This is a genomic window from Streptomyces sp. NPDC034084 (assembly GCF_055575535.1).
The window spans coordinates 229,100-286,770 of the sequence record NZ_JBVISK010000007.1 but is presented as its reverse complement, the minus strand read 5'-3'; the positions used below and the strand labels follow the sequence as shown (position 1 = coordinate 286,770).

Here is a 57,671-nt window from a genome sequence, read left to right as displayed (position 1 = left end):
TACAACGCGTTCGACCTCGTTCAGCGCGTGTGGCTCGACACCAAGCGGCAGGTGCACTACGTCCAGAACGTGACGGACGTGGACGACCCGCTCCTGGAGCGTGCGATCCGCGACGGCATCGACTGGACCGGCCTCGCCGAGCGCGAGACCGCCCTCTTCCGTGAGGACATGACCGCCCTGCGGATGCTGCCCCCGCAGCACTACATCGGCGCGGTCGAGGCCATACCCGGCATCGTCCCGCTCGTCGAGCGCCTCCGGGACTCCGGCGCCGCCTACGAGCTCGACGGCGACATCTACTTCTCCGTCGAGGCCGACCCGCACTTCGGCCAGGTCTCGCACTACGACACCGAGCTGATGCGCCACCTCTCCGCCGAGCGCGGCGGCGACCCGGACCGCCCGGGCAAGAAGAACCCGCTCGACCCGATGCTCTGGATGGCCGCCCGCGAGGGCGAGCCGAGCTGGGACGGCGCCAGCCTCGGCCCCGGCCGCCCCGGCTGGCACATCGAGTGCGTCGCCATCGCCCTCGACCACCTCGGCATGGGCTTCGACGTGCAGGGCGGCGGCTCCGACCTGATCTTCCCGCACCACGAGATGGGCGCCTCCCACGCCCAGGCGCTCACGGGCGAGTTCCCCATGGCCAAGGCGTACGTCCACGCCGGCATGGTCGCCCTGCACGGCGAGAAGATGTCGAAGTCCAAGGGCAACCTGGTCTTCGTCTCCACGCTCCGCCGCGAGGGTGTCGACCCGGCCGCCATCCGGCTCGCGCTGCTCTCGCACCGCTACCGCGACGACTGGGAGTGGACCGATCAGGTCCTCCAGGACGCCCTGGCGCGCCTCGGCCGCTGGCGCGCCGCCGTCTCGCGCCCCGACGGCCCGTCCGCCGACGCGCTCGTCGAGGAGCTCCGCGAGGCGCTCTCCGACGACCTCGACACCCCCACCGCGCTCGCCGCGGTCGACCGCTGGGCCGCGCTCCAGACGACCGAGGGCGGCACGGACGAGTCCGCACCCGGCCTCGTCTCGCGCGCGGTCGACGCCCTCCTGGGTGTCGCCCTGTAAGGAACGCCGCCGAGCAACACCCTTGGGTGAAACCGCCCTTGGACTTCCTGACGAAGTCCGGGGGCGGTTCCTTTTTGTCCTGTCGCGCTGCCTGAATCTGCGCTAAAGAAGCTTCATGCAATCATCAACGCGCATGAGAGCTGCAGTCGCCGGTGCACTGCTCGGGTTGTTCACCGCCTTCGCGGGACCCGGTGCCACCGCCACGGCCGAGGCGTCCGACACCACCGTCGGCGACATCACCGGCTTCGCCGCCGACGGAGCCGTCTACCGGCTGACCGCCGGCCACACGGAGGCCCGCGTCTCCTTCGTCACCGCCGACACCTTCCGTATCGAACTCGCCCCCGACGGGAAGTTCACCGACCCCACCGGCAGCGACATCACGCTGCCCCAGGGCCCGCCCCCGGCCACCCGCTGGCGCGACCTCGGCGACCGCTACGAACTCGCCACCGCCCAGGTGACCCTGCGCGCCACCAAGTCACCCCTGCGCTTCTCCGCCGTGCGCGCCGACGGCACCCCGCTCTGGACCGAGACCCAGGGCCTCACCTGGAACCAGGACCACACCGTCCAGACCCTCGCCCGCGGGGCCGACGAGCAGTTCTACGGCGCCGGCATGCAGAACGGCCGCGGCAACACCTCCCACCGCGGCAAGACCGTCGAGGTCGGCGTCGACTACAACTGGAACGACGGCGGCCACCCCAACTCCGTCCCGTTCTACCTCTCCTCCGCCGGCTACGGCGTCTACCGCAACACCTACGCCCCCAACACCTACGCCTTCACCGAACCCGTCACCACCAGCGCGAAGGAACGGCGCTTCGACGCCTACTACTTCGCCGGCAGCGGCCACGACGCCCTCAAGGACGTCATAGGCCAGTACACCCGGCTCACCGGCAAGCCCTTCATGCCACCCGTGTACGGCCTGGAGATCGGTGACGCCGACTGCTACCTCCACAACGCCAACCGGGGCGAGCGCCACACCCTCGACGCCCTGAAGGTCGCCGACGGCTACGTCGCCCACGACATGCCCAACGGCTGGATGCTCGTCAACGACGGCTACGGCTGCGGCTACGAGAACCTCGCCGAGACCTCCGCGGGCCTCGCCGAGCGGAAGACGAAGCTCGGTCTGTGGACCGAGGACGGCATCGACCGCCTCGGCGAGCAGGTCAAGGCCGGCCAGCGGGTCGCCAAGCTCGACGTCGCCTGGGTCGGCGAGGGTTACAAGTTCGCCCTCGACGGCTGCAAGGACGCCCACGCCGGCATCGAGGCCAACAGCGACGCCCGCGGCTTCACCTGGGCCCCCGAGAGCTGGTCGGGCGCCCAGCGCTGCGGAGTCCAGTGGTCCGGCGACCAGTCCGGCAGCTGGGAGTACATCCGCTGGCAGATCCCCACCTACGCGGGCGCGTCCATGTCCGGACTCGCCTACACCACCGGTGACGTCGACGGCATCTTCGGCGGCAGCGCCAAGACGTACACCCGCGACCTCCAGTGGAAGACCTTTTTGCCCGTCACCATGACCATGGACGGCTGGGCCGCCGACGACAAGCAGCCCTTCCGGTACGGCGAGCCCTACACCACGATCAACCGCGCCTCGCTCAAGCTCCACGAGGCCCTGCTGCCGTACATCTACAGCCACGCGCACCAGGCCACGAAGACCGGTGTCGGCCTCGCCCGGCCCCTCGCCCTGGAGTACCCGGACGACCCGAAGGCCGCGACCGAGGCCGCGAAGTACGAGTTCCTCAGCGGCGAGGACTTCCTCGTCGCCCCCGTCCACCAGGACGCGGTGGAACGCGACGGTATTTATCTGCCCCGGGGCACCTGGATCGACTACTGGAGCGGGCGCACCTACCAGGGCCCCGTCACCGTCGACGACTACAGCGCCCCGCTCGACACCCTGCCCCTCTTCGTACGGGCCGGGGCGGCCGTCCCCATGTGGCCCGGCTCCATCCGCTCGTACCAGGACCGCGCCCCCGGCGACCCGATCGCCTGGGACGTCTACCCTCAGGGCAGCTCCTCCTTCGAGCTGTACGAGGACGACGGCGTCACCCGCGAGCACCGGACCGGGAAGTACACCATCCAGCGCGCCGACGTCCGAGCCCCGCAGGCCGGCCCCGGTGAGGTCAGCGTCCGCGTCGGCGCCGCCACCGGCACGTACACCGGCAAGCCCGCCGCCCGGCCGTACGCCTTCACCGTCCACACCGGCGACGCCCCCGGCACGGTGAAGCTCGACGGGCGCGCGCTGCCCGCCCTCACCTCCCGCGCCGCCTTCGACACGGCGGCCCGGGGCTGGTGGTACGACCGCGACGAGCGCGGGGGAGTGGTCCGGATCAAGACCACCGCCCTCTCCACCGACCGCGGCTTCGAACTGCGCCTGACCGACACCAGCGCCGTCGGCGGGGCCGTCCCCGGCGCTCCCGCCGTCCTCGCCGTCCCCACCGGTCAGGAGCTCGGCGCCGGCACGCCCGGCACCGTCGCCGTGGACGTCACCGCGGGCACCCGGGACGCCACCGACGTACGCGTCTCCCTGGACGCCCCGGCCGGCTGGCAGGTCACCCCGGCCGCCCCGATCGCCCGCGTCGCGGCCGGCACCACCCGCCGGGTCGAGGTCGCCGTCACCCCGGCGGCGGACGCGAAACCCGGCGAGGCCACGCTCACGGCGACCGCCGGGCACCGTGCGGCGGGCACCGACCGCACGGCCGTCCAGCGGTTCGCGCTCGGGGTGATGCCCCCGGCGCCGACGGCCGACGCGTGGGCGAGCGACCTCGTGTGGCTCAGGTCGGGCAACGGCTGGGGCCCGCCCGAGCGCGACCGCTCCAACGGCGAGTCCGGCGCCGCCGACGGCCGCCCGCTCACCCTGGCCGGGCAGACCTACGAGAAGGGCATCGGCGCCCACGCCGACTCCGACATCGAGGTCTACCTCGGCGGCCGCTGCACCACCTTCACCGCCGACGTCGGCATCGACGACGAGATCAACGGCTACGGGGACGTGGCCTTCTCCGTCGAGGCCGACGGCCGGGTCCTGTGGACCTCACCCCGGCTGACCGGGGCCTCCGCGACCCTGCCCGTGAACGTCGACGTGACCGGCGCCCGGCACGTCCGGCTCCGGATCACGGACACCAACGGGTCGAAGAGCGGAGACCACGGCGACTGGGCGGCGGCCCGGTTCGGCTGCGCCTGACACACGCGCGCGGTGACGTACGAACGGGAGGGGCGCCCCTGGGCACCCCTCCCGTTCCGTCCGCGCTACTTCCCGGACCCGCCGTCCTCGTCCGGCGCTGCGCCGTCGGGTCCCTCTGCGGATCCCTCGCCCGGCCCCTCGTCCGGCCCCTCCGGGGCATCCGCCCCCGGGATCGACTCCGGCCCCGGCTGTTCCGGCTTCGGCGGGCGCGTACGGCCACTCCCGGAGTCCCGCAGGAACTCGCCGCCCTCCGTCGCCACCCCCGGACCGGAGCCCGGCTCGCGCCGCCGCAGATACCGCTCGAACTCGCGGGCGATCGCCTCGCCCGAGGCCTCCGGCAGCTCTGCGGTGTCCCGCGCCTCCTCCAGGGTCTGCACGTACTCGGCGACCTCGCTGTCCTCGGCGGCCAGCTGGTCCACGCCCAGCTGCCAGGCCCGCGCGTCCTCCGGCAGTTCGCCCAGCGGGATGCGCAGCCCGATCAGGTCCTCGAGACGGTTGAGCAGCGCCAGCGTCGCCTTCGGGTTCGGCGGCTGCGACACGTAGTGCGGCACCGCCGCCCACAGGCTCACCGCCGGCACGCCCGCGTGCGTGCACGCCTCCTGGAGGATGCCCACGATGCCCGTCGGGCCCTCGTACCGGGTCTCCTCCAGGTCCATCGTCCGCGCCAGGTCCGGATCGGAGGTCACTCCGCTGACCGGGACCGGCCGGGTGTGCGGGGTGTCGCCGAGCAGGGCGCCCAGGATCACCACCATCTCCACGCCCAGCTCGTGTGCGAAGGCGAGCAGCTCGTTGCAGAAGGAGCGCCAGCGCATCGAGGGCTCGATCCCGCGCACGAGCACCAGGTCGCGGGGCTTGTCGCCGCCGACCCGGACCACGGAGAGCCGGGTCGTCGGCCAGGTGATCTTCCGGACGCCGTTGTCCAGGAAGACGGTGGGGCGGTTGACCTGGAAGTCGTAGTAGTCCTCGGCGTCGAGCGCCGCGAAGACCTCGCCCTTCCATTCCCGGTCCAGGTGGGCGACCGCGGTGGAGGCGGCGTCGCCGGCGTCGTTCCAGCCCTCGAACGCTGCCACCATGACCGGGTCGATCAGCTCGGGTACCCCCTCGAGCTCGATCACCCAGCGCCTCCTTATTCGAAGTTCCTGTCGTACGGCCCCACCTTACGGCTTTCCGGTGGGCCGCCCGCAGTCCCCGGCCATGCCCGAAAACCCGTGCGGCCTTGATCGACTACCCAGGAACTCACCCCCGCACACGGCGGAGTCACCGCTCCCAGAGCGTGCTCGGCGCCTCCCTCCGCACCACCGGCGCGATCTCCTCCGCGAACCGCTGGAGGGTCTCCCGCTGCTCGGCCGTCGACTGCCCGAAGGTGTCGACCGTGACGGACTGCAGGTCATGCCCGTAGTGCTCGTGGTAGCCGAGGATCTTGTCGATGATCTGCTGCGGGGATCCGATCAGCTGGGGTCCGTCCGCGATCGCGTCCTCGATCGTGCGGAAGGGCGTGTTGTACCCGGCCCTGCCCTCCAGGTGCGGCTTGAAGCTCTGCCGTACCTTCGCCTCGTACAGCTCCTTGTAGCGGCTCACCGCCTGCTCGGGGGTGTCGGCGATGAGCAGCCCGCCGGAACCGGCCGCCACGCGCGCGTGGGCCGGATCGTGCCCGTACTCCTCGAACTTCTCGCGGTAGTGGGCGATGAGCCGCGCGTACGCCTCGCGCGGCTGGATCGCGTTGGCGGTGAAGAGCGGGTCGCCGTGCTTCGCCGCCAGCTCGGGGGAGTTGAGGCTGGTGGCCGAGCCGTGCCAGATCCGGGGCGGACCGGCGTACGGCCGGGGGACGGTGGTCACGTTCTTCAGCGGCGGCCGGAACTCGCCCTCCCAGTCGACGCCCTCCTCCGTCCAGAGCCGGCGGAGCAGCTCGTACTTCTCCTTCTGGAGGTCCCACTGCCGCTCCTCGGCCAGGCCGAAGAGGTCGAAATGACCGGCCTCCGCCCCCTTGCCGACGACGAGTTCGAGCCGTCCCCGGGAGAGTTGGTCGAGCGTCGCATAGTCCTCGGCGACCCGGACGGGGTCGAGGATCGCCACCACGGTGACGCCGGTGAGCAGCCTGATCCGGCTGGTGCGGGCCGCCAGCGCGGCGAGCAGCACGGTCGGGGACGAGGAGAGGAACGCGCCCGCGTGCCGCTCGCCGACCGCGTACGCGTCGAAGCCGAGCTGCTCGGCGGTCTCGCCGAGCGTGACGACCTGCTCCAACCGGTCGGCTGCGGACAGCAGTTCGCCGGTGAGCGGGTGCGGGGAGTGGTGGACGATCGAGAGCACCTGGAACTTCATGCCCCTACTCTGCGCGCCGGGTGTTGCGGGCGTGTGGACGGCGCGTGGCACACGTCAGGGGCGGCCCCTCGAAGAGGAACCGCCCCTGTGCGCGCGAGAGTTACTTCCGCAGCATCGACTCGACCTCGGCGCGGATCTCGTCGGTCGCGAGACCGCGGATGGTCAGCGTCGTACGGCGGCGCAGCACGTCGTCCGCCGTCTCGGCCCACTCGTGGTCGCGGGCGTAGGCGACCTGCGCCCAGATCTCGGGGGCGTCCGGGTGGATCCGGCGGGCCAGGTCCGGGTTCTCGTTCGCCATCCGGGCGATGTCGAAGGAGAGCGAGCCGTAGTGCGTGGCCAGGTGCCTGGCGGTGTCGGCGGCCATCCGGGGGCCGGGGGCCGGTCCGTCGACGAGCAGCCGGTGGGCGACGGCGTTCGGGTTGGCGATGCCGGGCAGCGGCAGCCGCTTCGGCAGCGTGGACACCGGCTCGTAGTCCTCGCCGAGCGGGTGGCCGGGGAGCTGCTCCAGCTTCCTCATCACGGTGCGGCCGATGTGGCGGAAGGTCGTCCACTTGCCGCCGGCCACCGACAGCATGCCGCCGCGGCCCTCGGTGACGACCGTCTCGCGCTTGGCCTTGGAGGTGTCGCCGGGACCGCCCGGGAGCACCCGCAGGCCGGCGAAGGAGTACGTGATCAGGTCGCGCGAGAGCTGCTGGTCGCGGATGGAGAAGGCGGCCTCGTCCAGGATCTGGGCGGTGTCCTTCTCGGTGACCTCGACCTGGCCGGGGTCGCCCTCGTACTCCTCGTCGGTGGTGCCGAGGAGCAGCATGTCCTCCCAGGGGAGGGCGAAGGTGATGCGGTACTTGTCTATCGGGGTGGCCAGCGCGGCCTTCCACGGCGAGGTCCGCTTGAGGACCAGGTGCGCGCCCTTGGAGAGGCGGATGGAGGGGGCCGCGTTCGGGTCCTCCATCTTGCGCAGGTGGTCGACCCACGGGCCGGTCGCGTTGAGCACGAGGCGGGCGTTCACGCCGAACTCGTCACCGGTGGTGCGGTCCCTCAGCTCCGCGCCGGTGACCCGGCCGCGGGTGAAGCGCAGGCCGGTGACCTCGGCGTGGTTGAGGACGGTGGCGCCGGCGTCGACGGCGGCGCGGACCGTCATCAGGGCCATGCGGGCGTCGTTCATCTGGTCGTCGCCGTAGACGGCGACGGCCTTCAGGTTGTCCGTACGCAGCTCCGGCACGTCCTGCGCGGCCCTGGCGGGGGAGAGCAGGTGCCCGACGCCGTCACCGAAGGCGGACAGGGCGGAGTACGCGAAGACGCCGGCGCCGAGCTTGGCCGCGCCGTGCGGGCCGCCCTTGTAGACGGGCAGGTAGAAGGTGAGCGGGTTGGCGAGGTGCGGTGCCACCTGACGGGAGACCGCACGCCGCTCGAAGTGGTTCTCCGCCACCAGCTTCACGGCGCCGGTCTGCAGGTAGCGCAGGCCGCCGTGGAGCAGCTTGGAGGAGGCGGAGGAGGTGGCGCCGGCGAAGTCGCCGGCGTCCACCAGGGCCACCCGCAGGCCCGACTGCGCGGCGTGCCAGGCGGTGGAGATGCCCAGGATGCCGCCGCCGATCACCAGGAGGTCGTACGTCGCCTTGGACAGCTGGTCCCGGGTCTCGGCGCGGCTCGGGAGGGAACCGGCAGCCGGGTGCGTCCCCAGGGCAGGGACGCTCTGCAGGGTGGTCATCTCGTCTTACTCCTCGGATGCGTCGTCGAGCCAGCCCATGGAGCGTTCAACGGCCTTGAGCCAGCTCTTGTACTCGCTGTCACGCTTGTGGGCGTCCATGCGAGGGGTCCATTCCGCCGCGCGGCGCCAGTTGGCGCGAAGGGCGTCGGTGTCCGGCCAGAAGCCGACGGCGAGACCGGCGGCGTAGGCGGCGCCGAGGCAGGTGGTCTCGGCGACCATCGGACGCACGACGGGCGCGTCCAGGAAGTCCGAGAGGGTCTGCATCAGCAGGTTGTTGGAGGTCATGCCGCCGTCGACCTTGAGCGCGGTCAGCTCGACGCCGGAGTCCTTCGTCATGGCGTCGGTGATCTCGCGGGTCTGCCAGGCGGTGGCCTCGAGGACGGCGCGGGCGATGTGCGCCTTGGTGACGTACCGGGTGAGGCCGGCGATGACACCGCGCGCGTCGGAGCGCCAGTACGGGGCGAACAGGCCGGAGAAGGCCGGCACGAAGTAGGCGCCGCCGTTGTCCTCGACCGAGGACGCGAGGGTCTCGATCTCGGCGGCGGACTTGATCAGGCCCATCTGGTCGCGCATCCACTGCACCAGCGAACCGGTGACGGCGATCGAGCCCTCCAGGGCGTAGACCGGCTTCGCGTCGCCGATCTGGTAGCCGACCGTGGTCAGCAGGCCGCTGTAGGAGTTGATGAGCTTGTCACCGGTGTTCATCAGCATGAAGGTGCCGGTGCCGTACGTGGACTTGGCCTCGCCCTCGGCGAAACACGTCTGGCCGAACAGGGCGGCCTGCTGGTCGCCGAGCGCGGAGGCGACCGGGACGCCGTCGAGGATGCCGCCCTTGACCGTGCCGTACACCTCGGCGGAGGAGCGGATCTCCGGCAGGACGGCGGCCGGGATGTGCATGGACTGCAGGATCTTCTCGTCCCAGGCCATGGTGTGGAGGTTCATCAGCATGGTGCGGGAGGCGTTGGTGACGTCCGTGACGTGGTGGCCGCCGTCGACGCCGCCCGTGAGGTTCCAGATGACCCAGGAGTCCATGGTGCCGAAGAGGATGTCGCCGCGCTCGGCGCGCTCGCGCAGGCCCTCGACGTTGTCGAGCAGCCAGCGGACCTTCGGGCCGGAGAAGTAGCTCGCGAGCGGCAGGCCGGTCTCGCGGCGGAAGCGGTCCTGGCCGACGTTGCGGCCGAGCTCCCTGCAGAGGGCGTCGGTGCGGGTGTCCTGCCAGACGAGGGCGTTGTGGACGGGCTCACCGGTGTTCTTGTCCCACAGCAGCGTGGTCTCGCGCTGGTTGGTGATGCCGATGGCCTTGACGTCGGCGGCGGTGATGTTCGCCTTCTCCAGGGCGCCGGCGACGACCTCCTGGACGTTGGTCCAGATCTCGGCGGCGTCGTGCTCGACCCAGCCCGGCTTCGGGAAGATCTGCTCGTGCTCCTTCTGGTCGACCGAGACGATCCGGCCGTCCGTGTCGAAGACGATGCAGCGCGAGGAGGTGGTGCCCTGGTCGATGGCCGCGATGAACGGGCCGGAGGTGTGTGCGTCGGTCACGGTGTGCTCCAAGGGAAGTCTGGAAGAAGGACGGCTCAGGCGAACGCGATGTTGTAGATACCCGCGGCGAGGGCTCCACCGATCAGCGGACCGGCGACCGGGATCCAGGCGTAGGTCCAGTCGGAGCCGCCCTTGTTCGGCAGCGGGAGCAGGGCGTGCACGATGCGCGGGCCGAGGTCACGGGCCGGGTTGATGGCGTAACCGGTCGGGCCGCCGAGCGAGAGGCCGATGGAGACCACGACGAACGCGGTGATCAGGGCGCCGAGGACGCCGAGGCCCTTGCCGCTGTCGTTGAGGCCCTGGGTGAGCACGGCCAGGACCAGCACGACGGTGCCGATGATCTCGGTGGCCAGGTTCTGCCAGGTGTTACGGATCTCGGGGCCCGTGGAGAAGATGCCGAGCACCGGGCCGGGGCCCTCGATCGGCTTCTCGCCCAGGGTCTCCGGGTCCGTGAGGTGGGCCCGGAACTGGCCGTAGTAGGCCACCCAGACCAGCGCCGCGCCGATCATCGCGCCGAGCAGCTGGCCGGCGAAGTAGACGGGGACGTTGTCCCACTCCCCGTCCTTGATCGCGATTCCGACCGTGACGGCGGGGTTCAGATGGGCGCCCGAGAGGGAAGCGGTCATGTAGACGGCCGTCATGACGGCGAAGCCCCACCCGAAGGTGATCGCCAGCCAGCCCGCGTTGCGGGCCTTGGAGCTCTTGAGCGTCACGGCGGCGCACACACCGCCGCCGAGCAGAATGAGTACGGCGGTACCGATGGTCTCGCCGAGGAAGATGTCGGAGCTGGACACCCGCGACTCCTTTGTCCTTCGTCCAGGGGAAGGCGAACCCCGGGTCCCTCCGGTGGTCCGCGCCCTCGTGTGAGGGCGTTGCCGGCCCGTGGCACTGTCACACCTTAGCGCGTATTGCCGTCAGGTGTTCGACAATGCCGACCGATGAACGGAAGTTTTGCCCCCGGCTTAACAGCGCGTCAAGGGTCTGGGAAGTGAAAAACCCGCCGATAACGCGATCGTTACCGGCGGGTTCGTTGCGGTACGGCGGGCGGTCGGCCGCTGTCACCGGGGGCGGTCAGAAGCGGCCGGCCCCCAGATCCCGGGAGACCGCGCGGGCGCAGTCCCGCACCGCCGCCACCAGCTCCGGCCGCAGCTCGCCGCCCGGACAGAGCCGCTCCACGGCACCCGTGACCGCCACCGCGCCCACCGGCATCCGCCGCCGGTCGTGGATCGGCGCCGCCACCGACGCCACGCCCTCCCAGGTCTCCTCCACGTCCGCCGCCCAGCCCCGGGCCCGCGTCATGTCGAGCAGTGACTCGAAGTCACCGAGCTCCGTGGTGGTCCGGGGCGTGAACGCCTCCCGCTCGACCTCCAGGACCTCGCTGTGCGCCACCGGGTCATACGCCGACAGGACCTTGCCGAGCGCCGTGGAGTGCAGCGGCTGCATGGCTCCCACCTCCAGGACCTGACGGCTGTCGTCCGGCCGGAAGACGTGGTGCACGATCAGCACGCCCTTCTGGTGCAGCACCCCCAGGTGCACGCTCTCACCGCTGGACCGCGCCAGGTCGTCCGTCCAGACCAGCGCCCGCGCCCGCAGCTCGTGCACGTCCAGATAGCTGTTGCCGAGCCGCAGCAGCTCCGCGCCCAGCTGGTAGCGGCCCGAGGCCGCGTCCTGCTCCACGAAGCCCTCCGCCTGGAGGGTGCGCAGGATGCCGTGGGCCGTTCCCTTGGCGAGCCCGAGCGAGGACGCGATGTCGGACAGGCCGAGCCGGCGCTCGCCACCCGCGAGCAGTCGCAGCATCGCCGCCGCTCTTTCAAGCGACTGGATGTTCTTCGCCATCGCCCGGCCCCTCACCCTTCTCACGCTGTTCGACAATGCTGAACACTATCGGTCGATGCCGACCTCGCGTCACCTCGAACAGTGTCGGCCAAGGAAGGGCAGTACCGGGAGTCCCCGCACACAGGATGCCGTCCGGCCCGTGGGACGCCGTGTCCACCCCGGCCCCCACGCGGTTACGCTGGCCCCGTGCACCCTCCCCCGAGGGTGCAAAGCCGACAGCCGTCGCATCCCAGGGAGCTCATCCATGGCCTCGTTGCCGACCCCTTCCGCTGACAGCCGGACCCGCGCCGCCGCTCTCCGCGAGGCACTCGCCAGCCGAGTCGTCGTCGCCGACGGAGCCATGGGCACCATGCTCCAGGCCCAGGACCCCACCCTCGAGGACTTCCAGAACCTCGAAGGATGCAACGAGATCCTGAACGTCACGCGGCCCGACATCGTCCGTTCGGTGCACGAGGCGTACTTCGAGGTCGGCGTCGACTGCGTCGAGACGAACACGTTCGGCTCCAACCACTCGGCCGCGGGTGAGTACGAGATCGCCGACCGGATCTTCGAGCTCTCCGAGGCGGGCGCCCGCATCGCCCGCGAGGTCGCCGACGAGTTCGGCGCCAGGGACGGCCGCCAGCGCTGGGTGCTCGGCTCGATCGGCCCCGGCACCAAGCTGCCGTCGCTCGGCCACATCGCGTACGACGTGCTGCGCGACGGCTACCAGCAGAACGCCGAGGGCCTCCTCGCCGGCGGCGCCGACGCCCTGATCGTGGAGACGACCCAGGACCTGCTGCAGACCAAGTCCAGCCTCATCGGCGCGCGCCGCGCCATGGAGGCCCTGGGCCTGGACGTGCCGCTGATCTGTTCGCTCGCCTTCGAGACCACGGGCGTCATGCTCCTCGGCTCCGAGATCGGCGCGGCCCTGACCGCCCTGGAGCCCCTCGGCATCGACCTCATCGGCCTGAACTGCTCGACCGGCCCGGCCGAGATGAGCGAGCACCTGCGCTATCTCGCCCGCCACTCCCGTACGCCTCTCATGTGCATGCCGAACGCCGGCCTGCCGGTCCTCACCAAGGACGGGGCGTACTTCCCCCTCACCGCGTCCGAGATGGCCGACGCGCAGGAGAACTTCGTCCGCGACTACGGCCTGTCCCTGGTCGGCGGCTGCTGCGGCTCCACGCCGGAGCACCTGCGCCAGGTCGTCGAGCGCGTCCAGGGCGTCACGCCGCCCGAGCGCTCCCCCCGCCCGGAGCCGGGCGCCGCCTCCCTCTACCAGACCGTCCCCTTCCGCCAGGACACCTCGTACCTGGCGATCGGCGAGCGGACCAACGCCAACGGTTCGAAGAAGTTCCGCGAGGCCATGCTCGAAGGCCGCTGGGACGACTGCGTCGAGATGGCCCGCGACCAGATCCGCGAGGGCGCGCACATGCTCGACCTCTGTGTCGACTACGTGGGCCGGGACGGCGTCGCCGACATGAAGGAGCTCGCGGGGCGCTTCGCGACCGCCTCCACCCTGCCGATCGTGCTCGACTCCACCGAGGTCGACGTCCTGCGGGCCGGCCTGGAGAAGCTCGGCGGCCGGGCCGTCATCAACTCGGTCAACTACGAGGACGGCGACGGACCCGAGTCCCGCTTCGCGAAGGTCACCCGACTGGCCCAGGAGCACGGCGCCGCCCTCATCGCGCTCACCATCGACGAGGAGGGCCAGGCCCGTACCGCCGAGCACAAGGTCGCCGTCGCCGAGCGCCTCATCGAGGACCTCACCGGCAACTGGGGCATCCACGAGTCGGACATCCTCATCGACACCCTGACCTTCACGATCTGCACGGGCCAGGAGGAGTCGCGCAAGGACGGCATCGCCACCATCGAGGCGATCCGCGAGCTGAAGCGCCGCCACCCGGACGTCCAGACCACGCTGGGCCTCTCCAACATCTCCTTCGGCCTCAACCCGGCCGCCCGGATCCTCCTCAACTCGGTCTTCCTCGACGAGTGCGTCAAGGCGGGCCTGGACTCGGCGATCGTCCACGCCTCGAAGATCCTGCCCATCGCCCGCTTCGACGACGAGCAGGTCACCACCGCCCTCGACCTGATCTACGACCGGCGCGCCGAGGGCTACGACCCGCTGCAGAAGCTGATGGCCCTGTTCGAGGGCGCCACCACCAAGTCCATGAAGGCCGGGAAGACCGAGGAGCTCCTCGCCCTGCCCCTGGACGAGCGCCTCAAGCGCCGCATCGTCGACGGCGAGAAGAACGGCCTGGAGGCCGACCTCGACGAGGCCCTGGAGACCCGCCCGGCCCTCGACATCGTCAACGACACCCTCCTGGACGGCATGAAGACGGTCGGCGAACTCTTCGGCTCCGGCCAGATGCAGCTGCCGTTCGTGCTCCAGTCCGCCGAGGTCATGAAGACGGCCGTCGCCCACCTCGAACCGCACATGGAGAAGTCGGACGCCGAGGGCAAGGGCACGATCGTTCTCGCCACCGTCCGCGGCGACGTCCACGACATCGGCAAGAACCTCGTCGACATCATCCTCTCCAACAACGGCTACAACGTCGTCAACATCGGCATCAAGCAGCCGGTCTCCGCGATCCTGGAAGCCGCCGAGGAGCACAACGCCGACGTCATCGGCATGTCCGGCCTCCTCGTGAAGTCCACCGTGATCATGAAGGAGAACCTGGAGGAGCTGAACCAGCGCGAGCTGGCGGCCAAGTACCCCGTGATCCTCGGCGGAGCCGCCCTGACCAGGGCCTACGTCGAACAGGACCTCCACGAGATCTACCAGGGCGAGGTCCGCTACGCCCGCGACGCCTTCGAGGGCCTACGCCTCATGGACGCGCTCATCGGCGTCAAGCGCGGCGTGCCCGGAGCCGTGCTCCCCGAGCTCAAGCAGCGCCGGGTCGCCAAGCGCGACACCCCCGCCCTCCAGGTCGACGAGCCCGAGCCCGCCGGCCGCTCCGACGTCGCCACCGACAACCCGGTGCCGGCGCCGCCCTTCTGGGGCACCCGCGTCGTCAAGGGCATCCCGCTGAAGGACTACGCCTCCTGGCTCGACGAGGACGCCCTCTTCAAGGGCCAGTGGGGCCTCAAGCAGAACCGGGCCGGCGACGGCCCGGCATACGAGGAGCTCGTCGAGTCCGAGGGCCGGCCGCGGCTGCGCGGCTGGCTGGAGCGCCTCCACACCGACAACCTCCTGGAGGCGGCCGTCGTCCACGGCTACTTCCCCTGCGTCTCCAAGGGCGACGACCTGATCATCCTGGACGAGGCGGGCAACGAGCGGACCCGGTTCTCCTTCCCGCGCCAGCGCCGGGGCCGCCGCCTCTGCCTCGCGGACTTCTTCCGCCCGGAGGAGTCCGGCCAGACCGACGTCGTCGGCCTCCAGGTCGTCACCGTCGGCTCGAAGATCGGCGAGGCCACGGCCAAGCTCTTCGAGTCCGACTCGTACCGCGACTACCTGGAGCTGCACGGCCTCTCCGTCCAGCTCGCCGAGGCCCTCGCCGAGTACTGGCACGCCCGTGTCCGCGCCGAGCTGGGCTTCGGCGGGGAGGACCCCGAGAACGTCGAGGACATGTTCGCGCTCAAGTACCGCGGGGCGCGCTTCTCGCTGGGCTACGGCGCCTGCCCCGACCTGGAGGACCGCGCGAAGATCGCGGAGCTGCTGCGTCCGGAGCGGATCGGCGTGCACCTCTCGGAGGAGTTCCAGCTCCACCCCGAGCAGTCCACCGACGCCATCGTCATCCACCACCCCGAGGCGAAGTACTTCAACGCCCGGTGACCCGACCGTGACCGTCCGGGACGAATACGCGCCATCCCGGTGATCGGGACGTACACTGGTCGGTCCAGTGCAGGCCGGTCTCCCTCCCCCGTACCGGGGAGGGGGCCGGCCTTCTCGTCCCTCCATGGAGGTGTGCCGATGACCAGTACGGTCCCCGCGTCCCTGTTCCGTACGAACGGCAGCTCCGCCCTGCAGGCGGTCTTCCTCGACATGGACGGGACCCTCGTCGACACGGAGGGGTTCTGGTGGGACGCCGAGGTCGAGGTCTTCGCCGACCTCGGGCACCGCCTGGACGAGGCCTGGCGGGACGTCGTCGTCGGCGGCCCGATGACCCGCAGCGCCGGCTACCTCATCGAGTCCACCGGCGCCGACATCACCCTCGAAGAGCTGACCGTCCTGCTCAACGAGAAGTTCGAACAGCGCATCGCACAAGGCGTCCCCCTCATGCCGGGCGCCGAGCGGCTGCTCGCCGAGCTGGCCCGGCACTCCATCCCCACCGCCCTGGTCTCCGCCTCGCACCGGCGGATCATCGACCGGGTCCTCGCCTCGCTCGGCCGCGACCGCTTCACCCTCACCGTCGCCGGCGACGAGGTCGTCCGCACCAAGCCGCACCCCGAGCCGTACCTGACCGCCGCCCAGGGCGTCGGGGCCGACCCCGCGCTCTGCGCCGTCATCGAGGACACCGCGACCGGCGTGGCGGCCGCCGAGGCGGCGGGCTGCCGGGTCGTCGCGGTGCCCTCTGTCGCCCCGATCACGCCCTCCCCGGGCCGGGTCGTCGTGCGCTCCCTCGAAGAGGTCGACGTGCCCTTCCTGCGGACCTTGATCACGGGAATCTGAGCTTTATCCGAGGGAAACGACCGGGCTAAAGCGATCGGGCCATTCACCGGAAGGCATCCACGTGACCTTGGTCACTCAGAGTGCCGGAGGGTGGGTGGCCCGTTCTCGTTCCATGGCCCAAAAGCGGATGTTTCGGCGCCCCCTGTGTCCTGATTGGGTAACCGTCGTCCGCAACGTCCCGCGCATGGTTATCGAGGCGTGTGCATCCATGATCACTCTGCGATTACCCCCCTGCACGGCCCCGGTCAAGCGATACCTGCGCCGCCCACTAATCTTTCGCGAGTACTTCGCCGCATAACCGAGTGCACCGGCGCACACCCAAGTCGCCGTGAACACAGGACCGATCGCAACACCCGGCCCGATCGCTCCCGCCCCGACCGGGCGGCCGGCGGCGGAGTTCCACTGACCGCTGTACCCAGTGCCGGACGAGGAGATCGTTCCCAGATGAACCGCAAGACCCTGGTGCTGCCGGCCGTGGCCGGACTGCTCGCTCCCCTGCTGGCCGCATGCGGCGGAGCGGAGGACGCCCGAGCGATCGCCGTCGGCACCACGGACCAGTTCATCGCCACCGAGGACGCCCCCGCGCCCCTCGACCCGGCCTACGCCTACGACACCGGCGCCTGGAACATCCTCCGCCAGACCGTCCAGACCCTGGTGCACGTGCCCCGCGGCGGCGGCGAGCCCGTCCCCGAGGCCGCCCGGAGCTGCGGCTTCTCCGACAAGGCCAGCGAGAGCTACCGCTGCACGCTCCGCTCCGGCCTCACCTTCGCCGACGGCACCCCCGTCACCGCCGAAGACGTCAAGTACTCCATCGAGCGCGTCCTGAAGATCAAGTCGGACAACGGCACGGCCGCCCTCCTCTCGAACATTGACACCGTCGAGACCCAGGGCACCGACGGGATCGTCTTCCACCTCAAGACCCCCGACGCCACCTTCCCGTACAAGCTCTCCACCCCCGTCGCCGGCATCCTCAGCAAGGACAAGTACGCCGCCGACAAGCTCCGCGACGGCTTCGACGTCGACGGCTCGGGGCCGTACACCATGAAGGCCGAGCGCGAGGGCGACAGGGCCACCCGCTTCGTCTTCACCAAGAACCCCCGGTACAAGGGCGACGTCACCCTGCGCAACGACGCCGTCGAACTGCGCCCGTACGCCGACGCCGACGCCATGGGCGCGGCCCTGGAGCGCGACGACATCGACATGATGGCCCGCTCCCTGTCGCAGAAGCAGATCAAGGACCTCACCGAGACGCCCAAGGACGGCATCCGCGTCACCGAGGTCCCCGGCCTCGAGATCCGCTACCTCGGCTTCAACACCAAGGCCCCCGCCGTCCAGCAGAAGGCCGTGCGCCAGGCCATGGCCGCCGTCGTCGACCGCGGCGCCCTGGTCAGCCTCGTCTACGGCCCCACCGCCGAGCCGCTCTACTCGCTGATCCCCTCCAGCATCACCGGCCACGCCACCCCCTTCTTCGACGAGTACGGCGAGCCCGACCCGGCCCGCGCCGCGAAGATCCTCCAGGAGGCGGGCGTCAAGACCCCGGTCAAGCTCACCCTGAACTACACCACCGACCACTACGGCGCCGCGACCGCCAAGGAGTTCGAGGCGCTCAAGAAGCAGCTCGTCGCCAGCGAACTCTTCGACGCCAAGGTCCAGGGCACCGAGTGGTCCACCTTCCGCACGGCCCAGAAGCGCGGCGACTACGCCGTCTACGGCCTCGGCTGGTTCCCGGACTACCCGGACCCCGACAACTACATCGCGCCGTTCCTCGACAGCGACAACTTCCTCAACACCCCCTACGTGAACAAGACGGTCCGCGAGAAGCTCATCCCGCGCTCGCGCCGCCAGGCCGACCGCAACGCGGCGAGCCCCGTCTACGCGCAGATCCAGAAGATCGTCGCCGAGGACGTCCCCGTCCTGCCGCTGTGGCAGGGCAAGCAGTACGTCGCCGCCCGCGACGACCTCAACGGAGTCGAGTACGCGCTCAACACCTCCTCCGACCTGCTGCTGTGGGAACTGGGCCGCGGCACCGCCTGACCCCTTCGTTGTCCCGGCCGCGCGCCCCTGCGCGGCCGGCCTGACAAGAGATCAAGAGGCAAGTTCTGTGAAGGCACGAAACAAGTGGCTGACGGCCCCGCTCGCCGCGGGCCTGTCCGCCGCCCTCCTCAGCGGCTGCGGCACCGAGCAGGGTGGCGGCTCCGGAGGCTCCGGAGGCGGAGTACGCGTCGGCATGTCCGACGAGATCCTCGCCACCGACCCGGCGGCCGGTTACGACCCCGGCTCCTGGCTGTTGTTCAACAACGTCTTCCAGTCCCTCCTCGCCTTCCCCAAGGGCGGCTCCACGCCCGAGCCCGAGGCCGCCGACACCTGCGCGTTCTCCGCGGGCAGCAAGGTCTACACCTGCACCCTGCGCGACGGCCTCACCTTCTCCAACGGCAACAAGCTCACCTCGGAGGACGTCAAGTACTCCTTCGAGCGTGCCCTCAAGATCGCCGACCCCTCCGGCCCGGCGCCGCTGCTCTCCACCATCGACACCATCGAGACCCCCGACGAGCGGACCGTCGTCTTCCGCCTGAAGGTGCCGGACGCCACCTTCCCCAGCAAGATCGCCTCCGGTGCCGGCTCCATCGTCGACCACCGCGACTACCCCGCCGACTCGCTGCGCACCGACGGCAAGGCCACCGGCTCCGGCCCGTACAAGCTGGACTCCTTCAGCGCCACCGAGGCCACCTTCTCCGCCAACCCCGGCTACAAGGGCAACGCCAAGCCCAAGAACGACGCGGTCACCCTCAAGCTCTACCGCGGCGACCGCTCCGCCCTCTCCAAGGCCCTCACCGACGGCGACATAGACGTGGCCTACCGAGGCCTCTCCGCCGACGACATCGCCGCCCTGGAGAACTCCGCCACCACGGCCGACAAGGGCATCGAGGTCGTCCCCGGCAGCAGCGCCGAGGTCCAGCACCTCGTCTTCAACATGAAGGACCCGGTCGCCGGCAAGCTCGGTGTCCGCAAGGCCATCGCGCACCTCGTCGACCGCGAGGCCCTCGTCGAGAACGTCTACAAGTCGACCGCCACCCCGCTCTACTCGATCGTCCCGGCCGGCATCGCCGGACACAACACCGCCTTCTTCGACACCTACGGCACCCCCGACAAGGCCAAGGCGAAGAAGGCCCTCCGCTCCGCCGGCATCACCGGCAAGGTGAAGCTCACCCTCTGGTCCACGCCCAGCCGCTACGGCCCGGCCACCGACCAGGAGCTCAAGGCCATCGCCGAGCAGCTCAACGCCAGCGGCCTCTTCGACGCCGACGTCAAGTCCGTCGCCTACGACCAGTACGAGAAGGACATCGCCGCCGGCAAGTACGGCGTCTACGTCAAGGGCTGGATCCCCGACTACCCCGACGCCGACAACTTCACCGGCCCCTTCTTCGGCAAGGGCAACGTCCTCGGCAACCACTACGAGAACGCCACCATCACCGGCGGCCTCATCCCGAAGACCTCGGCCATGGCCGACCGCGCCGCCACCGCCGAGGAGTTCGGCGAGCTCCAGGACATCGTCGCCGAGGAACTGCCGGTCCTCCCGCTCTGGCAGGGCAAGCAGTACGCCGTCGCCCGCGACGGCGTCACCGGCCTCGAATGGACCCTCGACGCCTCGACCGTCTTCCGCTTCTGGGAGATCCGCAAGGGCTGACACCCGCCTCCACGCGGAAGGGCCCGGTGCGCACCACGCGCACCGGGCCCCCTTCGTCCTCCGCGACTACTGCCCGCCGGCCCCCGGCCGCACCAGACCGCTCTCGTACGCGTACACCGCGGCCTGCACCCGGTCCCGCAGCCTCAGCTTCGTCAGCACATGACCCACGTGCGTCTTCACCGTGGTCTCGCTGACGAACAGGTCCGCCGCGATCTCCGCGTTCGACAGGCCCCGCGCGACCAGCTTCAGCACCTCCACCTCACGGTCGGTCAAGGTGTTCAGCGTGTCCGGGACCTGCTCCTCGCCCGTCGGCAGATGCGCCGAGTACTTGTCGAGCAGCCGGCGCGTGATCGACGGCGCCAGCATCGCCTCACCCGCCGCCACCACGCGGATCGCCTGCACCAGCTCGTTCGCCGGAGCGTCCTTCAGGAGGAAGCCGCTCGCCCCCGCCCGCAGCGCCTCCACCACGTACTCGTCGAGATCGAAGGTCGTCAGGACCAGCACCTTCGCCGGACCGTCCCGCCCCGGACCCGTGATCTGCCGGGTCGCCTCCACCCCGTCCATCCGCGGCATCCGGATGTCCATCAGCACCACGTCCGGCTGCAGCGCGCGCACCTGATCCTGCGCCTGCAGACCGTCCCCGGCCTCACCCACCACCGCGATGTCCTGCTCCGCCTCCAGAATCATCCGGAAGCCGGTCCGCAGCAGCGGCTGATCGTCGACCAACAGGACGCGGATCGTCACAAGGGCTCCTTCACGGGGCTGAACTCACGGGGCACGCCCGCCACCGGGCGGGCCGTCCTCAGGAAGACGGCTGGGCCGGCTCCATTCTGCCCTGCCCGGATTCACCCGACTCCGGCGGGCGCGCGGAGACGATCTTCAGCGGATAGACCGGGGGAGTCCCCCCGAACTCCGGGCAGACCGCCTGGTGGTCGCACCACCCGCACAGCTTCGTCGGCCGCGGCCGCCAGTCACCCGACTCCGTGGCCAGCCGGATCGCGTCCCACAGCGCCAGCAGCTTCCGCTCCACCCGCAGCAGATCCGCCTCCACCGGGTCGTACGTCAGCACCTCCCCGCTGCCCAGGTACACCAGCTGCAGCCGCCGCGGGATCACCTGCCGCAGCCGCCACACCACCAGCGCGTAGAACGTCATCTGGAAGAGCGCGCCGTCCCGGTACTCGGGCCGCGGCGCCTTCCCCGTCTTGTAGTCGACGATCCGCACCTCGCCCGAGGGCGCCACGTCGACCCGGTCGATCACCCCGCGCAGCCGCAGCCCCGAATCCAGCTCCGTCTCCACGAACAGCTCGCGCTCGGCCGGCTCCAGACGCGTCGGGTCCTCCAGCGTGAACCACCGCTCGACCAGCCGCTCCGCCTCGCCCAGCCAGCCCGCGAGCCGCTCCCCTTCCGGGTCCTCCGCGAACAGCTCGGCCAGCTCCGGCTTCGACTCGAGCAGCCGGTCCCACTGCCCCGGAACCATCGACTTCGCCCGCGGCGCCGTCCGCTCCGCCGCCGGAGCGTCGAAGAGGCGCTCCAGGACCGCGTGCACCAGCGTGCCCCGCGTCGCCGCCGCACTCGGCTTCTCCGGCAGCCGGTCGATCACCCGGAACCGGTACAGCAGCGGACACTGCATGAAATCGCTCGCCCGCGAAGGCGACAACGACAGGGGCGCCCGGGGCTCCGCCGGCACCTGCTCGCTCGTACTCATGACGAAGACCCTACGACCCGCCACCGACAACGAGCGGAATACCATCGACCTGGGACCCCGTCGCACTGCATGATCGAACCGTGACGCACCGACGCGGGTCACACCACGCGACGAAAGGAACCCGTGAACCAGGACGAGCCCAAGCCGCAGCGGACCGAGGAGCCCGGCGGCGGGATCCTCATGGGACGGCCCTTCGGCGTGCCCGTCTACGTCGCCCCCAGCTGGTTCCTCGTCGCCGCCCTCATCACCTGGGTCTTCGGCGGCCAGATCGACCGGGTCCTGCCCGAACTCGGCGCCGCCCGCTACCTCGTCTCCCTCTTCTTCGCCGTCGCCTTCTACGCCTCCGTGCTCGTCCACGAGCTGGCCCACACCATCGCCGCGCTCCGCTTCAAGCTCCCGGTGCGCCGCATCCAGCTCCAGTTCTTCGGCGGCGTCTCCGAGATCGAGAAGGAGACCGAGACCCCCGGCCGCGAGTTCGTCCTCGCCTTCGTCGGTCCCCTGCTCTCCCTCGTCCTCGCCGGCGTGTTCTACCTCTCCCTGTACGCCGTGGAGCCCGGCACCGTGCCCGGGGTCCTCCTGGCCGGCCTGATGATCTCCAACCTGATCGTCGCCGCCTTCAACCTGCTTCCCGGCCTCCCCCTCGACGGCGGCCGCATGCTCCGTGCCGTCGTGTGGAAGATCACCGGCAAGCCGATGAGCGGCACCGTCGCCGCCGCCTGGGTCGGCCGCCTCCTCGCGGTCACCGTCCTCATCGGCCTCCCCCTGCTCACCCGCACCGGCTGGCTCGGGAACTCCACCGAGGACATCGACGGCTTCACCACCGTCACCGACGCCCTGCTCGCCGCCATCCTCGCCGCCATCATCTGGACCGGCGCCGGCAACAGCCTCCGCATGGCCCGCCTCCGCGAGCACCTCCCCGAGCTCCGCGCCCGCGCCCTCACCCGGCGCGCCATCCCCGTCGAGCCGGCCACCCCTCTCTCCGAGGCCCTCCGCCGAGCCAACGAGGCCGGCGCCCGCGCCCTCGTCGTCGTCGACGCCACGGGGGAGCCCACCGGCATCGTCCGCGAGGCCGCCATCGCCGCCGTACCCCAGCACCGCCGCCCCTGGGTCGCCGTCAGCACCCTCGCCCAGGACCTCACCCACGGCATGCGGGTCCCCGCCGAACTCACCGGCCAGCCCCTCCTCGACCACCTCCGCGCCAGCCCCGCCACCGAGTACCTCGTCGTCGAGGAGACCGGGGAGATCTACGGCGTCCTCGCCACCACCGACGTCGAGCGGGCCTTCGTCCGGGCCATGGCACGACCGTCCGCGTAACCCCGGTACTCTGGTCACATGTCCGAACCGACCGGTGCCGCCCGCCGACGCGGGCCCTTCAAGGTCGGGGACCAGGTTCAGCTGACCGACCCCAAGGGCCGTCACTACACGTTCACGCTCGAAGAGGGAAAGAACTTCCACACCCACAAGGGTTCTTTCCCGCACGACGAACTGATCGGCGCCCCCGAGGGCAGCGTTGTCCGTACCACCGGAAACGTCGCCTACCTCGCGCTGCGCCCCCTGCTCCCCGACTACGTCCTGTCCATGCCCCGCGGCGCAGCCGTGGTCTACCCCAAGGACGCGGGGCAGATCCTGGCCTTCGCCGACATCTTCCCCGGCGCCCGCGTCGTGGAAGCCGGAGTGGGCTCGGGATCGCTGAGCAGCTTCCTCCTGCGCGCCATCGGAGACAGCGGCATGCTGCACTCCTACGAGCGCCGCGAGGACTTCGCCGAGATCGCCAAGGGCAACGTCGAGCGCTACTTCGGCGGCCCCCACCCCGCGTGGCAGCTGACCGTCGGCGACCTCCAGGACAACCTGTCCGACACCGACGTCGACCGCGTCATCCTGGACATGCTCGCCCCCTGGGAGTGCCTGGAGGCCGTCTCCAAGGCCCTCGTCCCCGGCGGCATCCTCTGCTGCTACGTGGCGACCACCACCCAGCTCGCGCGCACCGTGGAGTCCATCCGCGAGTTCGGCTGCTACGCCGAGCCGCAGCCCTGGGAGTCCATGATCCGCAACTGGCACGTCGAGGGCCTCGCCGTCCGCCCCGATCACCGCATGATCGGCCACACCGGCTTCCTCGTCACCGCCCGTCGCCTCGCGGACGGGGTCGAGCCCCCGATGCGCCGCCGCCGCCCCGCGAAGGGCGCCTACGGCGAGGACTACGAGGGCCCCAACAAGGGCTAAGGCCTGAAACGGGGCCGGCTCCCGGTACCGGGCTGACGTTCCGACATCCAGACACCGCCGCCGTCGAGTTCCCGCCTTCGCGGGAGAACTCGACGGCGGCGTCCTCATGTTGGGCGCCGCTCCCGGGACCAGGCCCACCCCAGATGTTCCGTCCCCCTGTGACGTATGGCACGATGCCCGGAAGCCCCGCCGCACCACCCCACAGGAGACGTCTCGCGTGCTGCCCTCCGCCGCCCCGGACCTCGCGGACCTCGCCCACGCCCACGCCCGGCCGGCCCACTGGCTGGCCACCGCGACCGCGACCGCCGCGGTCGTCGCCCTCGCCGGACTCCTCCAGCCCGGCCCCGCCGGAGCGACCGCGACCGCCGCCCCGCGTCCGGCCCCCGCGCCCGACGCCACCGGAGCGGACTACCCCCTGGAATGCGGAGGGGGTCCCCGTACGGTCGCGAAGCGGGTCTCCGGGGACCTCGACGGCGACGGGAACCCCGAGACCATTGCGGTCGTGCACTGCGAAGCCGGCTCCGGAACCCCGCCGAGCGGCGTCTACGTCCTCACCCGCGGCAAGGGGGACGGCACCCCCGCGCGCGTGGTGGCCACACTCGTCGCACCCGACCAGCACCGGAACGTGACCGAGCTCTCCGTACGCGAGGGAGCCGTGCGCGCCACCCTGCTCGGTTACTCGTCGCCCGACGTCCCCAGCTGCTGCCCCGACGAGAAGGAGCAGGTCAGCTGGCGCTGGAAGGGCGGCGCCTTCGTCCGCGGCGGCCAGGCCGAGGCGCGCGGCGTCTGAGCCTCAGTCGGCGTCGGGGCCGTACACCTCGACCTTGTCCGTGACGCGGCGCACATGGATGCAGTCGCCCGGGCACTCCTTCGCGGAGTCCACCACGTCCTGGAGCAGCGTCAGCGGCACCGGGGTGGTGGCCCCCGCGTCCTGGAGCAGCTCGTCGTCGGCGCTCTTCACATATGCGAGCCCGTCGATGTCGAGCTCGAAGACCTCGGGAGCGTACTGCGCGCAGATCCCGTCCCCCGTGCACAGGTCCTGGTCGATCCAGACCTCGAGCGCCTGCTCGGTACCCGTCGCCGGGTCCTCGTGCTGCACGGTCATAGCTCCTGCCGTTTCTGCTTCGCGCGATAAGTCGGGCCACCCCTGACGGGTGTTGACCAATGACGACGATACAACCGCCCGCTTTCAGACGGTGAAGGGTGGGTATTCCCCTGGCGAGAGGGGAAGCGCAAGGGTGAAGATCGGACACACCCCGGAGTCTTTTTGATCTAGGGGTTTCAATCACCACCCACGCAGGTAGGGTCAGGAAGCGTCCAGCTCCCCTTGGAGGAGGTGAGGACCGTGGCAGCCCACGACGACGACATCAACCGCGGCATCCGGCCGGGGCGGGGGTCTGAAGACCCCGCCGGTCAGGTTGCCTATCTCGAGCAGGAAATCGCCGTCCTGCGCCGCAAGCTCGCCGACTCTCCGCGCCATACGAGGATTCTCGAAGAGCGGATCGTCGAGCTGCAGACCAACCTGGCCGGCGTGTCCGCGCAGAACGAACGTCTGGCGAACACGCTCCGTGAGGCCCGCGACCAGATCGTGGCCCTCAAGGAGGAGGTCGACCGGCTCGCGCAGCCGCCGGCCGGCTTCGGTGTCTTCCTGCAGGCCAACGAGGACGGCACGTGCGACATCTTCACCGGGGGCCGCAAGCTCCGGGTGAACGTCAGTCCGAGCATTGAGCTCGACGAGCTCAAGCGCGGCCAGGAAGTCATGCTCAACGAAGCGCTCAACGTGGTCGAGGCCATGGAGTTCGAGCGTGCCGGGGACATCGTCACCCTCAAGGAGATCCTCGAGGACGGCGAGCGCGCCCTGGTGGTGGGGCACACCGACGAGGAGCGGGTGGTGAGGCTCGCCGAGCCTCTGCTGGACGTCACCATCCGCGCCGGCGACGCCCTGCTGCTCGACTCCAGGTCCGGCTACGTCTACGAGGTGGTCCCCAAGAGCGAGGTCGAAGAGCTCGTTCTGGAAGAGGTCCCGGACGTCGACTACGACAAGATCGGCGGTCTGGGCGGCCAGATCGAGATGATCCGCGACGCGGTCGAGCTCCCGTACCTCCACCCGGACCTCTTCAAGGAGCACGAACTGCGGCCGCCCAAGGGCATCCTGCTCTACGGCCCGCCCGGCTGCGGCAAGACGCTGATCGCGAAGGCCGTGGCCAACTCCCTGGCCAAGAAGGTCGCCGAGGTGACCGGCCAGCCCGCGGGGAAGTCCTACTTCCTCAACATCAAGGGCCCCGAGCTCCTCAACAAGTACGTCGGTGAGACCGAGCGGCACATCCGCCTCGTCTTCCAGCGTGCGCGGGAGAAGGCGAGCGAGGGCACCCCCGTCATCGTCTTCTTCGACGAGATGGAATCCCTCTTCCGCACCCGCGGCTCCGGTGTCAGCTCGGACGTGGAGAACACCATCGTCCCGCAGCTGCTCGCCGAGATCGACGGTGTGGAGGGTCTGGAGAACGTCATCGTCATCGGCGCCTCCAACCGCGAGGACATGATCGACCCCGCGATCCTGCGGCCCGGCCGGCTCGACGTCAAGATCAAGATCGAGCGTCCGGACGCGGAGGCGGCGAAGGACATCTTCGCGAAGTACCTCACGCCCACCCTGCCGCTCCACGCGGACGACATCTCCGAGCACAGCGGCTCGAAGGCCGCCGCCGCCCACGGAATGATCCAGTCCGTCGTCGAGCAGATGTACGCGGAAACCGAGGAGAACCGCTTCCTCGAAGTCACGTACGCCAACGGTGACAAGGAAGTCCTGTACTTCAAGGACTTCAACTCCGGCGCGATGATCCAGAACATCGTCGACCGGGCCAAGAAGATGGCCATCAAGGCCTTCCTCGACCACAACCAGAAGGGCATCCGGGTCTCCCACCTCCTCCAGGCGTGCGTGGACGAGTTCAAGGAGAACGAGGACCTGCCCAACACCACCAACCCCGACGACTGGGCCCGGATCTCCGGAAAGAAGGGCGAGCGGATCGTGTTCATCCGCACGCTCGTCACCGGAAAGCAGGGCGCGGACACCGGACGCTCCATCGACACGGTGGCCAATACCGGTCAGTACCTGTAGAACGCCCCCGGCTGCGGATGTCCGGAAACCGGGCATCCGCAGCCGTCGCATTCCATCCAGCATTTCCCCCGGCATCACAGGGAAATACCGCAACTGATCTCCCCACCAGCGCGGAGCCGCTCTAGGCTCTTCGGTACCGCCGAGTCGCGCACAGTGAGCGCCGCCGGGCAAGGAGGGCCGCATGACCGTACGGCGAGTAATGGGCATCGAGACGGAGTACGGGATCTCCGTCCCGGGACACCCGAACGCCAATGCCATGCTCACCTCGTCCCAGATCGTCAACGCCTACGCGGCGGCGATGCACCGGGCGCGCCGCGCCCGCTGGGACTTCGAGGAGGAGAACCCGCTGCGGGACGCCCGCGGCTTCGACCTCGCCCGCGAGGCCGCCGACTCCAGCCAGCTCACCGACGAGGACATCGGCCTGGCCAATGTGATCCTCACCAACGGGGCCCGCCTCTACGTGGACCACGCCCACCCCGAGTACAGCTCGCCCGAGGTCACCAATCCGCGCGACGCCGTCCTCTGGGACAAGGCCGGCGAGCGGATCATGGCGGAGGCCGCCGAGCGTGCCGCCCAGCTCCCCGGGGCCCAGCCCATCCACCTCTACAAGAACAACACCGACAACAAGGGCGCCTCCTACGGCACGCACGAGAACTACCTGATGAAGCGGGAGACCCCCTTCTCGGACATCGTGCGCCACCTCACCCCCTTCTTCGTCTCCCGCCAGGTCGTCACCGGCGCGGGGCGGGTCGGCATCGGCCAGGACGGGCGGGAGAACGGCTTCCAGCTCAGCCAGCGCGCCGACTACTTCGAGGTCGAGGTGGGCCTGGAGACCACGCTCAAGCGGCCCATCATCAACACCCGGGACGAGCCGCACGCCGACGCCGAGAGGTACCGCCGGCTGCATGTGATCATCGGCGACGCGAACCTCTCGGAGATCTCCACCTACCTCAAGCTCGGCACCACCGCCCTCGTCCTCTCCATGATCGAGGACGGCTTCATCACCGTCGACCTCGCCGTCGACCAGCCGGTCCGCACCCTGCACCAGGTGTCGCACGACCCGACACTCCAGTACCTGATCACGCTGCGCAGCGGCCGGACACTCACGGCGGTCCAGCTCCAGATGGAGTACTTCGAGCTGGCCAGGAAGTACGTGGAGGAACGGTACGGCTCGGACGCGGACGAGCAGACCATGGACGTCCTCACCCGCTGGGAGGACACCCTGGGACGCCTGGAGACCGATCCGATGAGCCTCGCCGGCGAGCTGGACTGGGTCGCCAAGCGGGAGCTCATGGAGGGCTACCGGCGCCGCGACGGTCTGGACTGGGACGCGGCGAGGCTGCACCTGGTCGACCTCCAGTACGCGGACGTACGCCCCGACAAGGGCCTCTACAACCGTCTGGTGGCCCGCGGGCGCATGAAGCGGCTCCTGGACGAGGGCGAGGTGGGGCGGGCGGAGACGGCGCCTCCCGAGGACACCCGGGCCTATTTCCGGGGCCGCTGCCTGGAGCAGTACGCCGACGACGTCGCCGCGGCCTCCTGGGACTCGGTGATCTTCGACCTGCCGGGCCGGGACTCCCTCCAGCGCGTCCCGACCCTGGAGCCGCTGCGCGGCACCAAGGCTCATGTGAAATCGCTCCTGGACCGCTGCCGGACCGCCGAGGAACTGGTCCGCGTGCTGTCCGGAGGCTGAACAGGGGGCCCGGTACGGGCCTGAAATGCCCCGGCACTGGGAATCATGGAATCAGTGCCCGGGCGTTGTGGAAACCACGGGGCCGATGTCAGACCCGACCGATAGGGTCTGATCTTGTACGGACTCAACCGAGCGGGCCGAATCGAGCGGGGTGAGGGATATGGCGACCAAGGACACCGGCGGCGGACAGCAGAAGGCGACGCGATCCACGGAGGAGGTCGAGGAGACCACCACGGAGGCGAGCTCCGACCTCCAGGAGCGCCAGGAGAAGCTGAGCGAGGACGTGGACTCCGTCCTGGACGAGATCGACGACGTGCTCGAGGAGAACGCCGAGGACTTCGTGCGTTCCTTCGTCCAGAAGGGCGGCGAGTAGCCGCTTCACGCGCCTGTCGTCCTCCGTCCCCGGAGCCCCGGAGAAAGCCGTGGGTCCGGGGACGGATGACAAGCGGTGGCACGGGTAAGGTCCGTGCACAGCATCCAAGATCAGCCGGTGCCTCCCGCGACCGGCCGACTGTCCCACCGGAAGGAATCGCGTGGAAGCCAACCCTCGAAGCACCGGGCGTCTGCCGGCGGCCTTCCTGACGCCGGGCTCGTCCTCGTTCATGGACTTCCTGGCCGACCACTCGCCGGATCTGCTCCCGGGGAACCGGAAGCTGCCGGAGGGCATCGTCGAGGCGCCGCACGGCACGACCATCGTGGCCGCCACGTTCCCCGGCGGCGTCGTGCTCGCCGGTGACCGGCGGGCGACCATGGGCAACATGATCGCGCAGCGGGACATCGAGAAGGTGTTCCCGGCCGACGAGTACTCGGCCGTCGGCATCGCCGGCACCGCCGGTCTCGCCGTGGAGATGGTCAAGCTGTTCCAGCTGGAGCTGGAGCACTTCGAGAAGGTGGAGGGCGCGACGCTCTCCCTGGAGGGCAAGGCGAACCGTCTCTCCACCATGATCCGGGGCAACCTGGGCATGGCCATGCAGGGGCTCGCCGTCGTGCCGCTCTTCGCGGGCTGGGACGAGGGCAAGGAGAAGGGCCGGATCTTCTCGTACGACGTGACCGGCGGCCGCTCCGAGGAGCACGGCTTCGCCGCCACCGGCTCCGGCTCGATCTTCGCCCGCGGTTCGATGAAGAAGCTGTACCGCGACGACCTGACCGAGCAGCAGGCCACCACGCTGGTGGTGCAGGCGCTGTACGACGCGGCGGACGACGACTCGGCGACCGGCGGTCCCGACATGGCCCGTCGGATTTTCCCGATCGTCACCGTCATCACCGAGGAGGGCTTCCGCAGGCTCAGCGAGGCCGAGTCCTCCGCGCTGGCCCGGTCGGTCACCGAGCGTCGCCTCGAGCAGCCCGACGGGCCGCGCGCCGCCCTGCTCTGACCGCTCCCCGCCCGTAGAAGCTCTTCAGACCGGAAGAAAGGGACGGTAGCCGGTGTCCACGCCGTTCTATGTCTCACCCCAGCAGGCCATGGCCGACCGGGCCGAGTACGCCCGCAAGGGCATCGCCCGCGGCCGCAGCCTGGTCGTCCTCCAGTACACCGACGGCATCGTCTTCGTCGGTGAGAACCCGTCCCGCGCCCTCCACAAGTTCAGCGAGATCTACGACCGGATCGGCTTCGCGGCCGCCGGCAAGTACAACGAGTACGAGAACCTCCGCATCGGCGGCGTGCGCTACGCCGACCTGCGGGGCTACACCTACGACCGGGACGACGTCACCGCGCGCGGCCTGGCCAACGTCTACGCCCAGACCCTGGGCACGATCTTCTCCAGCGCGGGGGAGAAGCCGTACGAGGTGGAGCTGGTCGTCGCCGAGGTCGGCTCCGAGCCGGAGGGCGACCAGATCTACCGGCTGCCGCACGACGGCTCCATCGTGGACGAGCACGGCTCGGTCGCGGTCGGCGGGAACGCGGAGCAGATCGGCTCCTTCCTGGACCAGCGGCACCGGGACGGCATGTCCCTGGCCGAGGCCCTGAAACTGGCCGTGCAGGCGCTGTCCCGCGACACCAACGGCACCGAGCGGGAGATCCCCGCGGAGCGCCTGGAGGTGGCGGTCCTGGACCGCACGCGTCCGCAGCAGCGCAAGTTCAAGCGGATCGTCGGCCGTCAGCTGTCGCGTCTCCTGGAGGCGGACAACGCGGCGGCGGCGAAGACGGACGAGCCCTCCGACGAGGCTCCCGAGGAGTAGTCGGCTCCGCCCCGAGGGGCCCCGGTCCGCGCGTCAGCGGACCGGGGCCCCTCGGGTCTTTCCGGGCTCAGGAGGCCGGCGCGGGGCCCGAGGAGCCGCGGGGGACGAGGCTGACGGGCAGGGCGACCGGTTCGGGCCGTCCGCCCGCGAGAACGGCGAGGAGCGCCTCCATGCCCCGCCGGCCGAACTCCTCGGCGGGCAGCCGGACCGTGGTGAGCTCGGGCTCCACCACGGTCGCCAGGGCCATGTCGTCGAAGCCGGTGACCGAGAGGTCCTCGGGGACCCGCAGGCCCAGCCGGCGCGCGGCCTTGCAGACGCCGGCCGCGAGGATGTCGTCGTCGCAGATCACCGCCGTGGGCCGGGTGCCCGGCGCGGCGAGGGCAGTACCGGCGGCCTCCCAGGCGTCCGCGACGTTCAGCGGCGACCGCACGGTGCGCACCTCCGCGCCGCGCAGGGCGTGGGAGAGCACCTCGGCCCGCACGTCGAAGGTCCAGGACGGGGCCGCGGACGCGAGGTGGAGGAAGCTGCGGTGGCCGAGGGCGAGCAGGTGCTCGGTCACCCGGCGCATGCCGTCGGCGACGTCGAGGTTCACATGGGCGGCGGCACCCGGGTCGGCCGGGTCGCTGTCGAGCATGACGAGGGGGAGGTCGCCGCCCCGGAAGGCCTTGAGGGCGCCGGTCGCCATCGAGGAGGCGATGACGCCGTCGAGAGCCGCCTGCGCCGAGGCGAAGGGGTCGCGGGCGGGACCCAGGCCGTCGGGGGAGGGGTAGAGCACGACGCCGAACCCGTGCTCCGCCGCGGCGGTGGCGGCGCCCGTGTAGACGTGGGCGAAGAACTCGTTGGTGAGGGCCGGGACGACGAGGAGGGCCGTGCGCGTGCGCCCGAGCCTCAGGTTGCGGGCGGCGAGGTTGGGCCGGTAGCCGAGCTCGGAGGCGGCCGCCCGGACGGCCCCGGCGGTGCGCTCGGAGACGCGTCCGCGCCACTTGTCGCCGAGGACGAGGGAGACGGTGGCCTGGGAGACCCCCGCGACCCGCGCCACGTCCCGGCTGGTGGGGCGGGTGCCGCCGAGCGGCTCCGGGGTCTGCACACAAGCCTCCGCGTCGGACGGTTCCGGGGTGCGGGGTGGACCCGCGTACAGCCGACATGGTACGTATGACTCCGGACGTTATACGTAAAACCTCGGCACGGTTCCGAGGTGACGGGAGAGTGACATGGCCACCGAGGCCCCCGCGCACGGCGGCTATCTCGACATACTCCGGGCACCGCACGCCGCCCGGCTGCTCGCCGGGACCCTCGTCGGGCGCCTGCCCAACGGCACCGGCCCCATCGCCATGACCCTGTTCGTCCGCGACCTGGGCGGCAGCTACACCCTGGCCGGCGGGCTGATCGCGGCCTACGGTCTCTCCAACGCCGTCGGGCAGCCGCTCCTCGGCCGCGCCGTCGACCTCAAGGGACAGCCCCGCGTCCAGCTGCCCGCCGCCGTCCTCTCCGCGCTCGGCGTGGCCCTGTTCGCCCTCACCGGCATCGGCCACCTGGCCCTCGCCTACGCCGCCGTGGTGATCGCCGGGCTCTTCACCCCGCCCCTGGAGGGCGGCCTGCGCGCCCTGTGGCCGAGCGTCCTGGGCCGCGAGGACCGGGTCCACCGGGCGTACGCGCTCGACGCCGTCGCCCAGGAGGTGATGTTCACCGTCGGCCCGCTCCTGGTGACCCTCCTGGTCGCCCTGTGGTCGCCCGCCGCCGCCCTCCTCGTCATCAACGTCCTGGGGGTCCTGGGCGCCCTCGCCGTCGTCCTCTCCGAGCCGTCCCGCGCCTGGCGCTCCGCCACCCGCGAGGCCCACTGGCTGGGGGCCCTGCGCTCGCCTGGCCTCCTCGCCCTCCTCGGCTCCTTCTTCTTCGTCGGCCTGGCGCTCGGCTCCATCACGGTCGCCGCGGTCGCCTACGCCGACGACCGCGGCACACCGTCCGTGTACGGCTGGCTGATGGCCGCCCTCGGCCTCGGCGCGCTGGCCGGCGGCGTCGTCTACGGCGCCCGGCAGTGGTCCGGGGCGCCCGAGCGGCGGCTGCGGGTCCTCGTGGGCCTCCTCGCGGTCTGCTACCTGCCGCTCACCCTCACCCCCGGCCCCGTCGCCATGACCGGCCTCTCCGTGCTCTCCGGCGTCTTCCTCGCGCCCGCCCTCGCCTGCGCCTTCATCGTGGTCGACCGGCACGCCCCGCGCGGCACCGTCACGGAGGCCTTCTCGTGGCTCGTCACGACGTTCGGCGTCGGCGCGGCCCTGGGGTCCGCCGTGGCGGGACCGGCGGTCGAACTGGCCGGAACGGCGGCCGGGTTCGCCGTGGCCGGCGCCGGCGGCCTCGTCGCCCTCCTGGTCCTTCTCGCCACCGGCAGGGTCCTGGACCCCCGCCACCTCGCGCGACACGCCGTGGTCGGGACGGCCTCCACCCCCGTACACGCCGAAAAGAACACGCACTGATCGGAAAATGATCGAAACGGGGACGTCCAACCCGGTTTCAGCGCGCGCCCTCAGGCGTAATGTTCAGACATGGACCGCCGCATTTTCGGGCTGGAGAACGAGTACGGCGTCACGTGCACGTTCAGGGGACAGCGCCGACTGTCTCCTGACGAAGTGGCGCGCTACCTCTTCCGCCGTGTCGTGTCATGGGGCCGCAGCAGCAATGTCTTCCTGCGGAACGGCGCCCGCCTGTACCTCGACGTGGGTTCGCATCCGGAATACGCCACACCGGAATGCGACAACGTGACCGAACTGGTCACCCACGACAAGGCCGGCGAGCGCATTCTCGAGGGCCTGCTCGTCGACGCCGAACGCCGCCTGCACGAGGAGGGAATCGCGGGCGACGTCTACCTCTTCAAGAACAACACCGACTCGGCCGGAAACTCCTACGGCTGCCACGAGAACTACCTCGTCGCCCGCCATGGCGAGTTCTCCCGGCTCGCGGACATCCTCATTCCGTTCCTCGTGACGCGGCAGCTCATCTGCGGCGCGGGAAAGGTCCTCCAGACCCCGCGCGGCGCGGTCTACTGCGTCTCCCAGCGTGCCGAGCACATCTGGGAGGGCGTCAGCTCGGCCACCACCCGCTCGCGGCCCATCATCAACACCCGGGACGAGCCGCACGCCGACGCCGAGCGCTACCGCCGGCTGCACGTCATCGTCGGCGACTCCAACATGTCCGAGACGACCATGCTGCTCAAGGTCGGCGCCACCGACCTCGTGCTCCGCATGATCGAGGCGGGCACGGTGATGCGCGACCTGACCCTGGAGAACCCCATCCGGGCCATCCGCGAGGTCAGCCACGACGTCACGGGCCAGCGCAAGGTGCGGCTCGCCAGCGGCCGCGAGGCCTCCGCCCTGGAGGTCCAGCGCGAGTACTACGAGAAGGCCGTGGACTTCGTCGACCGCCGGGGCATCCGCTCCGGCACCGTCGCCCAGGTCCTGGAGCTGTGGGGCCGCACGCTCGACGCGATCGAGAGCGAGCAGCTCGACCGGATCGAGACCGAGATCGACTGGGTCATGAAGTACCGGCTCATCGAGCGCTACCGGGCCAAGCACAACATGACCATGTCGAACCCACGGGTCGCGCAGATAGACCTCGCCTACCACGACATCCACCGTCGTCGCGGGCTGTACTACCTGCTGCAGAAGAACGGGCAGGCGGCCCGGATCTGCAACGACCTGAAGATCTTCGAGGGCAAGTCGGTGCCCCCGCAGACCACTCGGGCGCGGCTGCGCGGCGACTTCATCCGCCGTGCGCAGGAGCAGCGGCGGGACTTCACCGTCGACTGGGTCCACCTGAAGCTCAACGACCAGGCGCAGCGGACGGTGTTGTGCAAGGACCCGTTCCGCTCCGTCGACGACCGGGTGGAAAAGCTGATCGCCGGAATGTAGGCAGGTCGTATCCGACCGCGAGGCCCCGCACGTTCGGCGTGCGGGGCCTTCGACGTGACAGGAGGAACGCCTAGAGTGTCGGCACCACTACTGTGCCGTCTGAGATCTGAGGAACACGTGCGCCGACTTGCCGGCCTTCTCGTCGTCCCGCTGCTGCTGCTCTCCACAGCGGCGTGCGGCAGCGACGACAAGGGCTCCGATTCCGCCTCGATGAAGAACGGACTGCCCGCCATCACCGCGGGGCAGAAGTTCGGGGAGAAGCCGACCCTCTCCAAGGGTGAGGGCGACCCGCCCAAGGAACTGAAGGTCAACGTCGTCAGCGAGGGCAAGGGCGCGGTGACGAAGAAGGGCGACGCGCTCCAGGTGAACTACCTGGGCCAGGCCTGGGACTCCACCACCCCCTTCGACAACAGCTTCGACCGCGGGCAGCCCTTCGACGTCACGCTGGGCGCCGGCCAGGTCATCAAGGGCTGGGACCAGGGCCTGGAGGGCCAGAAGGTCGGCAGCCGACTCGAGATCGCCATCCCGCCGGAGCTCGGTTACGGCGCGGCCGGCTCGCCGCCGAGCATCAAGCCGAACGCCACCCTCGTCTTCGTCGTGGACATCCTGAAGTCCGTGACGATCCCGAAGTCCGCCACGGGCACCCCGGTCGCCCAGGAGAACAAGGACCTGCCGAAGGTCGGCACGAACACCGACGGCAAGGCCCCCTCGCTGACGGTCCCGAAGACCGACCCGCCGTCCAAGCTCGTCTCGAACTACGTGCTCGAGAGCAACGGCCAGGCCGTCAAGGGCACCGACACGGTCGTCGTGAACTACGTCGCCGCCCTGTGGAAGGACGGCAAGGTCTTCGACTCGACCTACACCACGGGCAAGCCCGCGAACTTCCCGCTCGCGCAGCTGACGCTCAAGGGCCTCAAGGACGGTCTCGTCGGCAAGAAGATCGGCAGCCGCGTCCTGATCGTCGCCCCGCCGTCGGAGGGCTTCGGCGACCAGGAGAAGCAGGGCATTCCGAAGAACTCCACGCTGGTCTTCGCCGTGGACATCCTGACGAAGATGTAAGACTGTCCCGTTCGCGCGGTTCATCATCGCGCAGTTCATCGGTAAGAGGAGCAGTTCAGTGAGCATCGAGAAGCCCGAGGTCGACTTCCCGGGTGGCGAGCCGCCGAAGGACCTGCAGATCAGGGACATCTGGGAGGGCGACGGTCCGGAGGCCAAGGCCGGCGCCACCGTCTCCGTCCACTACGTGGGCGTCGCCTTCTCCAGTGGCGAGGAGTTCGACTCCTCCTGGAACCGCGGTGAGCCGCTCCAGTTCCGGCTTGGCGTCGGCCAGGTCATCTCGGGCTGGGACCAGGGCGTCCAGGGCATGAAGGTCGGCGGTCGTCGCGAGCTGATCATCCCCGCCCACCTCGCCTACGGCGACCGTGGCGCGGGCGGCAAGATCGCTCCGGGCGAGACGCTGATCTTCGTCTGCGACCTGATGGCCGTCTGACCGGTCCGTCCGACCGTTCCGGTCGCTCCGGGGCCCCCGCCGTCCACGGCGGGGGCCCTCGGCTTTTGTCCCGACACCCCGGGGCGGTACGGTCGGACGTCCGAGAAGTGAACCGGCGGAAGGGTGCAGGGCGTCGATGGCGATTGCCAAGTCCGAGCGGCTGATGAATCTCGCGCTGTGCCTGCTCGGGACGCGCCGCCCGCTGAGCAAGCGGGAGCTCCGCGGCTCCATCGAGGCCTACCTCGAAGCGAGCGGGGACGAGGCCTTCAACCGCATGTTCGAGCGGGACAAGGACGACCTGCGGGAGCTCGGCCTGGTCATCGAGACCGTCGAGAACCTGGAGGGCGAGACGGGTTACCTCGCCCGCCGCGACTCCAACCGGCTGCCGCCGATCACCCTCGACGCCGAGGAGGCCGCCGCGCTCGGCCTCGCCGCCAAGGTGTGGCAGCAGGCCCGGCTCGCCGGAGCCGCCAGCGGCGCCCTCCAGAAGCTCCGCGCCGCCGGCATGCCCGAGGCCGAGGACTCGTACGACACCCAGCCCAGCGCCCTCGAACCGCGCATCCCGGTCCACGAGGCCGCCTTCGAGCCGCTCATGCTGGCCTGCCGCGACCGCCGGCCCGTCGTCTTCGACTACCGCAAGGCCAACGCCGCCCGCCCCGAGACCCGCCAGGTCGAGCCCTGGACCCTGGAGTGCTGGCGCGGCCACTGGTATCTGGCCGGCTGGGACCGCGAGCGCGGTGCCGAGCGCGTCTTCCGGCTCTCCCGCATCACCGGCAGGGTCCGCTCGCGGGCGGGCGCCTTCACCGCGCCCGTGCCCGACGTCTCGACGGTCCGGGAGACCGTGGAGAGCTGGGCCGGCGAGACCGCCACCCGCTCCGCGCGTATCCGGCTCCGGGCAGGCTGCGGCTACCCGCTGCGGGCCCGCGCCCAGGCCGTGACCGAGGGCGGCGACGGCTGGGACGAGCTGGAGATCCCGTACGGGCACGGGCTCGACGCCTGGCTCGTCGAGTTCGGCCCCGACGTGGTCGTGCTGGAACCCGCCGATCTGCGGGCCGATGTGCTGGAGCGGCTGCGCGCCGTGGCCAAGGGCTGAGGGGGAGACGTACCGCATGGCTGCCAACGCGATCGACCAGACGAGGCGGATGCTCTCCCTCGTCACCTATCTCCGGGAGCGCCCCGGCGCGCACGTCGCCGACGTGGCGCGCGCCTTCGGGATCACCGAGGACGAGCTGATCTCCGACCTGGACGTGCTGCCCATGTGCGGCACCAGCTTCCGGGGCGGCGACCTCCTCGACATCGACACCGACGGGGACCGGATCTGGTGGCACAACCCCGATGACGTCGCCGAGCCGCTGCGGCTCGCCGCCGACGAGGCGACGGCGCTGCTCGTCGCCGCCCGGGCCGTCGCCACCCTGCCGGGGCTCCGCGAGAGCGACCGGGACGCCCTGCTGCGCGCCACCGCCAAGCTGGAGGCGGCGGCCGGCGAGGCCGCCGGAGCCAGCGCCCGGCTCTCCGTGACCTTCGAGTCCGAGGGCGGGGTCTTCGCGGAGGTGGACCGGGCGATCTCCGAGCGGCGGAGGCTGTGGGTGCGGTACTACTCGCCGGCGCGCGACGAGCTCACCGAGCGCGAGGTCGACCCGATCCGGCTCTTCGCCGTCGGCCACACCTATATGGAGGCGTGGTGCCGGCTCTCCGAGGCGCGCCGCACCTTCCGGCTCGACCGGGTCGCCGAGATCCGCATCCTCGACGAGCACGCCGCTCCGCCGGAGCTGGAACTGCGCGACCTCTCCGAGGGCCTGGTCCAGCCGTCCGCCGACGACCCTGAGGTCGTGGTCGAGGTCGGTCCCGGCGGTCGCTGGGTCGCCGAGTACTACCCGCACGACCGGGCCGACGAGCTGCCGGACGGCGGGCTGCGGATCACGCTGCGGACGCCGGACCCGGCCTCGCTGCGCAGGCTGGCGCTGCGGCTCGGCAGCGACGGGCGGATCGTCGCGCCGGCGGAGCTGGCCGACAGCGCGCGGACGGCGGCGGCCGCCGCGCTCGCCGCGTACGAGGGCGTGTGACGTTCCCCGCCCCGGGGACGCTGTTACCGACGTGGTCACCGACGTGATGCCAGAGTCAAGAGAGATGAGGGAGATGTCCGCGATGCACGGTTTTGCGGCGTCCGTGGCCCCGGTCCTCTTCAAGGCCGCCTGCCCCGACTGCCGCTCGCGCTTCGAACTCTCCGCGAGTGCCCTGCGCCTCGCCATCGGGGCGAGCCGCCGCACCACCTTCTACTCCTTCACCTGCCCCGAGTGCGGCAGTTCCGTGCGCAAGCCCGCGGGCGAGCGCATCGTCGAACTCCTCACCGGCGGCGGCGTGCGCACCCTGCGCCTCCACACGACGGTCTGAGTAGGCTCATTCCATGTTCTGGCCCATGCTCGCCATCGCCCTCGGCTTCCTCGGCCTCGCCGTCCTCGGCGTCCTCGCCGTCAAGGTCTTCCTGGAGGTCCAGCGCCTGGGCCGTCAAGTGGCCGATACCACACAGCGGATCCAGCGAGCCGCCGAAGAGCTCGAAACCGCCGCCTCCGGCCTCGCCCGGACCGGCGAGACGCTTCCCTGAACCAGTGCCGTACGCTGCGTGAAGTGGTCCCGATCAGGGGCTCTGGACGCAATCGGGAGTATGCACGGGCATTGCCCCACGTTTACTCCTGCGGGTTACGATCGCAGGCAGCGCGGTGGTTGGACGGATGTCCGGCCTGCCGGGCACGCACTCCATGCCGCCTCGGTGAGAAGGTAGACCACAGCCATGTTCCGTCAGATCGGTCCCCTCGAGATCAGTCTCATCCTGATCGTCGTCGTGCTTCTCTTCGGCGCCAAGAAGCTCCCGGAGATGGCGCGCTCCCTGGGCAAGTCCGCCCGCATCCTGAAGAGCGAGGCGAAGGCGATGAAGTCGGAGGGTGCGGAGCCCGCCCCCGCCGACGTGCCGGCCGAGCCGGTGGCCCCCGTCCAGCGGACCATCAAGGCCGCTCCCGGCGACGTCGCCTCCGCTCGTCCCGTCACCGAGACGACGGACACCACCCAGCGTTGATCCGGTTCGACCTGCTCGCCCCAAGGTCGCCGTGAGGCGGCCTGCCCGCATGAGATGAGGACGTGGGTTGCTCAAGTCTGCCCGCACACAGAAGCAGAAGGACCCCGAGGGCCGCATGCCGCTCGTGGACCATCTGCGGGAGCTGCGCAACCGTGTGGCCAAGGCGATGCTGGCGATCGTCGTGGCCTCCGTCGTGGCCGCGTTCTTCAGTCAGCAGCTGATGGATCTTCTGTCCTCTCCCGTGCCGAAGTGCCCGCCCAACACCTCGGTGTCCGAGAACACCGGCGGGCGCTGCGTCATCATCGCGTACCAGACCATGCTGTCGCCGTTCACATCGACGGTGAAGGTGGTCATGCTCGCGGGGGTCATCGCCTCCACGCCGGTCTGGCTGTACCAGCTCTGGGCATTCGTCGCGCCCGGCCTCCACAGGAACGAGAAGAAGTACACGTACCTCTTCGCCGCCGTCGCCGTACCGCTCTTCGCCGCCGGCACGTACACCGCGTACCTGATCATGCCCGTCAGCGTGAAGGTTCTCATCAGCATCACGCCTGACGTGGCGTCGAACTTCCTCTCGCTCGACGACCTGCTGGACTTCACCACCCGGATGGTGCTCGTCTTCGGCCTCGCGTTCGAGCTGCCGCTGCTGCTGATGATGCTCAACTTCACCGGAGTGGTCACGGGCAAGCGCATGGCCGGCTGGTGGCGGGCCATGATCATGGGCACCTTCGTCTTCGGCGCTGTGGCGACGCCGTCCACCGACCCGCTCGGCATGATCGCCCTGGCGGGGCCGATCATCATCCTTTACTTCATCGCGGTCGGCGTCGCCCTCCTCAACGACCGGCGCAGACTGCGCGCCGACCCCGACGCCGAGCTCGCCGACGACGAGGCCTCCTCGCTCGACCTCACCCCCGAGCCCGTCGGGGCCGTCGAGCCCGTGAGCGCCGCCCGTGCCCTGCCCGAGCAGGCCAACGGGGAGCACGGCGGAACGAGCGTGCAGCGACTCCACGGCTACGACGACATCACCTGACGCCGCGCGGTCACCCCGGGCTCCGGCCGGGGGGACCGTGACGCGTCTCCCCCGTGGGTCCCGCCGCGGCGTGCGGCCCCTGCGCCTGGAACCGAGCCCTCCGCATCCCCTCGATAAAGATCGCGTCACTGTCAGAGGTGGCGGGTAGGCTCGACAACAAGATGACAGAGGACCTCACACCAGCCGAGGCGTACGCGGCGGCCCTCGCCCGCAACGCCGAGCAGGCCACCGCACTGGCTCCCTTCCGCGAGATGTACGAGTTCGATCTGGACCCCTTCCAGATCGAGGCGTGCAAGGCACTCGAAACGGGAAAGGGCGTGCTCGTCGCCGCGCCGACGGGCTCCGGCAAGACCATCGTCGGCGAGTTCGCCGTCCACCTCGCCCTCGCCCAGGGCCGCAAGTGCTTCTACACGACGCCCATCAAGGCGCTGTCGAACCAGAAGTACGCCGATCTCGTCAAGCGGTACGGCGCCGACAAGGTCGGCCTGCTCACCGGTGACAACAGCGTGAACGGCGACGCCCCGATCGTCGTCATGACCACCGAGGTCCTCCGCAACATGCTCTACGCGGGGTCCCAGGCCCTCTCCGGCCTCGGATACGTCGTGATGGACGAGGTCCACTACCTCTCGGACCGCTTCCGCGGCGCCGTCTGGGAGGAAGTGATCATCCACCTCCCCGAATCCGTCACCCTCGTCTCACTCTCCGCGACCGTGTCCAACGCCGAGGAGTTCGGCGACTGGCTCGACACCGTCCGCGGCGACACCCAGGTCATCGTCTCGGAGAGCCGCCCCGTACCCCTCTGGCAGCACGTCCTCGCCGGACGCCGGATGTACGACCTCTTCGAGGAGGAGACCGACCACGGCGGCCGAGGCGCGTCCCGGCGCGAGGTCAACCCCGACCTCCTCCGCCTCGCCCGCACCGAGAACACGCGCACGTACAACCCGCGCGACCGGCGGCGCGGCAAGATGGTCCGCGAGGCCGACCGCGAGCGCGAGCGCCGCCAGCGCTCCCGGATCTGGACCCCCGGCCGCCCCGAGGTCATCGAGCGCCTCGACGCCGAAGGGCTCCTGCCCGCCATCACCTTCATCTTCAGCCGCGCCGGCTGTGAGGCCGCCGTCCAGCAGTGCCTCTACGCCGGACTGAGGCTCAACAACGACGAGGGACGCCGGCGCGTCCGCGAGATCGTCGAGGCGCGCACGGCCGCGATCCCCACCGAGGACCTGCACGTCCTCGGCTACTACGAGTGGCTGGAAGCCCTGGAGCGGGGCATCGCCGCCCACCACGCCGGCATGCTCCCGACCTTCAAGGAGGTCGTCGAGGAGCTCTTCGTCCGCGGCCTGGTCAAGGCCGTCTTCGCCACCGAGACCCTCGCCCTCGGCATCAACATGCCCGCGCGTTCCGTCGTCCTCGAGAAGCTCGTCAAGTGGAACGGCGAGCAGCACGCGGACATCACCCCCGGTGAGTACACCCAGCTCACCGGCCGCGCAGGCCGCCGCGGCATCGACGTCGAGGGCCACGCCGTGGTGCTCTGGCAGCGCGGTCTCGACCCCGGCCACCTCGCCGGACTCGCCGGCACGCGCACGTACCCCCTGCGCTCCAGCTTCAAGCCCTCGTACAACATGGCGGTCAACCTCGTCGAGCAGTTCGGCCGGCACCGCTCGCGCGAGCTCCTGGAGACCTCCTTCGCGCAGTTCCAGGCCGACCGCTCCGTCGTGGGCATCTCGCGCCAGGTCCAGAAGAACGAGGAGGGACTCCAGGGCTACCGCGAGGGCATGACCTGCCACCTCGGGAACTTCGAGGAGTACGCGCGGCTCCGCCGCGACCTCAAGGACCGCGAGACCGAACTGGCCCGGCAGGGCGCCGCCCAGCGGCGCGCCCAGGCCGCCGGCTCCCTGGAGAAGCTCAAGCCCGGCGACATCATCCACGTCCCCACCGGCAAGTTCGCGGGCCTCGCGCTCGTCCTCGACCCCGGCATCCCGGCCGGCCGCACCAACGGCCACCGGGGCTTCGAGCACCACGACGGGCCGCGCCCCCTCGTCCTCACCGCCGAACGGCAGGTCAAGAGGCTCGCCTCCATCGACTTCCCCGTCCCGGTCGAGGCGCTGGAGCGCATGCGGATCCCCAAGTCCTTCAACCCGCGCTCCCCGCAGTCCCGGCGTGACCTCGCCTCCGCCCTGCGGAGCAAGGCCGGTCACATCAACCCCGAGCGGCACCACCGGCAGCGCGCCGCCGCCGCCGACGACCGCGAGATCGCCCGGCTGCGCACCGAGATCCGGGCGCACCCCTGCCATGGGTGCGACGAGCGCGAGGACCACGCCCGCTGGGCCGAGCGCTACCACCGGCTCCAGCGCGACACGCAGCAGCTGGAGCGGCGCATCGAGGGCCGCACCAACACGATCGCCCGCACCTTCGACCGGATCGTCGCGCTCCTCACGGAGCTCGACTACCTGCGCGGCGACGAGGTCACCGAGAACGGCAAGCGGCTCGCCCGGCTCTACGGCGAACTCGACCTGCTGGCGAGCGAGTGCCTCCGGGACCGTGTCTGGGAGGGCCTCACCCCGGCCGAACTCGCCGCGTGCGTCTCGGCGCTGGTGTTCGAGGCGCGTCAGGCCGACGACGCGGTGGCACCCAAGCTGCCCACGGGCAACGCCAAGGCGGCGCTGGGCGAGATGGTCCGCATCTGGGGTCGGCTCGACGCCCTCGAAGAGGAGTTCAAGATCAACCAGGCGGAGGGTGTCGGCCAGCGCGAGCCCGACCTCGGCTTCGCCTGGGCGGCCTACCAGTGGGCGTCCGACAAGAGCCTCGACGAGGTGCTCCGCGAGGCGGAGATGCCCGCGGGCGACTTCGTCCGCTGGTGCAAGCAGGTGATCGACGTCCTCGGGCAGATCGCCGCGGCGGCGCCCAGGGAGAACAGCACGGTCGCCAAGAACGCCCGCAAGGCCGTGGACGCGCTGCTGCGCGGTGTCGTCGCCTACAGCTCCGTGGGCTGACGGCTCGGCAGTGGTGTGAGGGGCCCGTGGCGTGCGCGCGCCACGGGCCCCTTGGCATGCCGCCGTCAGAGGTTGTCCACAGGTCCTCGTCCACAGGGGTGGCGCGGGGGCGGGGTGTCCGCTTGCATGGACTCGCAAGCAGGTGAGGCCTGTTGGGCCAGTGGGGGAGGGGGCGCGGATGACCACGCAGGCGGGGCAGGGTGCCGGGATGCGGGACGAGGGGAAGCAGCGGGAAGGGCCGTCGTCGGGCGGGGAACCGGCGGGGGTGGTGCCGGGAGCGACTCGGCCGCCGGATTCGACTCTGCAGTCGACTCCGATTCCGATTCCGACTCCGACTCCGACTTCGACTCCGGCCTCGCCGCCGACTCGGGGTCCGGTCTTCGCGGACGGGCCACGGGGTGTGCCCCTGCTCGGGAACCTTCCCGCCTTCGGTAAGGACCCCCTCGGCTTCTTCGAACAGCTCCGGGAGCGCGGGGACTTCGTGCGCTGGCGCTTCGGCCGCGGGCCCGCCCTCTTCATCGCCCACCCCGACACCATCGGTGAACTCCTCACCGAGGTCGAGCGGACCTTCGACCAGCCCGACCTGGGCATCGCCTTCCGTACGCTCCTCGGCAACGGCGTCGTCGTCGCCAAGGGCGCGGACTGGCGGCGCAAGCGGTCCCTCGTCCAGCCCTCCGTCCGCCCCAAGCAGGTCCGGTCCTACGCGGCGACGATGGCCGAGTGCGCCGTCGGCCTCGCCGACCGGTGGACCGACGGGCAGCTGGTCGACATCAAGAAGGAGATGGCCGCCCTCACCCAACTCATCGCGGTCCGGACCATTTTCGGCGTCGACACCGCGGCCGACGCCGCGTCGATCGGCCGCGCGATGGACGTCGCGCAGAAGGAGATCGGCGCCGAGTTCAGCGGCATCGGCGCTCTGCTGCCCGACTGGGTACCCACCCCCGGGCGCGCCAGGATCAGACGTGCCACCGCGGTCATCGACGCCGAGGTCTCGCGAGTGGTCTCCCGCCACCGGGAGGGCGACACCGACCGGCCCGACCTCCTCAGCCGACTTCTCGCCGCCCGCGACGAGTCCGGGGCCAGCCTCTCCGACCAGGAGATCCGCGACGAGACCGTCACCCTCTACATCGGCGGCCACGAGACGACCAGCTCCACCCTCGTCTGGGTCTGGTACCTGCTCTCGGGGAACCCGCGGGTGCGTGACGCGCTCACCGAGGAGCTCGACCGCGTCCTCGGCGACCACGAGCCCGGGTACGACGACTACGCCTCCCTCACCTACACCCAGGCCGTCATCAAGGAGACCCTCCGCCTCTACCCGACCATCTGGCTCCTCACGGGCATCGCCAAGGAGGGCGCCACCCTCGGCGGCACCCCCGTCCCGGCCGGGACCCGCGTCTGGTCCAGCCAGTGGGCCACCCACCGCGACCCCCGCTGGTACGGGGATCCCGAGGCGTTCCGACCCGAGCGCTGGCTCATCGGCGAGGATGGCCAACCGGCCGAGCGGATACCGGAGTACGCCTGGTACCCCTTCGGCGGAGGGCCCCGGGTCTGCCTGGGCACCCGATTCGCCCTCGTCGAAGCGGTCCTCGTCCTCGCGGTCCTCGCGCGCCGGTACCAGCTGGACCTCACGACCGAGGAGATACGCCCGGTCCCGAGCCTCACCCTCCAGCCGGACCGCGAGATCCTCGCCACGGTCCGCACCCGGATCTGAGCCCCGGCCGCTCGCCCGGGACGGCTGGCGTCACGGGCGGCGACGACCCCGAGAAATCGGTGAACGAAGGGCCTGTCCGGCGATGTAAGCCCCCGGCGGACCGTGGGGGCCGGCGGGTATGCGAAGGGGCCCGGGGCTTTCGGCCCGGGCCCCTTCGCTCACTTCTCCTGCTCGCGCTCCACCTGGTCGTTCCATTCGCGCTTGATCGCGCGCCACGCCTCGTCCGACTTTCCCAGGCGCCAGTAGCCCGAGATCGACAGCCGCTCGCGCGCCACGCCCCGGTCGTGCCGCAGGTGCCGGCGCAGCTCCTTCACGAAGCCCGCCTCGCCGTGGACGAAGGCGTGCACGTCGCCCGCCGGGAAGTCCAGGGCCGTGACCGCCTCGACCAGCGCCTCGCCCGCCGGGCGGTCGCCCCGGTGCAGCCAGGTGACCTGAATGCCCGTGTCCGTGGCCAGCTTCTGCTCCTCGGCCGCGTTCGCGACCTCGATCAGAGCGTGTGCCCGCGCGCCCGCCGGAAGCTGCTCCAGGGCCACCGCGATCGCCGGCAGGGCGCTCTCGTCGCCCGCGAGCAGGTGCCAGTCCGCCGCCGGGTCCGGCGCGTAGCCGCCGCCGGGGCCGAGGAAGCGCACCGTCTCGCCCGCCTGGGCGCGCGCGGCCCAGGGGCCGGCGAGGCCCTCGTCGCCGTGGACCACGAAGTCGATGGTCAGCTCACGGTGGACCGGGTCCCAGGCCCGCACCGTGTACGTCCGGGTCGTCGGCCACTGATCGCGGGGGAACTCCGCCCGGATCCGCTCCATGTCGAAGGGCTCCGGGTAGGAGACGCCCTCCGGGGCGAAGAGCAGCTTCACGTAGTGGTCGGTGTAGGTGTCCGCCGCGAAGCCGTCCAGTCCGGGGCCGCCCAGCACCACCCGCACCATGTGCGGAGTGATCCGCTCGGTGTGCACCACACGCGCTTCGGTGGCCTTCGGTGCCTTGCGGGCCGGCTGCTCTGCCACGAGGGGCTCTCCTGACTCTGCGTACTTAGGTATGCCTAAGCTACCATTACGCGGCGGAAGAGGCCCGGTGTGGCCCGAACAGCCTTCCGTCAGCGCCCCAGGACCGGCAGCAGCCGCCCCACCGCTCCGCCCAGACCCCAGCGCTTCACCAGGGCCTCCAGGGCGGCCGGGTCGCGGGGAGCGGCCGGCAGGGCAGCGTCGAACTCCGGGAGCGGTACGTCGGAGGCGACCCTCACCACCGCCGGCGCCACGTCCAGGTAGGCGGCCGCCTCCACGATCCCGCGCCGCTTCGCCGGCGTCAGCCGTGACGTCCGGTCCTCGGCCGCCGCCCGGACGCCCGCCAGGTCCCCGTACTCCGTGATCAGCTGCGCCGCCGTCTTCTCGCCGATGCCCTTCACGCCGGGCAGGCCGTCACTCGCGTCCCCGCGCAGCGCCGCGAAGTCCGCGTACTGGTCGGGCCGCACCCCGTACTTCGTACGGATCAGCTCCGCGTCGACCAGATCGCAGTCGCCGACCCCCTTGCGCGGGTACAGCACGCGGACACCCCGGGCGTCGTCCACCAGCTGGAACAGGTCGCGGTCGCCGGTGACGATGTCGACCGGCCCCTCGGCGCGGCCCGCGAGCGTCCCGATCACGTCGTCCGCCTCGTACCCCGCCGCCCCGACCCGCGCGATGCCGAGCGCCGCGAGGACCTCCTCGATCACCGGCACCTGCGGGGACAGCGTGTCCGGGATCTCCTCCACGTCCGGCCCCGTCGCCGTCTCCACGGCCACCCGGTGCGCCTTGTACGAGGGGATCAGGTCCACCCGCCACTGCGGCCGCCAGTCCTCGTCCCAGCAGGCGACCACGTCGTCGGGGTGGTGGTCCTGGACGAGCCGGGTGATGAAGTCGAGCAGCCCGCGCACGGCGTTCACCGGGGTGCCGTCCGGCGCACGGACGGAGTCCGGCACGCCGAAGTACGCGCGGAAGTAGAGGCTGGCGGTGTCGAGGAGCATCAGGCGTCGCGTCACACCCCGATCATGCCGCACCCCGCCGACAGTCCCCTCCGAGCGACAGGCCGCCGCTGTCCCGCACCCCTCCGCAGGGCTCGGGGGGGGTCCGCGTGACCCCCGTCACCTTTGCGTTTGCATCCAGTGAAGCCGGGCATGTGCGAGCCCGGAGCGGAACCCGGTACGGGATTCAACGAAAAGGATCGCCGTACGCGACGGGTCGCGGGCCGATCCCGCCCCGCTCCACGGCCCAGCCGCGCGGGGGTGGTGGGGCCGTTCTTCATCGCTACCCGTGAGGTGTATGTGTCCAGGCTCCAGGCCGACCACCTGTACAAGGTGTTCGGCAGACGACCCGACGAAGCCGTCCGCAGGCTCGCCGACGGCGCCGACCGCGAGGAGCTGCGCGCCGAAGGAACGACGGCGGCCGTCGTCGACGCCGGTTTCACCGTCGAACCCGGTCAGATCTTCGTCGTGATGGGCCTGTCCGGCTCCGGGAAGTCCACCCTCCTCCGCATGCTGAACGGCCTGCTCGAACCCACCGCCGGCCGGGTCCTCTTCGACGGCCAGGACCTCACCGCGCTCTCCCCCCGCGAGCTGCGCGCGGTCCGCTCCCGCAAGATCAGCATGGTCTTCCAGCACTTCGCGCTCTTCCCGCACCGAAACGTCCTGGAGAACGCCGCCTATGGCCTGGAGGTCCAGGGCGTGCCCCGCGCCGAGCGCGAGACCCGGGCCGCCGAGGCCCTCGAACTGTGCGGCCTCGCCGGCTGGGAGAAGTCCTGGCCCGACGAGCTCTCCGGCGGCATGCAGCAGCGCGTCGGCCTCGCCCGCGCCCTCGCCACCGACGCCGACCTGCTCCTGATGGACGAGTCCTTCAGCGCGCTCGACCCGCTGATCCGCCGCGACATGCAGGACCAGCTCCTCGTGCTCCAGCAGCGGCTGAAGAAGACCATCGTCTTCATCACCCACGACCTCAACGAGGCCATGCGCCTCGGCGACCGCATCGCCGTCATGCGCGACGGCAGGATCGTCCAGCTCGGCACGGCCGAGGACATCCTCGTCCGCCCCGCCGACGACTACGTCGCCTCCTTCATCCAGGACGTCGACCGCTCCCGGGTGCTCACCGCCTCCGCCGTCATGACCGACGCCGTCGCCCCGGCCGACTGCCCGGCCGACTGCGCCTGCCGGTCCGTCGGCCCCGACACGCTCGTCGCCGACCTGTGCGCCGTCGCCGCCCTGGCCCCGCATCCGGTGACCGTCGAGGACACCGACGGCTCCGTCCTCGGAGTCGTACCGACCGAACGTCTCCTCGCCGTCATGGGAGGGATCGGGGCGACGAATGTCCCGTTCCCCAAGGCCCAGGAGGTGACCGCCGGTGCCTAGGCTTCCCCTCGGCCAGTGGGTCGACAGCTCCGTCGACTGGCTCCAGGCCCAGCTCTCCTGGCTCTTCGACGCCGTCAGCAGCGGCGTCACCGGCCTCTACGACGGCATCGACGCCGTCCTGTCCGCACCCCAGCCGCTGATCTTCGCCGGCATCCTCGCCGTGGTCGCCTGGTGGCTGCGCGGCCTCTCCGCGGGTGTGCTGGCCTTCGCGGGCTTCGCGCTCGTCGACTCGGTGCAGCTGTGGGACGAGGCCATGGCGACGCTCTCCCTCGTACTCGTCGCCACCCTCGTCACCCTGGTGATCGCCGTCCCGCTCGGCATCTGGGCGGCCCGCTCGAAGACCGTCAGCGCCGTCCTGCGGCCCGTCCTCGACTTCATGCAGACCATGCCGGCGATGGTCTACCTCATCCCCGGCATCATCTTCTTCGGCGTCGGCGTGGTCCCCGGCATCATCGCCACCATCGTCTTCGCGCTGCCCCCGGGCGTGCGCATGACCGAGCTCGGCATCCGCCAGGTCGACGGCGAACTCGTCGAGGCCGCCGAGGCGTTCGGCACCACCCCGCGCAACACCCTGCTGCGCGTGCAGCTGCCGCTGGCCCTGCCGACGATCATGGCCGGTGTCAACCAGGTCATCATGCTCGGCCTCTCCATGGTCGTCATCGCCGGCATGGTCGGCGGCGGCGGGCTCGGCGGCGCCGTCTACCGCGCCATCGGCAACGTCGACATCGGCCTCGGCTTCGAGGCCGGCGTCTCCATCGTCGTCCTCGCCATGTACCTGGACCGGATGACCGGCGCGCTCGGCCGCCAGGTCTCCCCGCTGGGCCGCCGCGCCGCCGCGAAGGCCCGCGCCGCGCTCGGCGCGAAGCGCCCCGGGGCGAAGATCTGGGCCCACCGCCCGCAGCCCGTCGCCGCCCTCGTCGGCGTCGTCGTCCTCGCGCTCCTCGCCGGCGGCATGGGCTTCCTCGGCGGAAACGGCGGCTCGACCTCCACCACCGCCTCGGGCACCGGCGGCGGCCACGGCAAGAAGGTCAGCATCGGCTACATCCCCTGGGACGAGGGCATCGCCTCCACGTACCTGTGGAAGGAGCTCCTGGAGCGCCGCGGCTACGAGGTCGAGACCAAGCAGCTGGAGGCCGGCGCGCTCTACACCGGCCTGGCCGGCGGCCAGCTCGACTTCCAGACCGACGCCTGGCTCCCCGTCACCCACGCCCAGTACTGGGAGAAGTACAGGAACAAGCTGGAGGACCTCGGCTCCTGGTACGGCCCCACCTCCCTGGAGCTCTCCGTCCCCTCGTACGTCAAGGGCGTCGACTCGCTCGCGGACCTCAAGGGGAAGGCCGGACAGTTCAAGGGCCGGATCGTCGGCATCGAGCCCAGCGCCGGAATGATGGGGATCCTCAAGGACAAGGTCCTCAAGGACTACGGCCTGGACGGCGAGTACAAGGTCGTCGACGGCTCCACGCCCGGCATGCTCGCCGAGCTCAAGCGCGCGTACGAGCGCAAGGAACCCGTCGTCGTCACCCTCTGGTCCCCGCACTGGGCCTACGCCGCCCACGACCTGAAGAAGCTCGACGACCCCAAGGGCTCCTGGGGCAAGGGCGACGGCGTCCACACCCTGGCCCGCAAGGGCTTCGCCGCCGAGAACCCCGAGGTCGGCGCCTGGCTGAAGAACTTCTCGCTGACCGAGAAGCAGCTCACCGACCTCGAAGCCGTCATCCAGGAGACCGGCAAGGGCAAGGAGCAGCAGGCCGTCCGCACCTGGCTCGACCGGAACCCCGGCCTCGCGGAGAAGCTCGCCCCGCAGTAGCGGACCCGCTCTGCACCGGCCTGCGTTCTTCACTGGCCGAAAAGGGGTGGTCGCCGAACGTGTTCGGCGACCACCCCTTTTCGGCACGACGCGAAACCCCGCCCCAAAGCTGCGTAAGGTTCAGGTAACCGACCGGTACGAGCAGAGGGAGGGAGTCGACATGGACGAGAAGGAAGCACCCCGCGTGGGGGCGGCCGTCAAGAGGCGCCGAAGAGCGCTCCAGCTGACCCTGGCCGTCGTCTCCTCCCGCAGCGGCCTCTCCGTGCCCTTCCTCAGCCAGGTCGAGAACGACCGCGCCCGCCCCAGCCGCCGTTCGCTCGATCTCGTCGCCGGGGCCCTGGAGACCACGGCCGGCGAGCTCCTCGCCGCCGCCGAGGCCTCCCGCACCGTCGACGTCGTACGGGCGGGGGAGCACTCCCCGGCCCTGCCGCCGGGCGTCCGGGCGCTGGTCCGCGGCCGCCACCAGCTGCACGCCCTGGAGTTCACCGGCGAGCAGGACGCGGGGCGCGAGTTCCAGCACCGCAACGACGAACTGCTCTACGTGGCCGACGGCGCCGCCGAGGTCGAGGCCGAGGGCCGGGCCTACCGTCTCGGCCGCGGCGACACGCTCTACCTCTCCGGCGGTGTACGGCACCGCTGGCGCGCCACCGAGCCCGGCACCCGGCTCCTCGTCGTCGCCGTCGGCGACCACGTCGAGGCCGAGGAGCAATGAGGGCCGCGGCTCGACGAGAGTCGTCGGAGGCCGCGGTTCGATGAGAGTCGTCGGAGGCCGCGGTTCGATGAGAGCCGTCTCCCTCGTGCCGTCCCTGACCGAGGCCGTCGCCGTCACCGCGCCCGGCGTGCTCGTCGGCGCCACCGACTGGTGCAGCCACCCCGCCGGACTCGACGTCGTCCGCGTCGGCGGCACCAAGAACCCCGACGTCGCGGCCGTCGCCGCGCTCCGGCCCGACCTGGTCCTCGCCAACGAGGAGGAGAACCGCGCGCCCGACATCGCCGTCCTGCGGGCGGCCGGGCTCGACGTCCTCGTCACCGAGATCCGCACGCTCGACCAGGGGCTACGGGAACTGGAGCGGGTCCTCGCCGCCTGCGGCGTGCCCCGGCGGCCCCGCTGGCTGGAGGAGGCCGAGACCGCGTGGGAGGCGGTCGAGCCGGTCGAGCCGCGCACCGCCGTCGTGCCGATCTGGCGGCGGCCCTGGATGGTCCTCGGCTCCGACACCTTCGCCGGCGACCTGCTCGCCCGCCTCGGCGTCCGGAACCTCTACGCCGGCCACCCCGAGCGCTACCCGCGCCTCCCGCTCGACGAGCTCCGTGCCGCCGGCCCCGACCTCGTCGTCCTGCCCGACGAGCCCTACCGCTTCACGCGGGACGACGGCCCCGAGGCCTTCCCCGGGACCGCCGCCGCGCTCGTCGACGGGCGCATGCTCACCTGGTACGGGCCGTCACTGGCCGAAGCCCCGCGGGCGCTGAGCCGGGCCCTGCGGGCAGCGCGCCGCTGAACAGCCCGCGCAGGGTGTGAAAACCGGCCACCAGCCAGGCCGCCACGAGGAACACGTACAGGCCGATGGCGAGCCACCGGAACGCGGCCAGACCGGTGTGCCGGGCGAGGCCCTCGGCGCCGGTCACACAGGTGCCCACGGGGAACGTGAACGCCCAGAAGGTCATCGCGAAGCCCATGCCCCGCCGCCGCGCCCGCAGCACCATCGCCCCCGCGAGCGCCAGCCACAGCAGCGCGAAACCCGTCACGGGGACCCCGTAGAGGACGGCGAAGGCGGCGAAGCCGTGGGCGTACGGGGCGGGCAGCACGCCCGCGGCCGAGTCGGCGAACTTGTTCGCGGCGGTCGTCGACTGACCCAGCGGGCCGAGGACCAGGAACAGGGTGGGGGTCAGCGCGAGCGGCAGCGGACCGCCGGTGACCAGCCGTCCGAAGACCAGCGGCAGCATGACCAGGGTGGCGAGGAGACTGACGCCGAACAGCGCGTGGCAGCCGATCAGCAGGGTCTGCTGCGTCTGCCCGGCGGGCAGGTACGGCAGGAGCAGCGGGCCGAGCGCGGCGGAGACCATGGGGGCGACGACCGGCAGCAGCCAGACGGGCGACGCGCTCTCGATCCGGTGGTGCACGACCATGAGGTACGGGACGGCCACGGCGGCCACCAGACCGGTCACCGTGCCGGCGGTGAAGAGGACGGTGTCGAGGGCGACGGCGGCGGGCAGCCCGATCCAGTCCCGGCCCACGATCACCGCCCCGCCGCCGACCGCGAGCAGCGCCATCGACAGACAGCCGTAGAACGGCGCCATCGCCGGGTCCATCAGGTGGGCGCGGGCCTGGTCCCGGTGGCGGGCCCAGTGCGCGGCGCGGGCGGCGACCAGGGCGAGCAGCATCGCGAGCGACAGGGCCCAGACGGCGGCGCAGGCCGTACGGAGGCCGGGGAGGTCCACCGGGAGCGCGGCGCCCGCGTTGGCGACGATGGCCGTGCCCATCACGGAGGCGTACCAGTTGGGTCCGAGGTGACGGACGGAACGGGTCGCCCGGGCGCCGGGGGTGGTGGCGCGAAGGGCGGGGAGGGAAGGTGCGAGGCTTGCCATGTCCCGATCGTTTCGCGCCGGAACCGGCCCCACCAGGGACGTTGCGACTATGAGGCCATAAGCTGCCTTTATGAGCAGTGAGCAGGGCAGGACGCCGACCCCCGTCTCCCACCGGGGCCTCACCCACCGGGTCCCCGACCTCGGCGCGCTCGAACTGCTCCTCGCCGTCGCCCGGCACGGCAGCCTCGGCGCGGCGGCCCGTGAGGTCGGGATCACCCAGCCCGCCGCCAGCAGCAGGATCCGCTCGATGGAACGGCAGCTCGGCGTGGCCCTCCTCGACCGCTCGCCGCGCGGCTCCCGGCTCACCGACGCGGGCGCCCTCGTCACCGACTGGGCGCGGCGGATCGTGGAGGCCGCGGAGGCCTTCGACGCGGGTGCGCAGGCGCTGCGGGGGCGGCGGGACTCGCGGCTGCGGGTGGCCGCGTCCATGACGATCGCCGAGTATCTGCTGCCGGGCTGGCTGATCGCGCTGCGCGCCGAGCGGCCCGACACCGCCGTGTCGCTGCAGGCCGGGAACTCGGCGGCCGTCGCGGAACGCCTCTTCTCGGGCGAGGCGGACGTCGGCTTCGTGGAGGGGCTCGCCGTGCCGGACGGCCTCGACGGGGTCGTCGTCGCGCACGACCGGCTCGCGCTCGTCGCCGCGCCCTCGCACCCGTGGGCCCGGCGCCGCAGCCCGCTCGACCCGGCCGAACTGGCCGCGACCCCGCTGGTCCTGCGGGAACGCGGCTCGGGGACCCGGCAGGTCCTGGACGCGGCGCTCTCCGCCCACGGCGGGCTCGCGCAGCCGCTGCTCGAACTCGCCTCCACGACCGCGGTGAAGGCGGCGGCGGTGAGCGGCGCGGGGCCGGCTGTCCTGAGCGAGCTGGCGATCACGGAGGAGCTGGCGTCGCGACGTCTCGTGGCGATCCCGGTGGAGGGGGTCCTGCTCCGCCGCGACCTCCGCGCGGTCTGGCCCACGGGCCACCGTCCCACGGGCCCGGCGCGGGATCTGCTGTCGCTGACGCGGGGCTGACCTCGAGGCGGTGTCCCGCGCCCCCTCCACGGACCGACGGGCCCGTCAGAGATCCGTCGCGCGGAACGTCACCCGGCCCGCCACCGTCGTCAGGCGGACCGGGACGTCCGGGAGTTCCGTCGACGGGGTCGTCAGGGGGTCCGCCGCCAGGGCCGTCAGATCGGCGCGGCAGCCGACGGCCAGACGGCCCGCCTCGTGCTCCTCGCCCGCCGCGTACGCCGGCGCCGTCGTCATGCCGCGCAGCGCTTCCAGCGGCGTGAGCGCCTGTTCCGGCCCGTGCGGCGCCTGGCCGAGGTCACGGCTCGGGCGCCGGTGCCGGGCCCCGGCCATCACGCCCAGCGGCGGGAACGGCGCGATCGGCCAGTCCGAGCCGAGGACCACGGTCGCACCCGAGTCCGACAGGTCGCGGCAGCGCCACGCGCGCGCGGCGCGCTCCTCGCCGAGACGCCGCGACCAGTTGTCGGTGTGGTCGGCGCGCGTGTAGTCGCAGCAGTGCGTGGGCTGCATCGACGCCAGGACGCCCAGTTCCGCGAAGCGGCGCAGCGTGTCGTCCGGCACCGTCTCGATGTGCTCGACCCGGTGCCGTACCCGAGCGCCTCCGCCCGTCCGCGCTTTCTCCACGGAGTCCAGGACGTGCCGTACGGCCGCGTCGCCGATGGCGTGCGTCGCGGTGGCCACGCCCGCCCGGTGCAGCTCCCCGAGGATCCGGGTGTAGGCCTCGGGGTCCGGCCAGAACGCGTGCGTGGACTCGCCGTGGCAGTCCGGCCGTTCCAGCCACGCCGTGCCGTTGTCGATCGTCCCGTCCATGAAGAGCTTCACGCCGGCGACCCGCCACAGCTCCCCGCCCGTGCCCTGCTGCTCGATCAGCGCGCGCACGCCGTCGGCGTCGGTGCCCGGCTGGCACCAGGGCGCGACCCGGAGCCGCAGGGGCAGCTCGCCGGCCGCGTCGAGCTCCCCGTACAGGGCGAGGCTGTCGCCGTTGGCGTCCATGGCGTGGCCGCCGGTGAGGCCCGCTGCCGCCATGGACCGCAGCGCCGCCGCGAGCCGCCGCCGGCTCTCCTCGCGCGTCGGCCGGGGGGCGACCCGCTCGACCAGCTCGCAGGCGGCGTCCTCCTGGAGCAGCCCGGTCGGGCGGCCGTCGGCGTCGCAGACGACCTCGGCGGAGGCCTGGTCGAAGGTGCGGGGGCCGTCGACCCCGGCGAGTTCCAGGGCCCGGCGGCTGGCCAGCGCCGAGTGGGCGTCGAAGAGCAGGAGGAAGGCAGGGATCCCCTCGAGCACGGTGTCGAAGGGGGCCGTGGCGACGGGACGGCCGCCGAAGACGTTCGGGTCCAGGCCCCAGCCGAAGAGCCACGGGCCGCGGTCGAGGCTCCGCACCTCGCGCGCCAGCGCCTCCCGTACGTCGTCGAGATCGGCGCAGTGCGACAGGTCCAGGCCGTGGGTGAGTTCGGCGCCGGTGACGGGGTGCAGGTGGCCGTCGACGAAGCCGGGGGTGACGACGGCCCCCTTGAGGTCGAGGACGGTCGTCGACGGCCCGGCAAGTGCCCGGATCTCGCGGTCGTCGCCCAGGGCGGAGATCCGGCCGTCGCCGGAGACGGCGAGCGCGGTCTCCGGCAGGAACGCCCCCGTGCCGGGGTCGAGCAGACGGGCGGCGTGCAGGACGAGTCGGGTGCGCACGGTGTCTCCAGGAAGAGTGCGAGAGGCGGTCGGGGTGGGGGGCGGAGGGTGGGGGTGAGGCCGGTGGGCAGGTGGCGGGTCGGTCGGGGCGTCCCGGCGTCGACCGCGGGCACCGGTCGCCGGCGGGATCCTCGGACGTGCGGCGCCGGGCGCGGCGCGGTGATCTCCGCCCGTCAGCGCGGCTCGGCCGGTTGCCCCGGTAGCGGTACGCCGGTCAAGGCGCCGTACGGCAGGCCGAGTTCCCGTTCCGCCGTCGTCACCGCCATCCGTGTGACCACCTCCGGGCGGTCGCTCCGGTCGGTGTTGGCGTGGGCGCCGAGGCCGTCGAGGACCACCAGGATCTGGATGGCCGCCGCGCGTGGGTCGTCCGTGCGGAACTCGCCGCGCTCGACCCCCTCGCGGATGAGTCCTTCGAGGCGGTCGTCGGAGGCGAGCTCCTGCTCGGCGACCCGGTCGCGGAGCACGGGCCGGTAGCGGCTGAGGTGCCGGGCGTTGATCCACAGGCGGCTGATGTCGTCGTACGCCTCTCCGGCCGAGAGGGCGAAGTAGCGCGCGAGGTACTGCGTCGGGGTTCCGTCGGGGCGGTCGGCGGGCAGCAGGGCGTCGAGCTCGCCGGTGGAGGCGACGCTGAACGCCTCGGCCACGAGGTCCTCCGCCGAGGGGAAGTAGTGGCTGATCAGACCGGGTCGCACGGCGAGCTCGTCGGCGATGCGCCGGAGCGTGACGCACTCCAGGCCCTCGGTCAGGGCGACGCGGGCCGCGGTCTCCACGATCTCCGTCCTACGGGCCTCGGGAGTCTTCCGAATTCTCTTGCGCTGGACGCTTGACGGCATACCGGCGATGCTATTGAGTGTGCGACCAATAAGCAACCAGGTGGGCACACACGCATCCGGAGGGCCGTATGGCTTCCACGCTCCCCGACCCCGGCGCCGCCCGCGCCGAGGTCGCTCCGCCGGCCGACCGGCCCGGCCGCATCGAGGCCCACGGCATCGATCACATCCCCGAAAGCGAGCGACACGGACACCCGCGTGAGCTCTTCTCCGTGTGGGCCGCGGCGAACGTCAACTACCTCAGCCTGGTCATCGGCGGCGCCCTCGTCCTGATGGGCCTGAGCCCCTGGCAGGCCGTCGGCGTGATCGTCGTGGGCAATCTCTTCTGGGTGCTGACCGGGCTCCTGGCCACCTCCGGACCGGCCGCGGGCGCGCCGAGCGAGGTGATCACCCGCGCCCTGTACGGCGTGATCGGCAATCGGGTGAACAACGCGATCGGCGGCTGGCTCGTCTCCGTCTGCTACTTCGCGCTCAACCTCGCGGCCGCCGCCACCGCCGCCTTCGCGCTCGTCGAGAAGGCCGGCATCACCGCGAACGTCCCCGTCGAGGTGGCGGTGACCGTCGTCATCGCCGCGCTCACCCTCGCGATCAGCGTCTACGGCCACGCCCTGATCATCAGCCTGTACCTGCCCATCACCCTGGCCCTGGCGGGTGCCTTCACCGTCGTCGCCCTCGCGGTCTTCCGTCACGCCGACTTCTCGTACACGCCCGTCGATCCGCCGGCCGGCGCCGACCTCTGGGCGGTGCTCGTCGCGGGCGTCACGATGATCGCCTCGGGCCCGCTCTCGTACACGACGAGCGCCGACTTCTCGCGTTACCTGCCCCGTACGTCCTCGCCGAAGGCGATCGCCGGATGGACCGCCCTCGGCGCCTTCGTCCCCAGCGTCCTGGTCAGTTCGCTGGGTGCGTTCGCCGCCACGGCCGTCGACATGACCGACCCCCAGAACGCGCTGCAGGAGATCCTGCCGCGCTGGTTCGTGCCCGTCTTCCTGCTCGCCCTGGTCCTCGGCACGATCTCCATCAACGCCCTGACCGCGTACAGCGCCGGACTCGCCCTCCAGGCCGTGGGCCTGCGCGTCCGGCGGACCGTCAGCGTCCTCTTCGACGGTGCCGTCGCGGTCGCGCTCACCCTGTACGGTCTGCTGGTGTCCAACTTCCTGGACACCGTCAGCAACGCCCTCCAGGTGATCGTCGTCCTGATCGGCCCCCTCATGGCCGTGTACGCCACCGACATCGTGCTGCGGCGCAACCGCTACGACGGCCATGCGCTCTCGGACGAGACCCCCGGCAGCCCCTTCTGGTTCACCGGCGGCGTCAACCGGGCGGGCGCCTTCTCCCTGGTGGCGGGCGTGGCCTCGGCCGCCCTCTGCGTCAACACCCTCTACACCGGGCCGGTCG

At 71.3% G+C, this 57,671-nt stretch carries 47 protein-coding genes (2 of these 47 running past the window's edge); 32 read left to right on the top strand and 15 right to left on the bottom strand.

The genetic code is table 11. The features are described 5' to 3' along the window. Positions 1 to 1,056, top strand: partial view of a cysteine--1-D-myo-inosityl 2-amino-2-deoxy-alpha-D-glucopyranoside ligase gene (mshC, locus tag ACZ51I_RS26120; RefSeq protein ID WP_468880250.1) — the 3' portion only. 174 nt of this gene lie to the left of the window's left edge; the window shows 1,056 of its 1,230 coding nt (coding positions 175–1,230); its start codon lies beyond the left edge, outside the window; it ends in the stop codon at positions 1,054 to 1,056. A gap of 115 nt (positions 1,057 to 1,171) precedes the next feature. Beyond that, positions 1,172 to 4,228: an NPCBM/NEW2 domain-containing protein gene (locus ACZ51I_RS26115; protein WP_468880247.1), complete on the top strand. Its 3,057-nt coding sequence runs from the start codon at positions 1,172 to 1,174 to the stop codon at positions 4,226 to 4,228. 65 nt (positions 4,229 to 4,293) lie between these two features. Here ACZ51I_RS26115 and ACZ51I_RS26110 read toward each other — a convergent pair whose 3' ends face one another. The 6 genes from ACZ51I_RS26110 to ACZ51I_RS26085 all read right to left on the bottom strand — a co-directional run bounded on the left by ACZ51I_RS26110 (position 4,294) and on the right by ACZ51I_RS26085 (position 11,627). After that, on the bottom strand, positions 4,294 to 5,343 hold the full coding sequence (locus ACZ51I_RS26110) for a PAC2 family protein (RefSeq protein WP_468880245.1): 1,050 nt from the start codon (positions 5,341 to 5,343) through the stop codon (positions 4,294 to 4,296). A 142-nt stretch (positions 5,344 to 5,485) separates the two neighbouring features. Next, entirely contained in the window at positions 5,486 to 6,547 is a 1,062-nt protein-coding gene (locus ACZ51I_RS26105) for an LLM class flavin-dependent oxidoreductase (protein ID WP_468880243.1), read from the bottom strand. 100 nt (positions 6,548 to 6,647) lie between these two features. After that, the gene (locus ACZ51I_RS26100; protein ID WP_468880240.1) at positions 6,648 to 8,252 is read right to left on the bottom strand and encodes a glycerol-3-phosphate dehydrogenase/oxidase; all 1,605 of its coding nucleotides are present in this window, start codon (positions 8,250 to 8,252) and stop codon (positions 6,648 to 6,650) included. Positions 8,253 to 8,258: 6 nt separating this feature from the next. Next, positions 8,259 to 9,791 carry a glycerol kinase GlpK gene (gene glpK / locus ACZ51I_RS26095; protein WP_468880237.1) on the bottom strand — a complete coding sequence of 511 codons (1,533 nt, stop codon included), beginning with the start codon at positions 9,789 to 9,791 and terminating at the stop codon, positions 8,259 to 8,261. A gap of 35 nt (positions 9,792 to 9,826) precedes the next feature. Then, positions 9,827 to 10,585: an MIP/aquaporin family protein gene (locus ACZ51I_RS26090; protein WP_468880235.1), complete on the bottom strand. Its 759-nt coding sequence runs from the start codon at positions 10,583 to 10,585 to the stop codon at positions 9,827 to 9,829. A 277-nt stretch (positions 10,586 to 10,862) separates the two neighbouring features. Continuing rightward, on the bottom strand, positions 10,863 to 11,627 hold the full coding sequence (locus tag ACZ51I_RS26085; protein ID WP_468880233.1) for an IclR family transcriptional regulator: 765 nt from the start codon (positions 11,625 to 11,627) through the stop codon (positions 10,863 to 10,865). 244 nt (positions 11,628 to 11,871) lie between these two features. Between ACZ51I_RS26085 and metH the strand changes: the two genes are divergently transcribed. The 4 genes from metH to ACZ51I_RS26065 all read left to right on the top strand — a co-directional run bounded on the left by metH (position 11,872) and on the right by ACZ51I_RS26065 (position 19,906). Next, on the top strand, positions 11,872 to 15,384 hold the full coding sequence (gene metH, locus ACZ51I_RS26080) for a methionine synthase (protein WP_468880231.1): 3,513 nt from the start codon (positions 11,872 to 11,874) through the stop codon (positions 15,382 to 15,384). Between the two features lie 138 nt (positions 15,385 to 15,522). Then, positions 15,523 to 16,221 carry an HAD family hydrolase gene (locus ACZ51I_RS26075; RefSeq protein WP_468880229.1) on the top strand — a complete coding sequence of 233 codons (699 nt, stop codon included), beginning with the start codon at positions 15,523 to 15,525 and terminating at the stop codon, positions 16,219 to 16,221. A 444-nt stretch (positions 16,222 to 16,665) separates the two neighbouring features. Then, a complete protein-coding gene (locus tag ACZ51I_RS26070; RefSeq protein ID WP_468880227.1) occupies positions 16,666 to 18,255 on the top strand; it encodes an ABC transporter substrate-binding protein in 1,590 nt (529 codons plus the stop codon). 67 nt (positions 18,256 to 18,322) lie between these two features. After that, entirely contained in the window at positions 18,323 to 19,906 is a 1,584-nt protein-coding gene (locus ACZ51I_RS26065; protein ID WP_468880225.1) for an ABC transporter substrate-binding protein, read from the top strand. A gap of 66 nt (positions 19,907 to 19,972) precedes the next feature. Here the strand turns inward: ACZ51I_RS26065 and ACZ51I_RS26060 are convergent, their stop codons facing one another. After that, entirely contained in the window at positions 19,973 to 20,650 is a 678-nt protein-coding gene (locus ACZ51I_RS26060; RefSeq protein ID WP_468880222.1) for a response regulator, read from the bottom strand. A 58-nt stretch (positions 20,651 to 20,708) separates the two neighbouring features. After that, positions 20,709 to 21,611 carry a RecB family exonuclease gene (locus ACZ51I_RS26055; RefSeq protein ID WP_468880220.1) on the bottom strand — a complete coding sequence of 301 codons (903 nt, stop codon included), beginning with the start codon at positions 21,609 to 21,611 and terminating at the stop codon, positions 20,709 to 20,711. A 180-nt stretch (positions 21,612 to 21,791) separates the two neighbouring features. On the opposite strand from ACZ51I_RS26055, the gene ACZ51I_RS26050 reads away from it, so the two are divergent. The 3 genes from ACZ51I_RS26050 to ACZ51I_RS26040 all read left to right on the top strand — a co-directional run bounded on the left by ACZ51I_RS26050 (position 21,792) and on the right by ACZ51I_RS26040 (position 24,621). Then, the gene (locus ACZ51I_RS26050; RefSeq protein WP_468880539.1) at positions 21,792 to 22,925 is read left to right on the top strand and encodes a site-2 protease family protein; all 1,134 of its coding nucleotides are present in this window, start codon (positions 21,792 to 21,794) and stop codon (positions 22,923 to 22,925) included. Between the two features lie 18 nt (positions 22,926 to 22,943). Then, the gene (locus tag ACZ51I_RS26045; RefSeq protein WP_015032448.1) at positions 22,944 to 23,831 is read left to right on the top strand and encodes a tRNA (adenine-N1)-methyltransferase; all 888 of its coding nucleotides are present in this window, start codon (positions 22,944 to 22,946) and stop codon (positions 23,829 to 23,831) included. Positions 23,832 to 24,048: 217 nt separating this feature from the next. Further along, positions 24,049 to 24,621, top strand: a complete 573-nt coding sequence (locus ACZ51I_RS26040) for a hypothetical protein (protein ID WP_468880218.1) — start codon at positions 24,049 to 24,051, stop codon at positions 24,619 to 24,621. 3 nt (positions 24,622 to 24,624) lie between these two features. Here the strand turns inward: ACZ51I_RS26040 and ACZ51I_RS26035 are convergent, their stop codons facing one another. Further along, positions 24,625 to 24,936, bottom strand: a complete 312-nt coding sequence (locus ACZ51I_RS26035; RefSeq protein WP_468880216.1) for a ferredoxin — start codon at positions 24,934 to 24,936, stop codon at positions 24,625 to 24,627. Positions 24,937 to 25,176: 240 nt separating this feature from the next. Here ACZ51I_RS26035 and arc point away from each other — a divergent pair, with 240 nt between their 5' ends. The 5 genes from arc to prcA all read left to right on the top strand — a co-directional run bounded on the left by arc (position 25,177) and on the right by prcA (position 30,814). Then, positions 25,177 to 26,943, top strand: coding sequence for a proteasome ATPase (gene arc / locus ACZ51I_RS26030; RefSeq protein ID WP_468880214.1), 1,767 nt, complete (start codon positions 25,177 to 25,179; stop codon positions 26,941 to 26,943). A 181-nt stretch (positions 26,944 to 27,124) separates the two neighbouring features. Then, positions 27,125 to 28,636, top strand: coding sequence for a depupylase/deamidase Dop (dop, locus tag ACZ51I_RS26025; RefSeq protein WP_468880211.1), 1,512 nt, complete (start codon positions 27,125 to 27,127; stop codon positions 28,634 to 28,636). A 160-nt stretch (positions 28,637 to 28,796) separates the two neighbouring features. Next, a complete protein-coding gene (locus tag ACZ51I_RS26020; RefSeq protein ID WP_030213091.1) occupies positions 28,797 to 29,009 on the top strand; it encodes a ubiquitin-like protein Pup in 213 nt (70 codons plus the stop codon). A gap of 160 nt (positions 29,010 to 29,169) precedes the next feature. Next, on the top strand, positions 29,170 to 30,009 hold the full coding sequence (prcB, locus tag ACZ51I_RS26015) for a proteasome subunit beta (RefSeq protein WP_468880209.1): 840 nt from the start codon (positions 29,170 to 29,172) through the stop codon (positions 30,007 to 30,009). A gap of 52 nt (positions 30,010 to 30,061) precedes the next feature. Beyond that, a complete protein-coding gene (gene prcA, locus ACZ51I_RS26010) occupies positions 30,062 to 30,814 on the top strand; it encodes a proteasome subunit alpha (RefSeq protein WP_190103845.1) in 753 nt (250 codons plus the stop codon). A gap of 67 nt (positions 30,815 to 30,881) precedes the next feature. Here prcA and ACZ51I_RS26005 read toward each other — a convergent pair whose 3' ends face one another. After that, positions 30,882 to 31,901, bottom strand: a complete 1,020-nt coding sequence (locus tag ACZ51I_RS26005; RefSeq protein ID WP_468880206.1) for a LacI family DNA-binding transcriptional regulator — start codon at positions 31,899 to 31,901, stop codon at positions 30,882 to 30,884. A gap of 124 nt (positions 31,902 to 32,025) precedes the next feature. On the opposite strand from ACZ51I_RS26005, the gene ACZ51I_RS26000 reads away from it, so the two are divergent. From ACZ51I_RS26000 to ACZ51I_RS25945, 12 genes are all read left to right on the top strand, one after another. Next, a complete protein-coding gene (locus ACZ51I_RS26000) occupies positions 32,026 to 33,285 on the top strand; it encodes an MFS transporter (RefSeq protein ID WP_468880204.1) in 1,260 nt (419 codons plus the stop codon). Positions 33,286 to 33,354: 69 nt separating this feature from the next. Beyond that, positions 33,355 to 34,716: a Pup--protein ligase gene (pafA, locus tag ACZ51I_RS25995; protein WP_468880200.1), complete on the top strand. Its 1,362-nt coding sequence runs from the start codon at positions 33,355 to 33,357 to the stop codon at positions 34,714 to 34,716. A gap of 117 nt (positions 34,717 to 34,833) precedes the next feature. Beyond that, positions 34,834 to 35,775 carry an FKBP-type peptidyl-prolyl cis-trans isomerase gene (locus ACZ51I_RS25990; RefSeq protein ID WP_468880197.1) on the top strand — a complete coding sequence of 314 codons (942 nt, stop codon included), beginning with the start codon at positions 34,834 to 34,836 and terminating at the stop codon, positions 35,773 to 35,775. Between the two features lie 58 nt (positions 35,776 to 35,833). Beyond that, positions 35,834 to 36,205 carry an FKBP-type peptidyl-prolyl cis-trans isomerase gene (locus tag ACZ51I_RS25985; protein WP_468880194.1) on the top strand — a complete coding sequence of 124 codons (372 nt, stop codon included), beginning with the start codon at positions 35,834 to 35,836 and terminating at the stop codon, positions 36,203 to 36,205. A 136-nt stretch (positions 36,206 to 36,341) separates the two neighbouring features. Beyond that, positions 36,342 to 37,298: a helix-turn-helix transcriptional regulator gene (locus tag ACZ51I_RS25980; RefSeq protein WP_468880191.1), complete on the top strand. Its 957-nt coding sequence runs from the start codon at positions 36,342 to 36,344 to the stop codon at positions 37,296 to 37,298. A 16-nt stretch (positions 37,299 to 37,314) separates the two neighbouring features. Next, positions 37,315 to 38,268 (top strand): helix-turn-helix transcriptional regulator, encoded by a 954-nt coding sequence (locus ACZ51I_RS25975; RefSeq protein WP_468880188.1) that lies wholly within the window; start codon positions 37,315 to 37,317, stop codon positions 38,266 to 38,268. Between the two features lie 64 nt (positions 38,269 to 38,332). Beyond that, positions 38,333 to 38,596: a hypothetical protein gene (locus tag ACZ51I_RS25970; protein WP_468880185.1), complete on the top strand. Its 264-nt coding sequence runs from the start codon at positions 38,333 to 38,335 to the stop codon at positions 38,594 to 38,596. A gap of 13 nt (positions 38,597 to 38,609) precedes the next feature. After that, entirely contained in the window at positions 38,610 to 38,807 is a 198-nt protein-coding gene (locus tag ACZ51I_RS25965) for a hypothetical protein (RefSeq protein ID WP_468880183.1), read from the top strand. A gap of 186 nt (positions 38,808 to 38,993) precedes the next feature. Further along, entirely contained in the window at positions 38,994 to 39,275 is a 282-nt protein-coding gene (gene tatA / locus ACZ51I_RS25960; protein ID WP_468880180.1) for a Sec-independent protein translocase subunit TatA, read from the top strand. A gap of 67 nt (positions 39,276 to 39,342) precedes the next feature. Continuing rightward, positions 39,343 to 40,302, top strand: a complete 960-nt coding sequence (tatC, locus tag ACZ51I_RS25955) for a twin-arginine translocase subunit TatC (RefSeq protein ID WP_468880178.1) — start codon at positions 39,343 to 39,345, stop codon at positions 40,300 to 40,302. A 161-nt stretch (positions 40,303 to 40,463) separates the two neighbouring features. Then, positions 40,464 to 43,292: a DEAD/DEAH box helicase gene (locus ACZ51I_RS25950; protein ID WP_468880175.1), complete on the top strand. Its 2,829-nt coding sequence runs from the start codon at positions 40,464 to 40,466 to the stop codon at positions 43,290 to 43,292. 400 nt (positions 43,293 to 43,692) lie between these two features. Next, positions 43,693 to 45,003, top strand: a complete 1,311-nt coding sequence (locus tag ACZ51I_RS25945; RefSeq protein WP_468880173.1) for a cytochrome P450 — start codon at positions 43,693 to 43,695, stop codon at positions 45,001 to 45,003. A gap of 158 nt (positions 45,004 to 45,161) precedes the next feature. Here ACZ51I_RS25945 and ACZ51I_RS25940 read toward each other — a convergent pair whose 3' ends face one another. Both ACZ51I_RS25940 and ACZ51I_RS25935 read right to left on the bottom strand, forming a co-directional pair. Continuing rightward, a complete protein-coding gene (locus ACZ51I_RS25940; protein ID WP_468880172.1) occupies positions 45,162 to 45,998 on the bottom strand; it encodes a siderophore-interacting protein in 837 nt (278 codons plus the stop codon). Positions 45,999 to 46,087: 89 nt separating this feature from the next. Next, a complete protein-coding gene (locus ACZ51I_RS25935; protein ID WP_468880536.1) occupies positions 46,088 to 46,993 on the bottom strand; it encodes a 5'-3' exonuclease in 906 nt (301 codons plus the stop codon). 297 nt (positions 46,994 to 47,290) lie between these two features. On the opposite strand from ACZ51I_RS25935, the gene ACZ51I_RS25930 reads away from it, so the two are divergent. From ACZ51I_RS25930 to ACZ51I_RS25915, 4 genes are all read left to right on the top strand, one after another. Next, complete coding sequence (locus tag ACZ51I_RS25930) at positions 47,291 to 48,367, top strand: quaternary amine ABC transporter ATP-binding protein (RefSeq protein WP_468880169.1); 1,077 nt, start codon at positions 47,291 to 47,293, stop codon at positions 48,365 to 48,367. After that, a complete protein-coding gene (locus ACZ51I_RS25925; protein WP_468880166.1) occupies positions 48,360 to 50,174 on the top strand; it encodes an ABC transporter permease/substrate binding protein in 1,815 nt (604 codons plus the stop codon). The genes ACZ51I_RS25930 and ACZ51I_RS25925 overlap by 8 nt, the downstream gene beginning before the upstream one ends. 160 nt (positions 50,175 to 50,334) lie before the next feature. Then, complete coding sequence (locus ACZ51I_RS25920; RefSeq protein ID WP_468880163.1) at positions 50,335 to 50,886, top strand: helix-turn-helix domain-containing protein; 552 nt, start codon at positions 50,335 to 50,337, stop codon at positions 50,884 to 50,886. 67 nt (positions 50,887 to 50,953) lie between these two features. Beyond that, positions 50,954 to 51,670 carry a helical backbone metal receptor gene (locus ACZ51I_RS25915; RefSeq protein WP_468880160.1) on the top strand — a complete coding sequence of 239 codons (717 nt, stop codon included), beginning with the start codon at positions 50,954 to 50,956 and terminating at the stop codon, positions 51,668 to 51,670. Here the strand turns inward: ACZ51I_RS25915 and ACZ51I_RS25910 are convergent. Continuing rightward, positions 51,597 to 52,757 (bottom strand): TDT family transporter, encoded by a 1,161-nt coding sequence (locus ACZ51I_RS25910; protein ID WP_468880157.1) that lies wholly within the window; start codon positions 52,755 to 52,757, stop codon positions 51,597 to 51,599. The genes ACZ51I_RS25915 and ACZ51I_RS25910 overlap by 74 nt on opposite strands. Before the next feature lie 70 nt (positions 52,758 to 52,827). Between ACZ51I_RS25910 and ACZ51I_RS25905 the strand changes: the two genes are divergently transcribed. Then, a complete protein-coding gene (locus tag ACZ51I_RS25905; protein ID WP_468880155.1) occupies positions 52,828 to 53,769 on the top strand; it encodes a LysR family transcriptional regulator in 942 nt (313 codons plus the stop codon). A gap of 45 nt (positions 53,770 to 53,814) precedes the next feature. Here ACZ51I_RS25905 and ACZ51I_RS25900 read toward each other — a convergent pair whose 3' ends face one another. After that, positions 53,815 to 55,443, bottom strand: a complete 1,629-nt coding sequence (locus ACZ51I_RS25900; protein WP_468880152.1) for an amidohydrolase — start codon at positions 55,441 to 55,443, stop codon at positions 53,815 to 53,817. 173 nt (positions 55,444 to 55,616) lie between these two features. Then, complete coding sequence (locus tag ACZ51I_RS25895; RefSeq protein WP_468880151.1) at positions 55,617 to 56,276, bottom strand: TetR/AcrR family transcriptional regulator; 660 nt, start codon at positions 56,274 to 56,276, stop codon at positions 55,617 to 55,619. A gap of 68 nt (positions 56,277 to 56,344) precedes the next feature. On the opposite strand from ACZ51I_RS25895, the gene ACZ51I_RS25890 reads away from it, so the two are divergent. Further along, a protein-coding gene (locus ACZ51I_RS25890) for a purine-cytosine permease family protein (RefSeq protein ID WP_468880149.1) crosses the window boundary here: on the top strand, positions 56,345 to 57,671 show its 5' portion. 107 nt of this gene lie beyond the right edge of the window; only the first 1,327 of its 1,434 coding nucleotides appear in the window; the start codon lies at positions 56,345 to 56,347; its stop codon lies beyond the right edge, outside the window.

Bases quoted from the DNA above. Each gene is read 5' to 3' on its own strand.
- ACZ51I_RS26070 (WP_468880227.1), top strand. From the start codon at position 16,666: ATGAACCGCAAGACCCTGGTGCTGCCGGCCGTGGCCGGACTGCTCGCT.
- pafA (WP_468880200.1), top strand. From the start codon at position 33,355: ATGGACCGCCGCATTTTCGGGCTGGAGAACGAGTACGGCGTCACGTGC.
- ACZ51I_RS26055 (WP_468880220.1), bottom strand. From the start codon at position 21,611: ATGAGTACGAGCGAGCAGGTGCCGGCGGAGCCCCGGGCGCCCCTGTCG.
- metH (WP_468880231.1), top strand. From the start codon at position 11,872: ATGGCCTCGTTGCCGACCCCTTCCGCTGACAGCCGGACCCGCGCCGCC.
- ACZ51I_RS25920 (WP_468880163.1), top strand. From the start codon at position 50,335: ATGGACGAGAAGGAAGCACCCCGCGTGGGGGCGGCCGTCAAGAGGCGC.
- ACZ51I_RS26100 (WP_468880240.1), bottom strand. From the start codon at position 8,252: ATGACCACCCTGCAGAGCGTCCCTGCCCTGGGGACGCACCCGGCTGCC.
- ACZ51I_RS25980 (WP_468880191.1), top strand. From the start codon at position 36,342: ATGGCGATTGCCAAGTCCGAGCGGCTGATGAATCTCGCGCTGTGCCTG.
- ACZ51I_RS25975 (WP_468880188.1), top strand. From the start codon at position 37,315: ATGGCTGCCAACGCGATCGACCAGACGAGGCGGATGCTCTCCCTCGTC.
- ACZ51I_RS25905 (WP_468880155.1), top strand. From the start codon at position 52,828: ATGAGCAGTGAGCAGGGCAGGACGCCGACCCCCGTCTCCCACCGGGGC.
- ACZ51I_RS26085 (WP_468880233.1), bottom strand. From the start codon at position 11,627: ATGGCGAAGAACATCCAGTCGCTTGAAAGAGCGGCGGCGATGCTGCGA.
- ACZ51I_RS26020 (WP_030213091.1), top strand. From the start codon at position 28,797: ATGGCGACCAAGGACACCGGCGGCGGACAGCAGAAGGCGACGCGATCC.
- ACZ51I_RS25895 (WP_468880151.1), bottom strand. From the start codon at position 56,276: ATGCCGTCAAGCGTCCAGCGCAAGAGAATTCGGAAGACTCCCGAGGCC.
- ACZ51I_RS26115 (WP_468880247.1), top strand. From the start codon at position 1,172: ATGCAATCATCAACGCGCATGAGAGCTGCAGTCGCCGGTGCACTGCTC.
- dop (WP_468880211.1), top strand. From the start codon at position 27,125: ATGACCGTACGGCGAGTAATGGGCATCGAGACGGAGTACGGGATCTCC.
- ACZ51I_RS25935 (WP_468880536.1), bottom strand. From the start codon at position 46,993: ATGCTCCTCGACACCGCCAGCCTCTACTTCCGCGCGTACTTCGGCGTG.
- ACZ51I_RS26050 (WP_468880539.1), top strand. From the start codon at position 21,792: ATGGGACGGCCCTTCGGCGTGCCCGTCTACGTCGCCCCCAGCTGGTTC.
- ACZ51I_RS25915 (WP_468880160.1), top strand. From the start codon at position 50,954: ATGAGAGCCGTCTCCCTCGTGCCGTCCCTGACCGAGGCCGTCGCCGTC.
- ACZ51I_RS26075 (WP_468880229.1), top strand. From the start codon at position 15,523: ATGACCAGTACGGTCCCCGCGTCCCTGTTCCGTACGAACGGCAGCTCC.
- ACZ51I_RS26000 (WP_468880204.1), top strand. From the start codon at position 32,026: ATGGCCACCGAGGCCCCCGCGCACGGCGGCTATCTCGACATACTCCGG.
- ACZ51I_RS25965 (WP_468880183.1), top strand. From the start codon at position 38,610: ATGTTCTGGCCCATGCTCGCCATCGCCCTCGGCTTCCTCGGCCTCGCC.
- ACZ51I_RS25970 (WP_468880185.1), top strand. From the start codon at position 38,333: ATGAGGGAGATGTCCGCGATGCACGGTTTTGCGGCGTCCGTGGCCCCG.
- ACZ51I_RS25910 (WP_468880157.1), bottom strand. From the start codon at position 52,757: ATGGCAAGCCTCGCACCTTCCCTCCCCGCCCTTCGCGCCACCACCCCC.
- ACZ51I_RS25950 (WP_468880175.1), top strand. From the start codon at position 40,464: ATGACAGAGGACCTCACACCAGCCGAGGCGTACGCGGCGGCCCTCGCC.
- ACZ51I_RS26035 (WP_468880216.1), bottom strand. From the start codon at position 24,936: ATGACCGTGCAGCACGAGGACCCGGCGACGGGTACCGAGCAGGCGCTC.
- tatA (WP_468880180.1), top strand. From the start codon at position 38,994: ATGTTCCGTCAGATCGGTCCCCTCGAGATCAGTCTCATCCTGATCGTC.
- ACZ51I_RS26105 (WP_468880243.1), bottom strand. From the start codon at position 6,547: ATGAAGTTCCAGGTGCTCTCGATCGTCCACCACTCCCCGCACCCGCTC.
- ACZ51I_RS26045 (WP_015032448.1), top strand. From the start codon at position 22,944: ATGTCCGAACCGACCGGTGCCGCCCGCCGACGCGGGCCCTTCAAGGTC.